Source organism: Acinetobacter sp. A22 (assembly GCF_030913345.1).
GTDB classification, from domain to species: domain Bacteria; phylum Pseudomonadota; class Gammaproteobacteria; order Pseudomonadales; family Moraxellaceae; genus Acinetobacter; species Acinetobacter junii.
The window spans coordinates 3,055,567-3,112,838 of the sequence record NZ_CP133162.1 but is presented as its reverse complement, the minus strand read 5'-3'; the positions used below and the strand labels follow the sequence as shown (position 1 = coordinate 3,112,838).

Genomic DNA, 57,272 nt, shown 5'->3' with positions numbered 1-57,272 from the left:
CTTCAAAACTCGTATCTGTTTTACAACTACGCATCGCTATACGTTTAAATTCTTTTAACTTACAGAAATAGTTTTCAATGAGATGACGCCATTTATACATAGTCGTATCAAATGCTCTCATTACTTTTCGATTAGATTTGGGTGGGATCACCACTTTCACTTTACGTTCATTGAGTTCTTGGATGAGCCAATCTGCATCAAATGCTTTATCAGCTAGTAATGCTTGAAAATCAACATCTTCAATTAAAGGTTTGGTTTCTACTAAATCGTGATATTGACCAGGCATTAATCGAAACTTAATGAGGTTGCCTAGACTATCCACTAAGGCAAGAATTTTACAGGTCATTCCACCTCGAGATTTACCTATAGACTGTTTGAAAGTCCCCCTTTTGCACCTTGCCCATGTCGATGAACTTTAACAATCGTTCCATCAATCATGGCGTATTCCAAATCAACATCTTCATTTACAGATGCAAAAATAGTTTCAAATACACCAGCTTTAACCCAGTCACGGTATCTTTTAAAGACGGTATTCCATTTACCAAAATGAGCAGGTAGATCACGCCATGGACTGCCTGTACGGGCAATCCATAGGACTGCTTCTAAAAATAATCGATTATCTTTTCCACTACGACCTCGATCGGTCACTTTACCTAGGCAAAAAGGTTCCATTTTTGCCCATTGGGCATCAGTAAGTATGTATCTATCCATAGTACTATTATAAATTAATCAGTAGTCTTTGTTAATTCTCAACAAGCCCTAGTTAAAACAGCTCAACTGCAATTTGAAGTCAAAGATGTTCAAAAAACGACGGCTATACTTGAACAGCAACTCCTCAAACAAAATGGCTATATCGAAGAAAAACAAGTGAATTATCAGGTTAGTGATAGTTCGCAGCGCGAACGTCTCGATGGTCATATAGATGTTTATGAAAAAATTATCCCTACAGTACAACTTACGATTCGTGTTCCAAATGAACAAGTTACTGCCTTTTTGAATAGTCTATTGCCTTTGATGCTCAACTTTAATAATCAAAGCTATGAAGCTAAGCGATATGAACTGAAACTGTTAGAAGAAAAACTTAATACTGCAAATCAAAGCCCTAGCACATCGAATACCGTCAATAATCAACTTCAACAATTGACTCAACTTGAGGTCGAAGATCGTTTGACTTACAGCACAATACGCATCGAATATTTTCAACAAGCACAAGTTCGCAAAACTCAAGATTTAAACATTCATCGTATTGCACATCTCGATAGCGAACCTTTAATGACTCGGATAGCCGATGCATTCAAAATTGGGCTTTCTTGTTTTAAAGAAACTATTTTGTGGTTAATCCAATTCTGGGCATTTTTCCTTGTAATTGTTGCAGTTTGGTTTATTCGTAAAGCCTATAAATCTAGAAAACAAAACAGCTAATTATTGATTTTTGATCAATAGTATTTTGCTTATTTACGCATTTTTACTCATGAATAGATTCTCTAAAATGCACTCAAGTTTTAGAAATCTATTTTTGAGTTTAATTCTATGAGCAATATTTTAATTATTAATGGCGCGAAACAATTCGCTCACTCAAATGGTGAATTGAATGACACCCTGACTGACTTTTCAGAATCATATTTAAAAGCTTTAGGTCATACACTACAAGTGACTCGTACCGACAGTGACTATGACATCCAAGCAGAAATTGAAAAATATTTATGGGCAGATGTGGTGATCTATCAAATGCCAGGTTGGTGGATGGGTGCGCCATGGACAATGAAAAAATATATTGATGATGTTTTTACGATTGGTCATGGTTCACTCTATGCAAGCGATGGACGTAGCCGTTCTGATACTTCTAAAAAGTATGGTTCAGGTGGCTTGATTCAAGGTAAAAAATACATGTTGTCGTTGACATGGAACGCACCAATGGAAGCGTTCACTGATCCTGACCAATTCTTTCACGGCGTGGGTGTAGATGGCGTGTATTTACCTTTCCATAAAGCCAATCAATTCTTGGGTATGCAATCATTACCTACATTTATCGTGAATGATGTAATCAAAATGCCTGATGTCCCAAGCTACATCGAAGCTTATAAAGCACATTTAGATCAGCTTTTTGCGACTGCCCATTAAGAGAGAAATGCTATGTTGACAATTATTGCCGAAATTCAGACACATGCAGGTGTAGAACACCGCCAAGCAGTGTTAGATGCTTTCCAAAAAATCATTCCAACTGTATTGGCAGAAGAAGGTTGTCACGGTTATGCCCCATTGATTGATCATCTACCAGCGATTGCGATGCAGACGCAAGATGAAAATAGCATTGTGATGTTAGAACAATGGGAAAGTACCGCTCACCTTGAAGCACATATGCAAACGGCACATATGCTGAAGCATTTTGAAGCGACCAAAGCGCATGTGTCTGATGTGAAAGTGCGTATTTTGGAAAATGGGATTTAGAACAAAGATTGGTTATTTATCAAATCCTCATAAAATATATGATACTCGGTAATGTCATCTGCAACCTGCGTGATTTCAAGAAGATACTGTTTCTGCGATAAATTTTAATTAATACAAGAAGTGAACAGGTTTTGCAGATGACAATGCCTTTGGTTACTTTGGGCAAAACCAAAGTAACTCCAGCCGAAGGCTAATCTTGAATATGAATGAGAACACAATACGACTCCGTCAAGACAAAGAAAAATATAAGCAAATGATTTTACTGATAATAATACTGCTTCAAATGTCGGCTATATTCTGTTAAATAACATTCTAAGCCCTCTCGACGATCAGCTTTTTGCATCTCTTTAGCAGCCAACTGCTCAATCTTAGTTTCAAGTAAATTCAGAATAGCGGCTTGTTCCGCTTCAGGAAGTTGGGCTTTTTCTTTCTTCTGTTTTTTAATTTCCAAATAATCTTCTGCCCAATGACGTAATGGATCGTGCTCAGAGACTTGTGCAAATAAATCGGTAATCAATAATTCTGGCATGACTTCTTGAGTGGCTAACTCTGCCGACATCAAACCACGAATCGAATAAAATGCTTTCTTATAAGTAAAATTATCCGCAGTTTGCATCACTTTCATACCGCCTTTCGCCAGCGATAAGTAGTGGTGATACAACGCGCTATAATCGATTCGCTTAAGCAATCCATCTCGAAAGCTTTGCCATTCTGGAAAAGCATTAAAATAAACAATATGTGCTCTCACCCACTCCAAAACGGTAGGATTACTTTTTGCCAAAAGTCCAAACATTTTATCGAGATCATATGAAACGAAGTCAAAATCCCCATCCATGATTTCGATTAGATCACGGTACTTTTTATAATCAAAATATTGCTTTTTACTCGGCAAATGAAAACCGCGCACATCATAGTCACTGTCAGGGCTTGCCATACCCCATAAACGGCTACCACTTTCGATATAAAATAATGGAATGTCTTGGTGATGTTGAAACAGTTTTTCGATTTCGTGATGGATGTTCATTATGAAGCCTACTTTTCTATTATATTAATAATCCCTACTTGGGGTAAAAAAATATCCTTTGGAAAATTGGGGAAAAACTCTTCAAAATCCTTTTCTGATATGTTTTCATCATAAGGAAAAATAAACCACTGATCGTGACCTACATATCTTATAAAAAAATCAGCGCCTAAAATTGAGGTAATTTCTGTAAAACTTTCAAGTTCAATTTCATTTTTTACAATACAAATTTCTTTATTGTCTAGCACAAAATTAGCGAATGGTTTTGAAATCTTATAAGTGATTTGAGTTTGGTCATCAAATAGAACAGATAATTTATTTAGATATTCCTGTTCAGGTAACCAATGATCAATAAAAAAAACAGACTTAGGGTGAAGATGCTTAAATTGTTGAGAGTAATAATATGTTTCTATATGGGTCAATAAATCATTCACCGTCCTATTCTTAAAAATATCATGTTCTTTCTGATAAAAAATATGTTGGATATGATCAAAATCCTTTTCACAACGCAACTCATTTGCTGCATGCGCAATCTGTAATGAGAATAAAAAAACAAGAGCAAAAATAACTTTCATAAATATCATAATAAGAAATAATTAAGCCCATAAAAGTGTACTTTTATGGGCTAGAGTAGAAAAACTACTTTTAAAGATCAAATAATTTTCCTGGATTCATAATCCCATTCGGGTCAAATGCCAATTTTAATGCTTTCATATATTCAATTTCTTCAGGCGAACGAGAATATTCTAAATATGGTTTCTTGGTCATTCCCACACCATGTTCGGCAGAGATCGAACCATCATATTTTTTCACAGTCTCAAACACATATTTATTCACCACCTGACACTTCGCAAAGAATTCGTCTTTAGTTAAGTTTTCAGGTTTTAAAATATTTAAGTGCAAGTTACCGTCACCAATATGACCGAACCAGCAGATTTCAAAGTCTGGATAGTTTTGTGAAACGATCGCATCAATTTCTGAGATAAACGCAGGGACATGCGAAATTAACACTGAAATATCATTCTTATAAGGAATATACGGTGCAATCGATTCCGAAATATCTTCACGTAAACGCCATAAACTCTGTGCTTGTTCTAAGCTTTGGCTCATTACGCCATCAATCACCCAACCCTGTTCCATACAATGCTCAAAAATCTGCATTGCTTTGTCCATAATCGGCTCATACGGCGCTTCAAATTCAAGTAATACATAGAATGGGCAAGTTGTTTCAAATGGACGCTGTACATGACCACGATCCAACACTTTTTGCATCGCCACTTCACCAAAGAATTCGAATGCGGTTAAGTCGATTTCTTTTTGGAAAGCATGTAATACAGGCATCACCGCTTCAAAGTCAGGCGTACCCAATACCATCACTTGTAAGTTTTGTGGTTGACGTTCAAGCTTAATTTCAGCTTCTGTCACTAAACCTAATGTACCTTCACCACCGATGAACAAATGCTGCAAGGCATAACCTGTCGCATTTTTAATCATGCCTTTGTTTAAACGTAAAATGTCACCTTTACCCGTAACAACCGTTAAACCAAGCACCCAGTTACGTGTCATGCCGTATTTGATAACTTTAATACCGCCTGCATTGGTTCCGATATTTCCACCAATTTGACTAGAACCTGTCGATGCAAAATCAACTGGGTAATACATGCCTTGTTGTTCGGCATAATTTTGCAATTGCTCAGTAACCACGCCTGCTTGGACACGAACCATACGATCCGCAGGCAAGAATTCCAAGATTTGATTCATCTTGTCAAAGCTAATCACGATCTCGCCATTGTTCGCTACCGCACCAGCAGATAAACCTGTACGACCACCTGATGGCGTGATTGCCACTTTAAAACGGTTCGCCAGTTTTACAATCTCTTGAACTTGTTCAGTGCTTGATGGAAAAACGATGACTGATGGGTTCGGATCAAAGTGTTTAGTATGATCTCGTCCCCAATTTTCCAAGCTATCGGCATCAGTTTTAATACGGTTTTCACCCACAATTGCCGTTAAGAGGGTCAATAACTCGGGTGTTAAAGCGACTGGAGCATTCATCGTTTTCAGGCCTAGTAAGAAAGAGATATAGGACTTCTGGATGATCCTGAGTGTATTTCAAGGGCTTGAAAACAAAGGATTCAAAACATCCAAAATATAGAAACGCTAGCGAACTATCAAACTGTCTACACAACGAGTTCGAGCTTCGTATTCCTTTATTTTACATGTAAGCAAGCGAGGGATAAAGCACAGGATAAACATCTCGTCATAACAAAATGTGTATATGAACTAAAATTCATTCGAAACTGAAAAAATCTCAACAATTATGCTGAGCTAATTTTAAACGAAATATCTATAACACAAAGCTCTATGCTATGATACCGCAACTAAATTTTGGCCTTTGTAGCGGAGCCGTAATGAGCCAACATCTATCACTACCTAAAGACAAAATCCGTTTCCTTTTGCTTGAAGGTGTGCATCAAAATGCCATCGATACATTAAACGCTGCGGGTTATACCAACATCGATTACCACAAAACTGCGCTTGAAGGCGAAGCTTTGAAAGAAGCGATCAAAGATGCGCACTTTATTGGTATTCGTTCGCGTACTCAATTGACTGAAGAAATCTTTGAAGCAGCGAATAAATTGATTGCGGTAGGTTGTTTCTGTATTGGTACTAACCAAGTTGATTTAAAAGCAGCAATGTCTCGTGGTATTCCTGTTTTCAACGCACCGTATTCGAATACGCGTTCTGTAGCAGAATTGGTTCTTGCTGAAGCAATTTTATTACTTCGTCGTGTACCTGAAAAATCAAAAGATACGCATGCAGGTGGTTGGAACAAATCGGCTGTTGGTTCATACGAAACTCGTGGTAAAACATTAGGTATCGTAGGTTACGGTTCTATCGGCTCTCAACTTTCAGTTTTAGCTGAAAGCTTAGGTATGAAAGTTTGCTATTATGATGCGGTAACTAAATTACCGTTAGGTAATGCACGCCAAGTCGGTTCTTTGGATGAGCTTTTAGAAACTGCTGATGTGGTTTCTTTGCACGTTCCTGATGTTCCTTCTACGCGTAACTTCTTCAAGAAAGAACAGTTTGCGAAAATGAAGCCTGGTTCAATCTTCATCAATGCTGCACGTGGTACATGTGTAATTATCGAAGATTTAGCTGATGCGATTAAATCTGGTCACATCGCTGGTGCTGCAGTAGACGTATTCCCGAAAGAGCCAAAAGCAAATGGTGAAGAATTCCAATCTCCACTTCGCGGCTTAGACAACGTGATTTTAACACCGCACGTGGGTGGTTCTACGATGGAAGCGCAAGCAAACATCGGTTTAGAAGTTGCTGAAAAATTCGTTGCGTATTCAGATAAAGGTATGACACTTTCTGCGGTGAACTTCCCAGAAATCGCATTACCACTTTCTGATGGTCAACATCGTTTACTTCACATCCACAAAAACGTTCCTGGTGTATTGTCTAAGATCAATACATTGTTCGCTGAACAAGGAATCAATATCTCTGGTCAATCTTTAATGACTAAAGGTGATATCGGTTACTTGGTAATGGATGTTGATGCTTCTGCATCTCAAGAAGCTTTGGATACTCTACATAATGTAGAAGGTACAATCCGAGTACGTGTATTGTTCTAATTTAGACAATTCACTCAAAAGCCACGGCACTTGCTGTGGCTTTTTTATTGGTGATTGAATTATTATGTGAATATTAAACCAATTGTTCTAATAATAAGTGTCCCAATGCTAAAAACACCTGTGCACGCACTCCTCCTCTTAATGATCGCCATGTTATGTGTACAAGGTAGCGGTTCTTTAGCCAAAATTTTATTTCAAAGTTTTCCTGTATTGACTGTATCCGCAATGCGCCTATGTTTTGGTGCGATTATTTTGGCGGTTATTTTTAAAATTTGGACCATCAACTTTACAGTTGTTCGTTGGAAAGCCATTCTCAGCTACGGCATGGCACTAGCAGGAATGAATGCCCTCTTTTATTTATCACTGGAGCGCTTACCTCTAGGCTTGGCTGTTGCTTTTGAATTTATTGGACCTTTGAGCGTAGCACTTTATCATGCTCGCCAAAAATACGATTTCATTTGGGTGGGATGTGCCATTTTAGGCTTGATTCTACTTTTTCCGCTACAACAAGCCCAGCAAGGAATAGATCTAGTCGGTGTCTTTTTTGCTGTCAGTGCGGGTGCCTGTTGGGCACTTTATATTATTGCAGGGCAGAAGCCTTCTGGCATTTCAGGCAATCATACTGTCTGTTTGGGAATGAGCATCGGCATGCTGTGTTTATTACCTTTTGCCATCTTTTCAGGGGCACTTGACCGTGTCGTTGAATTGCCAAATATCTACTATTTTATTGGACTGGCAATCTTAGCAAGTGCATTGCCCTTTACTTTAGAAATGATCGCATTAAGAAGCCTAACTCCTTTAAGTTTTGGAACACTCATGAGTCTTGAACCTGCCGTAGCTGCATTATCAGGATTTATTTTTCTGGGTGAGACTTTATTGTGGAATCAATGGCTTGCGCTTGGCACGATTATCATCGCATCGATCGGTTGTACATTTACCACTCAACATGCTCGACAGCAAAAAGTGAATAAATAAAATGAAAGCGTTCCACCACGATGTACCGTCTTCAACTTATAATCAAACCACCTATCTTGTAGGTATTTTTTACTTTGCTTTTGTAGATCTTCCATGAAAAATATCCAGTTGGTCGCGGTGCTGTACATGGTTCTTTCCATGGTGTCTTATCAAATCAGCGCTTCGTTCGCCAAACAACTTATTGCAACACTTGATCCACTGACCGTCACGATTCTACGACTCTGTTTTGCAACGATTTTGGTTGCGATCATGTTCCGCTCATGGAAAGTATTATCTAAGCTAAAGTATTTAAAATGGCGTGATTTATTACTTTATAGTGCATCCTTAGGTTGTATGAATATTTTGTTCTATACATCTTTAGGCAAACTGCCTCAAGGGATTGCTGTAGGCCTAGAATTCATCGGTCCTTTAGGATTAGCATTACTATCAATCAAACAGCGCAGTGATTATATTTGGGTGGTTTTTGCTATCTTAGGAATCGCATTAATGGTTCCTTGGCACGATGCGAACTTGGAAAATTTCTCCTATTTTGGAGCTGCTTGCGCTTTAAGTGCTGGACTCTTTTGGGCCTTGTATATTTATTTTGGGCATCGCGTGGTACAACAAAATATTGGGATGCATGCGCTTACTATTGCGATTGGTTTGTCTGCACTGACCTTATTACCCTTCGGACTTTGGAACAACACGCCTGCCTTAATCGATACGCAATATTGGGGCAAAGCCCTAGTGATTGCAGTATTAGCCACCGCCATTCCCTATGCGCTTGATTTGATGGCATTGAAACGCTTAAGCAAACTCAGTTATGGAACACTGACGAGTCTTGCACCTGCTTTAGCAGCATTAGCAGGACTCTTCATACTGCATGAGCAAATTAGTTTGATTCAATGGATCGCTCTTCTTTGTATCATGATCGCATCAATTGGAGTGACCTTACGTGGTGAAAAATCACAACCACAGTAAGATCACTTCTTATACTTTAAATAGAGAAAAATTAGGCATCTGAACGTTTATATTTTTTATATTCAGCTAGATATTTCTTACCTAATTTTTCCTTCTCACTATCTGCCAAAATTTTTCCTGCTTGTTGGAAAAACTTATGTTCCTCTTCTTTTAAATGATGATGCACCTTTTCACTTAATTGTTTTGCCGTCGCTAACCAACTTGGATTGCTCATGTCGGTTTCTTCTAATTTTTCTACCAATTCATCCATTTCATGATGTTCAGCCAATGCATGCCGAGTAATATCTAAACCCACATCATCAAACATCAATGGAATATACAAATAACGATCTTCAGCAACTGAGTGGGCATATAATTCATTTTTGAGCAAATCAAAAAGTTCTTTACGCTCATCACTCGATCCACTGGTGGTAATTAATTGATTCGCTAAACTACGTTGTTGTTCATGGCTTTCTCGAAGTGCTTCAAATATATTCATTTTTACCTCTAAGATTGGCGAACAACCACAGTACGAGATAGTAATTATCTTGTTACTGCGGTTTTTGGCTAAACATCCATCTTAGAAAGTGTTGATTTTTTAGACAGCATTATTTAGGTATGTTTTTGTTGTGAAACTTTATCTTTTGGTTCAAACAGTAACTATCATTTGATAACCCAATCGACAAATCAAAATACTCACCAAAATTAAAAACAATACTCGAATAAATCCACTTCCATATTTTAGAGCAAGGCGTACACCCAACAATGAACCAGCAATATTTGCTAGTGCCATCATTAAACCCAATGCAAATAACACATGACCTGTTGGAATAAAGAAGCTTAATGCCGCCAGATTCGTCATGAAATTGCCAATTTTGGATAGTGCAGAAGCATGCAAGAAATCAACTTGCAAAAATCGAATGAAAAAGAAAATAAAGAAGCTGCCTGTTCCTGGTCCAAAGATTCCATCATAAAAACCAATTGCTAAACTACCGACAGCAGCAAAGATCAGCAGTTTAGGAGTAATGCGTTGATCCACATGAACTTGTCCAAACTGCTTTTTAATAAAAGTATAAATCGCAATCACGACCAGCATGACCAATACAAAAGGTCTTAGAATATGAGTGGGGATCATGGAGACACAAGCAGCTCCAGCGAAAGAACTTATGAATGCAAAGATGGCAATCACAAGTAAAAGTTTCCAGTTTAATTTGACCCGCCTAGCAAAAGAAAATGCCGCCGATGCTGTACCACAAATTGAAGCAAGCTTATTGGTACCAAATATCGTTGCAGGTGAGGTATTTGGTAGTGCCCCCATTAGGGCAGGGATTTGTATGAGTCCACCGCCACCTACTGCTGCATCAATTGTTCCAGCACAAAAAGCAAAAAAGATTAAACTCAGAATGAGTTCCCACTCCATGAGTTATATCCTTATAAATTCAATAAACGTTTTGGCACTAATCGTTTTTTATCTGTAATTTCAGCTAAGCCCAAACAACGATCACCATTAAACACTAATACTTCCGCTGCCGCTTCGTGATCAATATTACTTTCTTGCCCATTACCAAAATATTTTTCGCGTCCCTCAGGGAGCTGTACACGAGGGAAATGCTCAACGGGTGCATAGACTGGTAGCAATAAAGCATCTCGTTGTTCAAGTGACAAACTTTCCAAATATTCAATGGTATAGTTTGGATCAATCTCAAAATGCCCCGTTTGAATACGGTGTAATTTTGTCAAATGTCCGCCACAGCCCAAAGCCTCACCAATATCCTCCCCCAACACACGGATATAAGTTCCTTTTGAACAAGTCACATCCAGAGTTAAGCTATCTTCGGTGAAACTCACTAATCGTAGCTCATAAATCGTAACGGGACGTGCTTCTCGCTCAATCTCAATTCCTTTACGCGCAAGTTCATACAAAGGGCGACCTTCTCGCTTTAGCGCTGAATACATGGGTGGAACTTGCTGAATATCCCCACGGAATTTTGTTAATATCTGCTCAATACTTTCTTCAGTCAGTTGCGGCACTGCTCGTTGCTGTAAAACTTCACCTTCAACATCCCCTGTCGCAGTCGTTTCACCCAACTTTACCGTAGTCTGATAACGCTTTGTAGAATCAAGCAAGTAATGTGAAAATTTGGTCGCTTCCCCCAAACAAATTGGAAGCAAACCTGTCGCCAATGGGTCTAAAGCACCTGTGTGTCCCGCCTTTTGTGCATTAAACAGACGGCGAACTTTCTGAAGTGCTGAGTTTGAACTCAAACCAAGTGGTTTATTCAATAAAAAAACACCACTTAAATGGCGATAAGAACTTTTTTTCATATACGAAAAATCAAAATCTTAAAAAATCATTTTATCAAAACTATTCATCGGATTTTCAAAAATTAGTCGCTGAAAAAAACAACAAATATGATAGATTTATTTTCGTTTTCGAACCAATAAGCAAATGGATGATGCTTAAATGAATAAAACCAAAACAAATATACTAAAAATTTGTACTATTTTGATCATTTCATTAGTTTTCATGATCATCCTTTATTGGCTATATTCTAAAAGCCAACTCACCTACAGCAAACCAATTGATCAATCTGTCAGCAGCACTTCTAACTCAAGAAATCAGTCCACTGTCTTAAATCAGAATGATGAAATTTCAAAGCTTAAAAGCTTAAGTCAAAATGATACTGAGATTAATTGTGAGCTACTATTCGATGCCTCCCAACAATTAATCATTAATGAAAAAACTCGTAATTGCTTTGAATATTTCATTTCTCAGTATGGTGAAAATGAGATCACGACAATTCAAGGACGCTTCCAGTTGTTTGTTACGCAGCATTTTCAAATCGAGCAACAACAACAAATCTTAGAATTATGGTCACGCTATTTAAATTATCGTGAAGCGCTGAGTCAACTTCAGCTTCATACAGCTCCACAAGACAACTATCAATATTTCCAAGCTGTTTTTAACTCTATGCAGGATCTAAAGCAAAAGATCTTTTCAAAAAGAGAAATCGCGGGGTTATTTGGCGCAGAGGATGTTTACCAACAATATACTTTAGATCGTATGCAGATTTTAGAAAACGATACTCTCGATTCGATAGCTAAGGCTCAACGCTTACAACAACGCTTTGAACAACTCCCCTTAGAATGGCAGGACAATCTAAAGAGCTTAACGCAACTCGAAAATCTTGCTGCTCTCACTCAACAAATTAAAGATAGAAATGGCTCTGCTCAAGAGCTACGTGAAATGCGTCAAAACCTAGTAGGCACTGCGGCGACTGAACGTTTAGAAGGTCTTGATCAACAAAGGTCAGCGTGGAAACAACGTGTGCTGTCCTATCTGAACGCTCGAAAAATAATTGTGGATAGTAATCTCAGCACTGTTGCTAAGGATCAAGCAATTCAAAAACTTAAACAACAGAATTTTCAATCATCTCAAGAACAACAACGCTTACATACGTTTGAAACAATCTATGACCAAGGAGGAGTATTACCATTTAGCCAATAAAAACTAGACATTGAAAATGCTATTCCGCACGGATGCAATGTCTTGTTCATTAAGAACTTTAGACCCTAATCAAAATAAAAATTGAGAGAAATACTATGCCAAATGTTTTTCGTTGTATTGTCACAGCTTTGTTGGCAATCAGCGCAACTACGAGTTATGCATCAAATGCAACTCAAGTTCAACCAAGTTATGTCATATCCAATTATGCAAAGACAAAATATCCCGTGGTTTTTGTGCATGGTGTGGCTGGATTTTCACGCGTAGGAACTGATCCTTTGGGTGTTGATTATTGGCATCAAATCCTGCCTGATTTAGCACGAAATGGAGCGAACGTATGGACAACTCGACTGTCACCATTCAATTCTAATGAAATTCGAGGAGAGCAACTCATACAACAAGTTGAAGATATCCTCGCGATTACAGGACAATCGAAAGTCAATTTAATTGGACATAGCCAAGGTGGACCAACGATCCGATATGTTGCTGGAATTATGCCCAATCAAGTTGCTTCACTGACCAGTGTCAGTGGCACACATAAGGGCTCTCCAGTTGCTAGCTTGATCATGAACGTCAATGGAACAGTACTCGGAGATATTGGTTCTGCAATCGTGAACTTTTTCTCAGGTGCTATTACTTGGTCGCAAGGACTTGATCCAAAAAGTTATCCTCATGATGCAATGGCAGCAGGACAAAGTATTTCAGTTGAGGGTTCTACGGCGTTTAATACTCGTTTTCCAATGGGTGTGCCCACAAGCTCTTGTGGTGAAGGAAGTTATCAAGATAAAGGAATTTATATGTATTCTTTTTCAGGTACACAGGCATTGACTAATCTCCTCGACCCTCTTGATCCTTTATTCATTAGTACCAATCCAATTGTAAATCTTATGGGCGACAACGATGGCATGGTTAGTCGATGTAGTGCAAAATTCGGTCGCACTATCCGTGACAATTTACCTTGGAATCATGCAGATGAGGTAAATCAGGTTTTAGGTTTGAAATCACTGTTTGCACCTGATCCAATTGATATTTATCGTCAACATGCCAATCGACTAAAATTACAAGGACTATAGAGCAGACATAAAAAAATGCGCCAAAGGCGCATTTTTTTGCTTTACAACAAAGTTAAAATTAACCTTGTTTACGAGCTGGTAACTTTTCACGAATACGTGCAGCTTTACCAGACAACTCGCGTAGGTAGTAAAGTTTAGCACGACGAACGTCACCACGACGTTTCACTTCGATTTTAGCAACGATTGGAGAGTGAGTTTGGAAAACACGCTCAACACCAACACCGCTAGAAATTTTACGAACTGTGAAAGCAGAGTTCAAACCACGATTTTTCTTCGCGATTACAACACCTTCAAATGCTTGAAGACGCTCACGGTCACCCTCTTTTACTTTTACTTGAACGATAACAGTGTCACCAGGAGCAAAAGCAGGGATATCAGTTTTTAACTGTGCATTTTCAACAGCTTGAACTAAAGGATGTTTACCACTCATTGTGGAATCTCCAATATGTGCGGGAGAGAAGAGGTCTCTTACACCGCTGAGGATAGAGGCTAAAGCGCATATCTCTCGTTTAACTTTCCCTTTAAAGCAAAATTGCCCTAAAGAGCCTATTTTTCAACTTAAACTAAGTTTAAGTAGCAACTCGAAGCAATGCTTCTCGTCTGGAACAAAGATAAATCATACTTATGAGCCACATATCTAAAGCATATTTAGATTTGCATTTATCCTTGTGAATTTTTTAACCATTTTATTTGCTGCTTAGTCAATTCTACTTTTTCAACCAACTCTGGTCGTCGATCTAAAGTACGCTGATAACGCTGCAAAAAACGCCATTTTTCGATATTGGCATGATGTCCTGATTTAAGTACCTCAGGCACATCCAACCCTTCAAAATGGTCAGGTTTTGTATATTGCGGACAGTCTAATAAACCATCCACAAAAGAATCTTGGATCGCTGATTGCTCGTCAGACATGACATTCGGCAAACGGCGAATAATACTATCAAGCAACACCATCGCAGGTAGTTCACCACCAGATAATACGTAATCCCCAATTGACCACTCTTGATCAACATAATGCTGGATTAAACGTTCATCTACACCTTCATAACGACCACATAATACAATCAATCCATCATAATCAACGAATTGTTGCACTGCTTGTTCATTTAAGGTTTTGCCTTGCGGTGACATATACACCACTGGCGCTTGAACACAGCCTGCTTGTATTGCAAGTTGTTTAGCATGGGTAATTGCTTTTGCCAAAGGCTCAGCCATCATGACCATACCAGGACCACCACCGAAAGGACGCTCATCCACTCGTTTGTAGTTGCCCTCTGCAAAATCTCTTGGATTTATGCAAGTGACTTGCACAATATCTTTTTTTGTTGCTCTTCCGCTAATGCCATATGCCGTAATTGCTTCAAACATTTCAGGAAATAATGTGATGACTGCAAAAAACATCGCAGACTCCTCTATTCCTGCTGCGTTACAATCCATTGAGGATTAGTAATCTACGCCCCAATTAACGTAAATACGACCAGCTTCAAGATCAACACGTTGTACCACATCTTTATGCCAAGGAATCATTCGTTCTTCAGCATCAATACTGTCAGCAGTCGCTTTGACTACCATGACATCATTGGCACCTGTCTCAAATAATTCAAAGATTTGACCAAGATTTACTTCTTGCTCATCATCACCAAGACCTAATACTGTTAGACCTTTAAGATCTGACCAGTAATATTCATCTACATCAGCTTTAGGAAGCTGAGATTTGGCAATCCAGATATTTGCACCGACTAAGTTTTCTGCACCTGTGCGATCATTCACACCTTTTAATGCAACAACTAAGCCTTTGCCATGAGGTTTCCAACGTTTTACATCTATAGTTTGCCAACCTGCCTTAGTCTCGATGTACCAAGGAAGGTAGTCAAACATATTACTCATAGGTTCAGTATTTGAGTAAACCCAGAGCCACCCATTCAATCCATACGCTGAACGTAACTGTCCAATCTGAATTCGATCTTCGGGAACATTCTGTATTGATGTCATGGGTTATCTACTACCCTTAAGCAGTAGCTGCAGCTTTCTTAGCTTGAGCAGCTAAAGAAGCAACGCGTTCTGAAGGTTGAGCACCTTGAGCAACCCAATGAGCAAAACGGTCAGCGTCTAAACGAACTTTTTCAGCTTTACCTTGTGCAGTTGGGTTAAAGAAACCAATACGTTCGATAAAACGACCATCACGTGCATTACGGCTATCAGTAACGATGATTTGGTAGAAAGGACGTTTTTTTGCACCACCGCGCGCTAAACGAATTACAACCATGATATACAACCTTATAATTTTTACGGATTATCCCTGCGCCGACCATCGGCAACACTTCAAACCCCTTTAATAGAGGGCAATATTTTACGTTATATTTGCTATGAAAGAAAGATCAAAATTTATTTATCCACGATTTGAATTTAATTTTAGCGGCCGTCCCAGTTTGTCGTGACTGAAAGTACACAAGCTGTGCCGCTCTTAATATCCGTCCCTTTTGTCGAACAGCGCTCACCTTTGTAATTTAAAAGAATATGCCCATCACCTTGTTGAGATGTATTTGTAATAGGTACTGCAGTCAAAAAACCAAGTTTCAGAACTTAATGCAGCAGGTGTTCTTATTGAGCAAGTGACGGAATGGTAAAATAGAGCATTAGACAGTCTTTACCCTGTAGTCTATCTCGATTGTATTGTTATAAAAGTCCGTCAGCACTCCAATGTAATTAACAAGTCAGTATATCTTGCTTTAGGCATTAATATAGATGGGCAGAAAAAATTGCTGTGTATGTCGATTGCTCAGACAGAAGGCGTCAAATTCTGGCTGTCAGTCATGATAGAGCTTAAAAATCGAGGAGTGCAAGATATTCTTGTTGCCTGTGTAGATGGGCTTGCTTATTCAGCAAACCCACCACTCACTCATTTTATCGGGCTCTGCCCTCAAGCAAGTAAAATCTCACATATAACGTAAACCCGATAATGTCATGACTTTTTTACTTGGTGTTACGTTCCCACCACTGTTCCCGCTATTTAGTGTTACGCTAACAGAACCATTCAAATCAGTTAGACCTGCTCCTGTAAAGGTTAAATTACCTTTTACATGAACCTCCCCTGTACCAGTAAATTTACCAGAAGAATAACCCGTACCACCTGCACCACCAGAACCCATAACATTTCCATAAAGGTACATAGCTCTACCTTGTTTTACACTAAAATCTATGTTTCCATTGCTCAAGAATAAAATATTTGCGATTTTAGCTAATTCTGTATCTAGCGCTTTAAGTGTACCCGTATTGTTACAATATTGTGTCGGTATGCCAGTCGAGTTTGTGCCACATATTCTTGTAATATCAAAACCTGAATTACTACCCTCTTCCAAATAGTAATGATAAGGTGCATAAGCCTTATTAGAAGCCCCACCATTACTTGTATCGACATTAATTCCAGCCGTTGCAATGATCGTATTTATTAAATCACGAGTACTCTTAAGATTAATAGTAACCTGTCCTTCAAACCATAGTACACCCACCGGTAAGTTTGAATTATCTGCCTCAATGTTCCATGCTTTACTACTTCCACTACCACTGGCAGTAATACCAGGAATACTGTTACAAGCTACAGATGTTGATCCCATAGTAATAGTTGTTGCTGGTAATGTTTCCACTGTTATAGTTGTTGCATTACCTGAAATAACACTATACAGATTATTTTTAGCACAAGTTCCATCAGCCAAAAAAATATAATTAGCATAAGGACGTAGTTCTTCAGCACTTACAAAACTTGATTTAACATACTTCCCTACTGTGATGCCAGTTTGAAGTAAAAATTCCTCTGTTGTATATGATTTGCTACCCCCACTCGAAACAATACCCTCACCCTTCCCAGCATCGCCTACTTGTATCGTCTGGTTACCAGATAGAATGACCCTGTTATTCTTCTCAGCTACTTGTAATCCACCTGCAAATATTGAACCATTAAAACTTCCTCCTCCTGTTGTTATATCTGTATAAATTGCCCGAACTACGGAAGAAGCGCCGCCGCTTTTTGCGGTTATGTCATAACAAAAATAATTCTTACCGCCTGTACTAGCAGGGCAACCCTCTGTTGTAGTCACTACTTTATATGTTGCGATCGTCGCTGCTGGGGAGCCATTATCCTTGATCACGCCATTATTAATTTGAGCAATCTGTGTAGCGGACAACGGTTTTAACAAACCGGTTAAAGCTTGATAGCCAATCGCCGACTTAATCTGCGCCTGCGTTTGTGCATGAGTTGTCAATGAACTATCTTGTAAACTCCGTACAGACGTGACCATACCAATAACCAAAGTGGTTAAGGCAAGACCAATCAATAAAATAAGTAAAATAGAAGCGAATCCAGCCTGTTTATGCATTTGTCTACTACCCACAGGAAAACGCATAGTTGAATAAACTTGGTGATTACACATATTAAATGCTCCCTTAGGTAGTCACATTAAATAAACAGGTTGAATTGCTTAGAGCAGATAATGTAGAACTGGTACTGGTAGCATAAATATTGGCTTTTACTTCTACATAATACTTACCGCCAGTTGCCGTTGCCGTCGTGTTCGTCACACCAAAAGGCGTACAAATATGAGAACCTGTTAATTTAGTCACCTTCAGCGATATTTTTCCTACATCTGAATGCACAGTACTCGGCATGGTAGCCGCAGTGGAAATTAACGTCTGTGAAGGTGGAGGCGTGGTTGTTGAAGGAAGTGCTAACGTCGTACAGCTATATCCTGCACCACCTGTACCAAGATAATAAATTAAACTCTTACCTTCAGATTTTAATGCTTGGCAATTGCCACTTGATAATTTCCATACAAGTGCATCAGCTTCAGTAGTGTCAATATCAGAAACCGTTATTGCTGTAGCACCTGCGTAGGCTTGAATTAACTTATCATTGGTACTTCCGTAAGAATCTGTAGGTACAGTCATTTTATAACCCACTCCCTGCAAAATACGGTCAGCAACAATCAAGCCTTTCATAATATTGGCATCAATGCTGGCACCGCGTGTCGTTTCAGCAGAGACATACCCCAAAGAAACATAAGCTCTTAATATCGCTAAAATAATAACCAAAGAGATGGTCAGAGCAACCATAATCTCGATCAGTGACATGCCCTGCTGTTTTTTTAATGTACCGTTCATTTTAAGTACCTTCAGGGTGAAATAACCGATTTAACAGGGATAAATGTATTCGCACTGTCAACTTGTATAGAAGGAGACTGGACAGTTACACTTGCTGAATAGGCTGTGCCTGCGCCTGGGCTTGGTGGATTACTAGTAACAGATGCATTTACTGTATAGTTAGTTGAAGTCAAGGTACATGGTGTAGTAACACTTGTGCCATTAATTGTAATGCTACTTGTATTGCTACAAATTGTATCTGCTTTTACCGCCACTTGACGCATCTTGTTGATGGTTTGCAGCTGAATGTTACCATCTCTCTGTACCACAGCCGTACGTGCAGCAATGTAAGCACCACCTAAACCAATAATCGCCATTAATAGTAAAGAAATCAGCACTTCGATCAGTGTAATACCGGCCTGATGCTGATATTTAGAACTGTGCTGTAACTGTAACATTAGAAACTCCTGAGCGAGATATTATATAGCCACCAGTACAAGTTGTACCTATGCGTGCAGCATTGTTATTTAATTCAAGTGCCGCACAGGTAGAACCACTAGGTGCCTCTAACGCAATCGAGACAGTAGCAGGAAATTTTGCACTCCATAAAACAGTGCTGTCATCGGATGCTTTAACATTAATGACACCTTCTGCACCACTGCTACCATTCGTTACCGTAAGTTTTGCAACCATTGGGGGAGTATCGGTTTGTCGTATGCCATTAGGGTTTTTTATTGCTTCCGTAACAGCTTTGTTATAAGCCTCAACCAGCAATTTTTGGGTTTTCTCAACCTGGGTTTTAGCAACCCATGAGGCACCAAGCGGAATCAGCGCAACAGCTGAAATCCCAATAATGGCAATCACAATCATTAATTCAATGAGGGTTACCCCTTTAGAGCCCTTTACCATGATGTCAAACCACCACAGCCCGTCGTACTTGGCATACCTCTTGTATTGGTATTAGTAAGCGTTAAGGTACAGCCGTTACTCTGTGTACCACTTATACCCGTAGCAGTAAGTGTATAAGTAGTGGGTGTTATACTCATTGTATAATTAAAATTAGCAGCTTCTGCAGGTGTCCAGGTGATACCAGTCTGATTACTGATATAAGTTTTAGTATCAGCAGTCGTAGTCGTAGCGGTAGTCGTAGCTGTAACAGGATTCATTGGATACTTTAATGCTTTCTGATAAGCATTTTCCATCATCAGGCTTAATGTGACTAAATCAGACCCAGCATTATTAGCTCTTGCTTTTTGGACATATTTCCCATAAGCCGGCAAAGCAATTGCAGCTAAAATCGCCACAATTGCAACCACAACCATGAGCTCAATTAAGGTAAAACCTTGACTTCTTTCTATTTGCTGCATATTTCCCCCCAAACAAGTAATAAAACTTTACCCTATTAAAAATAATACCTAACTTAATTACAAACTATACACATAAAGGATAAAAGGCATAAAAAAACAGATAATTGTCAAAATACAATTATCTGTCAAATTAAGAATTTAAAGAGAATGTTACCTCTTTAACAGTTATGCCTGAATCACTTGTATCCGTAACTCTTTAGGTAGACTAAACGTAATATTTTCCTCTCGCCCTTGAAGCTCTTGTGGAGGGGTCGCACCCCAATCCTGTAACCGCTGAATGACCTGCTTGATGAGAATTTCAGGCGCGGATGCACCAGCCGTCACACCAATTTTACTGTCTGGCTTAAACCAATCTTTTTCTAGTTCTTCTGCATTATCAACCAAATAAGCTGATTTACCCATACGTTCAGCCAGTTCACGCAAACGGTTTGAATTGGATGAATTCGGAGAACCTACCACCAACACTACATCACATTGTTCCGCCAAATCACGCACCGCATCCTGACGATTCTGAGTTGCATAACAGATATCATCCTTACGCGGACCCATGATCATCGGATATTTTTTTCTTAGAGCATCAATAACTTTCGCTGTATCGTCGATTGAAAGCGTTGTTTGGGTTACAAATGCAACTTTTTCAGGATGTTTTACAAATAACGCTTCCACATCATCTTCATCTTCAACGAGATAAATCTCTCCACCTTTAGATTTATCATATTGCCCCATCGTGCCTTCTACTTCTGGGTGTCCTTCATGCCCTATTAAAATAGCTTCTGTGCCTTCACGAGCATATTTAGTGACTTCAATATGAACTTTGGTCACCAACGGGCAAGTAGCATCGAATACTTTTAAACCTCGACGTTCTGCTTCTTGTTGTACGGCTTTTGATACGCCATGAGCGCTAAAGATTACAATTGAATCATCAGGAACTTGATCCAGCTCATCAACAAACACTGCACCTCTTTGACGTAAATCATCGACTACAAATTTATTGTGAACGACCTCATGTCGAACATAAATCGGTGGATTAAAACATTCTAATGCACGATTGACGATCGCTATAGCACGGTCAACACCAGCACAAAAACCTCTTGGATTGGCCAACACGATTTCCATAACAACCTCTCTCATCATCTGAATATTTATGCCAAGCTATTTCGTTTAGCAGCACGCTACACTACAATAGCCAAGATATTTTATCATATCAGGAAAAATATCATGTCGGGTCTATTGTTTGTCGTTTCTGCGGCATCAGGAACAGGCAAAACATCTCTTGTAAAAGCCCTACTCGATCGAGTCAGCAATCTACACGTTTCTGTCTCACATACTACGCGTGGACAACGCCCTGGTGAACTTGATGGTGTTCACTATCATTTTACTGATACTGAAACATTTTTAGAGCAAGTAGAACAAGGTGGTTTTATTGAGTACGCTGAAGTATTTGGTAATTATTACGGCACATCTCAAGCAAAAGTAAAAGAACAATTACAACAAGGTCACGATGTTTTACTCGAAATTGACTGGCAAGGTGCTGAACAAGTTCGTCGCCTTTTCCCTGAATCAAAACAAATTTTTATTCTCCCTCCAACCCAGTATGACCTAAGACAACGTCTTTCAAACCGTGGTACGGATTCAGTCGATGTGATCGAACATCGCCTCAGTTGTGCAGTTGAAGATATGCGCCATTTCGCTAGTTTTGACTATGTCATTATCAATGATGATTTCAACAAAGCTGTGCATGATCTCGAAGCAATTATTACGGCAAATCGTTTAGTCACTCTGCAACAAAGCAGTCGCCATCAAAAGTTGATTGAAAACTTAATTACACTCAATCGCGAATAACTTGAGTCTTGAGCAAAAGCCTTTTATACTATTTAGTCTTTTCAAGTGTAATGTTCAAACGAGACAACTTATGGCACGTGTAACCGTTGAAGATTGTTTAGACCATGTAGATAACCGCTTCGAGTTGGTACTGGTAGCGAGTAAACGTGCACGTCAATTGGCACGTCAAGGCATGGAACCAACTGTTGAGTGGGATAATGACAAGCCAACAGTCGTTGCATTACGTGAAATTGCGATTGGTCATGTAACAAAAGACATCTTAAAACAACGCGAACAAGACTACCAAACATCAAATCTTGATATGGTATTGTCTACAAATTCTTTGAATTTAGAAGGATTTACATTTTAAGTAAATCTGCTCGCATAAAGAAGCCCAATGTGAAGACACTGGGCTTTTTTGTTTATTGAAAATTTGGATTCAAATTGATAAAAGCAATCGGTTTAATTGAAAAAAATTCATATTTTTTCCAATGAACAAATTGACAAGTTTATCAATATGCTTTTCATTAGAAGCTAAGCAATTCAATATCGAAATTTAAGCTATATAGGTGTTTTCTATGCCAGGCGAAGAGGTCAGCCAAGCCAAGCAACAACTTAAAGTTATCGTTGATGCCTATCTACAAGATAGCGACGTTCAACAAGTGCTTGCTGCCTGCGATTTCGCTGATTTAGCACATAGTGGTATCACTCGAAAAAGTGGGGAACCCTATGTATTACACCCTATTGCTGTCAGTTGTATATTAGCTCATATGCGTCTCGACGCCGATACGCTTATGGCAGCTTTATTACATGATGTGATCGAAGATACCGAATTTACCAAAGATGAAATCGGGCAAAAATTTGGAATTGTCGTCGCAGAATTAGTCGATGGTGTAACAAAATTAAGCCACTCCAGTGATAAAGAATATAACAAAGCCGCTTCTTTCCGAAAAATTCTGCAAGCAACCTTACAAGATCCTCGTGTCATTATTATTAAATTAGCCGATCGTTATCACAATATGACGACCTTGGATGCTTTACGCCCCGATAAAAGAGCACGTATTGCACAAGAAACTTTTGATATTTTCGTACCGATGGCACGTTTGGTTGGTATGAATGAGATGGCTGATAACTTGGAACATCTCTGTTATCAAAATCTTGATCTTGATATGTTTAACGACGTACAAGCAGCCCTACTTGCAACAAAACCAAAGCGCTGTGAATATCAAACAGTATGGGAACAAAAACTAACTGATTTATTAAAGACATACGACTTAAAAGGCCGTATTAAAAAGAAAAACAATAATATTGAATTGCTACGCCATTTTGTAAAAAATGAAATAGACTTAAATGAATTAAGCCACAGTCATGCCTTTGAAATTATTTTAAACAGCATTGCTGATTGTGATCGCTTCGTCGATGCACTCAAAGAGAACTTCCAAGTTTTACAATACAAAGATCACATCCGACGTCCACTTCCAGGTGGCAACCAATCGTTAATGATCAAATTAAAAGGTGAAAAAACTACACTTTCGCTCACCATACAAACCGAACTTATGCGTAAAGCCGCTCGCTTTGGTGTGGTTTTAGGTGAGAACGCGCCTCAAGCTTGTCGTTCAGCCATTCAAGCCTCTATGCAGAACTTGAACACCCTCATTGATGGAGAATGCGCAAAAACTACTTTTAGTGATTTGCTTGATTATTTACATCAAGAAAAAATTTGGGTATATACACCTCACGGGCAGTTACATGAACTACCACAGGGCGCAACTGTTGTAGATTTTGCCTATTCTGCCAGCTTATTTTTAGGTAATCATGCTGTTGGCGCAAAGGTTGATGGTGAAATTCGTCCTTTATCAACACCTTTACACAGTGGACAGGTTGTTGAAATCATTACTGATGTACTCGCCACCCCAAACCCAGATTGGCTGAGTTTCATTAATACGCAAAAAGCTCGACGTGCTCTCCAAAACATGCTCCGCGAGCAAGACATCGATGAACAACGTCTTGTTGGTCAACAAGCTCTTAATCGCGCACTAAAACTTTTCCACCGCTCAATAGATGATCTTTCTCAAACGGATTGGATTAATGTACTGGAGTGGCGTCATTTAAGTAGCAAAGATACCTTATTTGAGCAAATTGCAGTGGGCGACTTATTGCCTCAACTAGTTGCTAACCATTTGTTTGCACAAGATCATCATACACAGCACCAAGCAACATCAGACCGTTTGATCTCAGGCACAGAAGGTGTCGATGTCAAATATGCACACTGTTGTAATCCTGTTCTCGGTGATCCAATTCAAGGGCATTTATCTCGAAGAGGATTAATCGTCCATCGTTCACGCTGTCGTAATTTACTACATGAGCAGCATCTTCATCCTGAAAATATTATGCCCCTACATTGGCAAGCTGAAGAAGTGGATGATGTTCGTTTTAGTGCCTATCTATGCATTCATATGATGATGAATGATGAACAAATTTCTGATCTGATCTACCAGTGCCGAAAAGCTAAAACAGGCGTAGAAATGGTGGAATCACAAGATCATAAAACTTACGTCAATATAGTCGTCAGTAACCGTAATCAGATCGCGCAAATTATCCGTGATTTACGAATGCATTTTGGATTCCCACGAATAGAACGCCTCAATATGCCAATTGTGCAAACTGAAATTGCCAAAGTATAAAATCTAACGCTTATCCTCACTAGCAGATATAAATCATGACAATAATCGACTGCGACTCCGCAGTCGTAGGCAGTTTCGTGGGCGATCTTTTGTGTTAAAGTCACATTGTTTTATGATAAAAACGACATAGGAGAGCTTAATGTCACGTCAAGTAATTCATACTGAACATGCGCCAGCTGCGATCGGAACGTATTCTCAAGCAATTTTAGTCGGTAATACGCTTTACCTTTCAGGCCAAATTGGCTTAGACCCTTATAGTATGGAACTTGTGGATGGAATCGAAGCTCAAATTCGTAGAGTATTTGACAACCTAAAAGCTGTATGTACGGCAGCGGGCGGAAGCTTAGCAGATATCGCAAAACTCAATATTTTCCTTACAGATTTATCTCATTTCCAACTTGTGAATCAAATCATGGGCGAATACTTTGCACAACCTTACCCTGCTCGTGCAGCATTGGGGGTTGCTAGCCTCCCAAAAGGTGCATTGGTTGAAATGGATGGCATCGTTATTATTAACCAATAATCTATAAAAAAAATTAAATACTTAATTAATAAATTGCATTTTTAATTGGTCATCAATCTCGAGAGGAATTCCGTGTATAACTCGGATTTCCTCTCAAATGATCTTTTTTTATCCAAATTCCCAATAAGAATATATTCACTATTAGAATGAAATTCATTGACAAACGATAATAATTATCAATAATATCAATTATCGCATTAATATTTGTGGATCACTCCCATGTATGTTTGTTTATGCCGTGGAATCACAGACCAAGATATCAAAGACGCCGTTGCTAATGGTGCTGAAAGCTATCGTGAAATTCGTGATTTACTCGACTTAGGCACTTGTTGTGGTCGCTGTGTCCCTGAAGCTCGTTCAATTATCAATGAAGAACTTGCTGAAATTGCAGCACGTATTTCTGTCGCTGCATAACTCTCCTTACAAATATTTTAATAATTACCCTGCTTTAACCACCACTATTAAAATTAACTCTTTCTTTAACCTTCTCTATGCAAATGAGACTCACATCATCTGCTTTTGATTGTGATTTTCATTTGCCGTTCAATAAATTACTCGCGCCAAATCCATTTGTTGATTAATATAATCTAAATTGCCTTAGCGATTAGGGCATTACTAGATGTTTACGGAGTAAGTGCAATGAAAGGCAATCGTGAAGTCATTAATCAATTGAATCAGGTGCTTTATCACCATTTAACTGCGATCAACCAATATTTTTTACACTCTCGTATGTTCAATGATTGGGGAATTGAAAAATTAGGTTCAGCTGAATACAAAGAATCTATTCGCCAAATGAAACATGCTGATAAGATTATTGAACGCATCTTGTTTCTTGAAGGTTTACCAAATCTGCAACACTTAGGCAAACTTTACATCGGACAGCACACAGAAGAAGTCCTAAATTGCGACATTCGCAAAGTTAAAGAAAATATTGAAGCACTCAAGCAAGCTGTAGAGCTATCAGAAACGCAACAAGACTATGTAACACGTGATTTAGTTCAAGAAATTCTAGAGAAAGAAGAAGAATACTGGGATTGGTTAGATACTCAATTAGATCTTATTGAAAATGTTGGCATTGAAAACTATATTCAAAGCCAACTTTAAAACATATAAAAAAAGAGCGACTTAATGTCGCTCTTTTTTATCATTTAGACTATTGATTTAACTCAATAATGTCAGCCAAACTCACATCTTTTTTATACAAACGATTAAGTATGTAAAGGTATTTTTCAGCTTCCTTATTTTGCTGATTGTAGACCAATACTTGTGCAAATTTCTTCAAGTTATACGGTGTTGCCTTATTCTTCACCATCTCAGCAAATTCACTTAACTGCGCTTCAGAAAACCTTGTTTTAGGATCTAAGGCTATCCAATCTAAACGCTTCTGAAATTGTGTTAATAATAAAATTCTTGAGCTGCCCAATATTTCTTCGGTAGGTTGTTTACCTTTAAAGATAAGGCGACTGTTATCCTGAAACAGTTTGTAATCCCGCCAGATCAACAAAAGAACAATGACACTGATCAACCATACACAACGCACGACATTTTTTTGAATGGTAATACCTTTTAATTGCGGTGTTTGTGCTTGAATAAGCCCCAGCAAGAAACCCATTGGCAACAGAAAATACGCATAACGCTGCGGGAACTCCAACATAGCATGAATCAAAATCGCACAAACCATCATAATCGCGATAATTGAGGTACTATCTTTTGCCGTCTTGTTTAACCATAACAACCATAGAGATAAATATCCAACAATCAAAACACCGAGCGGAACACCATTCCAAATTAAAAGATCAAGGACAATGTTGTGGGCGCTATTAAACCAAACTTGAACAGTATTAAACTCAATACTCTCGACTACAGCGATACTTGTTTGATTCCAGCCATAACCAAACCATGGACGCTCTGCAATCGCATGCAGAATTTGCATCCACATGCCTAACCTTTCATGTCCTGAACCAGCTCTTTGAACAATAGAAGCTGTATGAGCCACTCCCGTATCTAAATGAGAGGTCATAAATTGTGTCAGATATGGCAGTAAATAGCCCGCAATCACAAAATACAATCCAGTCCATAGAAGCAATTTGGGGAAGTTGAATCGCGGATTATTTTTATGTTGTTTATAAATCCAATAAAAAAAGAAAAATATACAAACAATCCATGCTGTTCTTGATTGAGTCAATGTAATGGTAAATAGCAGGATTAGAGAAGAAGGAATAAGCAACCATGGGGATGCTTTGCTTTTCTCATATAGATAAAGCCCCCCCATCAATCCCATCACCAAGAATGTTGATAAATTATTAGGTTGTCCAAAATTAGCGTAAGGGCGGTTCCCTCTTAACCCCATGATTCCATAAATATAGGATTCAAGATTTAACCATTGGACTACCGCCATAAAGCTACTCAGCAATCCAGCAATTAAAACAACTAAGCTAAAGCCAATCATAAGCTTTTCACGATTTTCAGCCTGTAGTGATAAATTATATCCACATAACATTATCAGCCAAAAAGTAAAAAGATAGGCAAAACTTAGAAATGCAACACTAAAATCCAGTATTAATCCAAAACAAAACTGAAGTAGCGGCAATAAAACAATGATCAACATCAAGATCTGAGGACGTGGAATTTTGATCTCTTTTGTTAGAAACAAAGTCACTATAGCAAATGCTGCACCAAAACTTGCAAGTTCACTCGAAAAAGTTACCCAAGGATAGGTATGAAAGGGCGATAACCAAGCGAAGCTAAGTAAGAGGCTAGCAAGAATGAGACATAGAAATGGCATACTTTATACATAAGAAAAAAGCTTAGTGAATTATATCGCTAAGCCTTAACACACAGATTAAATATAAGATAAAAACTACAATTTACTTCCAAGGGCGAAGATCTACAATTTTAACGACTTCGCCTTTTTCTCTGTTTATGAGAACGGTCATGTCAACGGCATTGGCTTTTAAAGGGACAAAGGCAGTTGCTCGTGGATATTTAGATAACGTCTTTTCTACCAAAGCTTTATCGTTAAACTGGTTTAATACATTCAAATTTTGAGCATGTTGTTGAATCTGTTTTTGTACTTTATCAACCGGTACATAACGTTCTGGTTTTTGGGCAATCGAAATTCCTCCAAGAATTTCTGCAAACATTTCATCGCCACGAATATTTTTATCTTTGGCAAATTCAACACCAACAAATTGAGGTTTCAACCATGAAGGCTGTTGATATTGAGGACTTGCTTGAGCTATCTGTTCGGTAAGAATCTCGTTATTACGCACAAGCTCAAAGCGGTCCACATTATAAGCCAGCCATACTGGTCGCCCCTGAGCAATACTATAAACACCATAACCTAATGCAATAATCTGAATCAAGATAATGATACTAAGGTCCATTTTTAAAGACTTCTTTCCTTCTTTGTAAACCAGTAATCCTAGTAATGGTCCAATAATGACATCAATTGCGAGCATCATTAAAAAGATATGTGTCACTCCAACAGCTTTTGCTAATGGAGATGGATACCAGATAAAAAACACTACCCCAACCACAATTAAAGCAATAAAGAAAGAAATTGCTAAGTGACCTAGAAAAAATTTAAGGCGTTTTGACACTAAAATTACCTATCTATTCTCAAACATTAATATTTCTACCTACATTCTGCAGGTGCATATTTTGCAGGTAAAGTTCCCAAATCAGCAGCTAGGCCTTTTGCTGTAGCATTCGTAGCAGATGTAGTCGCACAGGCCCAATCTATTGTTCCATTTGATGTTGCTGTTAATTTAGTTCCACCGATATTTGGTGTTAATACAACCGTCTCTCCCAGTACATCATTTGGCAAACCAACTGCTGTATTACTCGTTAACGTCACAGTAATCACACCCTCATTATTAATTTTTATATCATCAACATAACGTGTCTTTTTTTCGCTGGCAGCCCTTGCACTATAATCTGTTGCAGTACTCGCCATTACAGCCGCCCCACCCACAAGAAAAGATTCACTGATCATCGTTTTTGCAGCACTTGCCATAACCAAAGCTTCACTGACTTTTGCACGCGCAGCATGGTATTGATATGCTGGAATTGCAATAGCAGCCAAAACCCCAATAATTGCCACAACAATCATCAGTTCAATAAGAGTAAAACCTTGTGACGATTTATGCATGACCCAACTTCCCAAATATAATTTACTTATCTAATTCAAGAAACATGCCACAAATATAAACGATATAATTCAATAGCTTAATTTAATACAAGTTTAATATCCATATACAATAAAGTCATAATATGACAACTTTTAAAACTATCATATATAAAAAAAGAGTGCCTCAGCACTCTTCTTTAGAATTTCTTAAATAGAAATTAACGGCATTCTGATGGAGCATATTTCGCTGGTAAGCCATTTGTTGCATCTGCAGCTAAAAGGCCAGCTAGACGAGTTTCAGCTTGTACATTTGTTGCAGTAGCACAGGCCCATTCAACAGAACCAGCAGCACCAGCAGCTAAAGCAGCATTTGCCCCAGCAGTATCTTTAGCATAAGGCGCTAATCTAATAGTTTTACTTTTTGCATCAGATGGCAAGCTTGCATCAGTAGAAGTAGTAAGTGTAATTACTCCTGCAGCTGTAGTAGCAATTGATTGTAAATATTTACTAACAGGTCCTGTATTAGCAACTGCTGCTGCAGCTGATTGCACACCAGGCATGCCATTAGTCTGAAAACCTTCTGAAATTGCAGATTTCGCAGCAGCACCGGCAGTAATTACTTCAGATACTTTTGCACGTACCGTATAATCTTGATAAGCAGGAATCGCTACAGCAGCCAAGATACCGATGATTGCTACAACGATCATTAATTATCTTCATTCCATAAGTCACTTTATATGGACATGCATCAAACCACTGAATTACCTTATTTTTCCTTACTATTCATTTTGTCCATATGGACATGCTTTTGAATGGACAAAATTTTAAGATTTGTCCATAGGACTTACGCATTGACGGATTCAAAAAAGTATTAAAATGCTTTATAAAGTATCTGTGATTAGACGAATTAAACATGTTTCTACAGCAACCTGTACTCTACCCATTTATATGGGTTTTCTCATGACAGAACCGAACTCTATTAGCTGCACACAACTTGCTGAGACTTATAACATCTCGCATGATAGTGTAAATCGCTTTCTAGAGCGGGAAGACTACACACCTCACGACCTATATCAAGAAGCAATTCAACATATTGATAATAATAAACTTATAGTCAGTATTGATGATACTGTTTTAGATAAGCCATATAGTCAACATATGGACTTGGTTAGCTATTTTTGGTCAGGCAAACACCACCGATCCGTCAAGGGTATTAATCTCATTACCTTGTATGCGACAGATCAAAATGGTCAAAATATTCCAATTAATTTTCGAATTTATGATAAGTCAGCAAGTAAAACCAAGAATGATTACTTTATGGAGATGTTAAGTGAAGTACTCGATTGGGGTGCAAAGATTCAATTTATTACAGGTGATAGTTGGTATTCATCGACTGCAAATCTAAAAACCATAAGAAAATATGGTATTCGATTTATGTTTGGTGTCGACAGTAACCGTAAGGTTTCCCCTGAAAAAGGACAATGGTTTCAACTGCGTTTATTGCCGAATTTTCATCAGGGTCAAGTAGTCTGGCTCAAAGATTTTGGCTTTGTACAATTATTTAAGACTCAGTTAAAAGAACAGCAGAGGTTTTATATTGTGCATCAAGATGAAGATGATTTATTGTCCTTTGAGGGTTTTCATGAATTACATTCAAGTCATTGGAAAATAGAACAATATCACCGAGTGATTAAACAGGTTTGTCATATTGAAAAGTTTCAAGTAAGACGATCTAAACTGATTTTGAATCATATTTTTGCAGCCTTGATGGCCTACGTCGAGATACAAAAGAACCAGTTTGAGCGGATCTTTGAAAATGTATATCGTTGGCAGAAGAAATTATTTAGACCAATCATCAAAGACTTCATTGATGACTTTATTCTCGATAAAAATCATCTGCTACCACAGAGAATCTATAAATGATAGTGCGTAAGTCCTAGTCCATATCAAAAAATAGCTTCTTTTAAATCCTTTAGGCTCGATTTTTTATACTGTCGCACTTGCTGCTTGAATCCGCCTAATTTATCGAAAAGCAAGGTAGCGGGTTACGACCTCTCTTCTAAAATAGCATTCACCCAATTCCAACAATTCGCATATTTTGCCTTCACAGCAGATAACTCCTGCTCGATACCACCTGAGTTCTTTTCTCCATAATCGTTGGTATTTGAACTTGCAAAAATCAATTTCATTTCTTTTTCCTGTAAATCACGACATAGAGATAAAAATACCTCATAGATTTCACAGTCTTTTGGTTCTGCTTTTCCTCGTTTTGCTGGTGCACGATATTTCTTAACTCGTTTCATTGCAGCTAAGCTATGTTCATTTTCTGGTGGAATCACAATACAAGTATCAAGCACTGACTTAGAGATTGCTTTTAATGTTTGCGCAAGATTGATTCTATTTACCGCCTGACCATGCAGATAATCAATTTCGGTTGCTGCTTTAGCTGCTGTCAGCATATGGCTTCTTTTTGACTCTAACTTTAAGATTTCTCTCTCTACTTCTTTCACGATTTCATCAGCATGTTCTTCCCACTCAAGTGCAACGGTTTCACTTATAACCAGCCATAAAGATTTAGGCTTGTGATTTGATCTTTCCAGTAGAAATTTTGCAAATTGAACAGATTCAGCAGCAATAGTATCTCTTATGGGAGAACGTATAATATCAAGTAGAATACAGGTATCTAAATAGAGGACTGTCGCAGGCTCTTGCTGAAATTTTAAAAGTGCATCATCATAACGATGGATCGGCATGACTACTGCTCCTGTACATACGACAGTAAGCTTTCAGCAAATTCAAATTGCAAACCCAACTCATACGCACGTTCTCCAGACCAACCCAGCTCTCTTAACGTATGAATGATTAAATTTACATCTAATTTAGCATGAGCATGATGTGCCATCGTTAAAAATTCAAACCAGCGTTTTTGATCTGATGGATGTGACGTGCCAGTAGATTTATTGGCTAACTTTGAGAACCGTTTAAGTGCATTCTCCACTTCAATACCTGCCACACTTGCCACCGTTATGACATCACTGGTGAGTTGTGCTGTAATCGGTGTGTCTATGATAGCAGGCTGAATTATCTGCTCATTAAAGCTAATTAAAGCGTCATTGTATTGATCATGCGTCAATTCGTTTTGTTCCGTTGGAACAATATTGGACACCCACCAAGTTTCAGCGTCACTATAAGGGAATAAAAACAAAGCTACAGGCATAATTGTGTCATTTTTAACAGCTTCAAAACACATAAAATGCTCTTCACCACTTGCAATCTCTTCTTTGTCTTTTCTTCTTACCCAAATTGAATTAGTTTGACTTTCCAGTTTTTGGGTAAAGGTCTCAGTATTTACGCCATTCAACTGAATATATAAATCACGAAAAGTTTTCATTTATAGCCCTAAATTGTGTTTTAAGGCACACTAACAATGACTCATGTTGATCGCAAGTGTAATTTTAATTATTATCACAAAGTGTGAAAAAACACGCTCTAATCATTACCCCTAAAAGAACCGTAATAAGCCCCCCAAAAAAACAGAGATAATTTTTCAAAAGCAAATACTCCATAGCAGAGCTAGGAATATTAGATCGTTATATTTAGGGTTTTTAGGACTCATTCCAATGAATGATAGACTCACTTCAAGCCAAACTCATCTAGGCTTGCAGGATCAAAATTTTCATTAAACATAAAGGCATCTCTTCGCTCTTTTTTTAATGTCGCCAGCGCATAAAAGAAGCATTTCTCATATAACTGCAACTCATATCTTTCTCCATCATGTGTAGAGCCATGACCCCAATGTGCCGATAAGGTTGCAAACTCTAATTTTGTTGATTGGTTACATACATCACATACCACATCTGTCATGACTTCGACTTGTTGCAGTTGTTTAATTTCCATAAGCTGTTCCTCATCTCAATCGAGTTAAATTCTTCTATATTCTTGGCAACCGCCACAACCATTCCCAATTAAACAAAAATAAGCGGGACGCTATTTTTATTTTTTAAAGCATGCTAGGCACTGCTCAGACCCTAACCACTTCAGCTCTGCACGACCATTTCTTTTAAGCGAACAAATTTTCAGTCCATCCTCACCCAAAACAATTGACCATATGCACTACCACAAAGCACGCAAAGCTGACAATTTATGTCACTTTTTTACATAAAATTACTACCTAATTTTTTCAGCTATGGTAATCCATTAAACAATGTATTGATTTCATAAGAAATAATTAGATAATATACATTGGCACGTTTAGTGCTATTATTAAAATAGCTTACAAAGCTTATAATTAAATTAACAACATTTGTGGAGAATGTTATGAATACAATGGAGAAGGGCTTCACGCTCATCGAACTTATGATTGTTGTCGCTATTATTGGTATTTTGGCTGCAGTAGCGATTCCTGCGTACCAAGATTATACAGTTCGCGCGAAAATTTCTGAAGTTATTACGGCAGGAGCTGCTGCTAAATCTGCAATTTCTGAAGGCTTTCAAACTAATGGGATGGTAGGAGTAGCCTCGGCTGCGACAGCGGTTTCAAAAGGTGCGGCTGCTACACCTGTAAGCAAATATTTAGAATCTATTGCTGCTAGTAATGCAGGTATCATTACACTTACAACGACAGCTGATGCTAGTTTGCCAACTGATGCTCAGCAAAAGACAGTACTTATGGTTCCTTATGTAAGTGTTGCTGGTACTGCGACTGCTTTAGCTGCTGGACAAGAAGGTTCAATTGAGTGGGCATGTGGTACAACAACTATTACACAAGCAACTGCTCGTGCAGGTGCTACTATTGGTGGTACTGCAACTGGTACATTACCTGCAAAATATGCACCTTCTGAATGCCGTTAATTTTTAGTTTTTGACTAGAGGTTAAATAAAAGACTGGTTCGCCAGTCTTTTTTATTTAATTATTTTAAAATAAATAGGAGAAAAATAATGAGAAAAGAATTATATCTATATCAGGGGCTAAATTTTGAGATTAAAACTATTTCTGAAGCCAATTCTGTTGAAGGTAGTGACTTAATTGTTGTTTTAAAACATAGTGAAAAACTATTAGAGTTTTATCATGCTCACTTTGAAGTTGTAGGAGATTTTAAAACCAAAATAAAGCTGATTTAGAAGATCTTTTGTATAACATTGCAAAATCTAAAATTAAATCAAGGTTTCTTGAAAAGGTAAGTACACAGTAGTAAGGTTGTAATTTGATCATGTCTAAACGCCTAAAATTTTTCCTCAGCCATTTATCACTCTCTTTCTTAATTGCTTTATTAGCGATTGGACTCGTCTTTTTTATTTGGTATCCATCTCCACTTGCCACAGCCGTTGGCGTAACGCATATCTTTTTAATGCTGTTGGTCATTGACGTAATTTTAGGACCGCTTTTAGGTTTATTGGTCTATAAAGAAGGCAAAAAAACACTAAAATTTGACCTAAGTGTCATTATTCTCATTCAAATTGTGGCTTTATATTATGGGGTATTTAGTATCGAACAAGGTCGCCCTGCATGGTTGGTTTATAATGTAGATCGTTTTGAATTGGTTAGAAAAAATGAATTAGTTGATACGAATATTCAGCATGCACAACCTCAATTCCAACAACCTTCATGGTTTAAACCACAATACGTCGCCACTGAATTTGCCAAAGATACACAACAACGCAATGATGAAATGTTTGCAGAAGTATTTAGCGGTATTTCAATTGCACAGCGTCCAGAACGCTATGTAGAACTGACTCAAGCTAAAACCTCTATCAAACAACGGGCACAGCCTTTAGTCCTCCTAAATGACTTTAATGATCCGAAAGTAGTAAAAATGATGCTCACTCAATACCCACAAGCAACGGCTTTTTTGCCGCTAAAAGCCAATGCTGTTGATATGACAGTATTAGTGAATAAAGAAAATGGAACCGTAGTAAAAATTGTGGATTTAAGGCCATGGAAGTAATCAGACGATTCCATTAAGCACAATTTTATAAATGAAACGATTTAATAATACACTTGGAGAAATTAGACAATGAATTCCAGCAATAATATCGGAATAGCAGAAGCTGAATTAGATCAGCCGATTTATCGTATATTTTCATTAGAGCGTTTTTTTCAAGTTTTACACAAAAAACAATTAACTCTTGTTAAACCACATCTTTGGGATGACCCCTTTGAAAATGTACTCTTAAAAAGTGAATTTAAAACAGCATCTAACGAAACAGCAGTCTTTGAGGCACATGATTCTGTTTATGGTCAATGCTGGACTCGACATGCTGAATCAGATGCCATGTGGCGCATTTACTCACCGCATAAAAGTGGCGTACGATTACAAACCACACCTAGAAAACTATTAGCTACATTACAAACTAACATACATGAACATCCTGAACTTTATGGTTTTATTGGAAAAGTTATCTATGCTATCAACGAAAATCATCTGAAAGAATTACTACAAAAAATTAACTTAACCGCTACAGATGGTTCTGGTATAGCTCAATCTTTATTATACAAGCGCAAAGAATTTGAGCATGAGCAAGAAATCCGCTTAATTTATTCAGGTCCTGATGGAAAATGTCCAAACAATATATTTAATTGCTCAATTGAACCTAATGCACTTTTTGACAGTATTATGTTTGATCCAAGAATAGACGAAAGCTTACAAAAAGCCTGTACTGCAGCAATACAAAATTTAGATTGCAATGTAAAAGTAGAAATATCCAATTTGTATAATTTACCAAATGGTTTTAGCTTTCACTTGCACTAATTTCACCCCCAAAATCATCTAAACACAATTGATTGGCACATCTACCATGATAGATTTACCAATCAATGATTACTCATATATAGCCAATACATGTCATCTTATATTTACTGTAGGAAACCAAATCCTGTTGTTGATCATAATTTATATGAGTTGATCAGCAACCCAACCACCTTTGGCTATAACACCCCTGTCGGTGGTCAATTGGCTGTGACCAATTTTTTTGAAGTTTTAAATGCAGATGAAGACATTATTGGTTTTCTATGGTTTGATTTCTACTCTGATGAAAATATGATTGAAATCAATCTAGCAAAATCGCTTCATGCAGCGAAATTTCAAGGGTTTAGTTCAAATGTGCTATCGGATCTCGATAGGCTTAAATCTGAACTTCCACAAGAATGGATCACCCCACAAACGCAATGGTTAGGTATTGTCAAACCCGCAAATAAAAATTACCAAAAAATCACCTCCTTTATTATGCAACATGGATTCCAAAACGATGGTGAAGGTGGTTTTGTTAAGTCTTGCTAATTTAAAAGAGTCCTACCTTCCACTGGGTTGGACTCTTTCTTCAATACCAGACATACAAAAATTTAACAGCCCACTTTCTGCCTCAACTCAAAATTTTCCAGCAACAGCGAATTACACTTTTCCAGCAGTTTTTCATAATCTTCTTTCAACTGCTCATAATCACTTTTCACCGCTTTGGTCTTAGTTTTCGCTTGCTCAATTTGCTGGGCAGGCGAAAGAAGATTTTGCCCTGCTGCCTGTGCAGCTTGCTCAATTGCCTCAATTAATGCAGCATGACGGCTCTTTTTAATCGAGCCTCGTTTACGTCCAGCCTCCATTGCAACCGTATCGTTATTAATGGCAGAACCTTTGGGCAGAATTGTTGGCTTATTGGCCTTTAATCGTTCTAAAGCAGCATCATATTCATTGTGTGCACTCATATTTTAAGCCTCAATATTCAAAATTTGAATTTTTTGGATCATTTTATGCAGCGCCATAATATCACTGTCCATTTGCCCGTATAACAAACTGCCCTGTGCTTGTGTGTCACGCACTCGTTGTATCCGTTGCACTGCCTTTTGCATCTTTTCAGCACTGCCAGCATCAAAAACTGCATGTGCACAACTCAAACAGCTCGTAATAGCCGTAAAAGAAATTTTTTCGCAAGAATCAGGGTTGGTACATGCGCCAAACAAGCTAGGCTTATAGGCAATTTCACCCTTTTTCATACGCTTAATGGTTTCATCACGGTTTGGAAATACTGTGAGTAATTGCTCGCGGTCTTTTTGTAGCTGCAAATAGGTTCCTGCACCGCAAAAGAGCTTACTAGAAGTACTGATTACGCCTTCCTCAAACTGGGTGTAGGAATGCACCAACCTCTGATATTCTAGCTCTTGGATTAACTCTTTCTGACTATCACTGGCTAAAATATTCGGGGCAAATACTGAGTTTTCTCGATAATATAGCGTCATCGCTTCGGTTAAATGCTTATATTGAACCGACAGAGCACCTAACCCAACAATGCCAGAACGGGCACTATACACAGCCATTGAGCGTCTAAATTGATGGGTACAGATATTCCAATATTGACCAACTTGGCAGTCTTTTTCTTCTCGCCAATTGCGAAAACCATCAAAAGCTTCAAGCTCGGCGATATCACTTTCTGTGATTTTCAACCCATCTCCAAGCAAGACAGAAATACGGCTTAAATACTGATTAAAATTAGACTGTGTTCGAGTCGGAGCACCCTCAAAATTAGAGATAAAATCCGTTTCATGCTCAATATTGCGGTTATTTTTATTTCGATGCTTTTGCGAGTATAGCGTTGGAAATAATGGGTATTCAGCAGGATTAGACATATCATAATGTGAGTTGAGCAGAGCGTAGATTTCACCAACACTTTGTGCTGCATGAACGCCTATTTTAATGTCTTCAAACGTGATCCAATACGTCGATTTATTTCCACCACCATGCAACTTAGAGGTATAACCCATAATGACATGCACAAGATGCTCATTACTTTGAATAGTTTGATAGCAATCAGAAGACAGCTGATTCACTTCATTGTCCCGCATCCCTGTAAACAGATGAATCCACAACTTGGCCATACCTTGAATCAGCGTCATATAACGGGTGAGGTTGGCATGTTTTTGAATCTGATTATTTTCAAACAGTGCCGTTAAACCGAGCAAATCTCGAGCATCAGCAAAACTTACCGCATTTTTTTCACGCTTAAATTCTGTCGGCATCAAAGCAAAATTTGCAGCCTGCTGCTTGCGCTGAAACCATCTCAGAAGTGCTGATGCATTTTGATTAAACTCGTTTAATTTATCTGCTAAAGCATTAATTAAGGCAATATAAAGCCGTGAAGGAACAACTTTGGTTTGTGGGCCTACTTTGCTTGACTGCAACCTAAGTTGAGCCGCCAACTTTGCTAAATGCTCTATTGGCTTATATGTACTAAATGCAGGAATGAGCAATGGGTATTGCTGTTGTAAGGCAAAACAATCCGTTAAAAATGCTTTAATGTGAATGGCTTTTTGATAACTCACACCAACATAAGCATCATTTACTTTTGACATATAAGCAACATCGCTAAATAACTGCTGCAATGTACAGCCATTCTTATATGCAATTGCTGCAAACTGGCGTAAAACCGTATACCGCTGTTCAATACTTTTAATAATCGACTTACCAGATTTTATATAAAGCAAAGCAAAACTGATTTTTTTCATTTCTGCCCGAATTTGACAGTAAAGAAAGTCATTTTCTCGGGCATTTTCAAGCCAACTATCAAAATTCAGGCGACAATCACACTTCGGTAAATATGGAGAAAGATCCCACACATTGTCTGAATAAACAGATAGTGTTTCACCGTTTTTTGTTCGTGATAATACAAAAGCATTTGGAACAGTCAGCTGATTATTCTGTAGATTGTACTCATCAGGTAAGAACTGCTCAGCAATACCCAATGAATATAGATATGAATTAAATGAACTCATGATATCCACCCCAAATCAATTAGTAATTCAAAATGATTCAGCCAATAGGCATCTAAATCACCGCTTTCTACTTCTTCTTGAATTGAAAAAATACGATTACGTAAATTTTCATAAGTATCTGATAACTCGTTGAGTACTTCGTCAATTCGATGTAGCACAACCCCAAACTGCTGTTCCCACTTGATTAAGTCCGTGGCTTTTTGCTTAACGTAGCCGAGTAGGCTTTTCAGTGATAAAAGCTTACGCACATCTTCGTCATCAGCATGAACTGCATAATGCTGGCAAAATAAACAATGCTCAAATTGCTGACAGTTTGGAGTTGGAGCTTGCGCGGTAAAACCTGTTGCTTTTTCAGGTTGTAGACTGATAGTCGTACAAGCCCCGACAGGTAAGGTTTGAACATCAGCAGTCTCATCTAACGTTTGTACAGGAATACGCTCAACGGTTCGAGTTTGTGAAACTGCAACTTCTCGCAGTTCATAAAAGAATTGTGAAATCTGTTGGCTTGCATCTTTAAATGAAGTTCGACTGTAGTTTTTCTTCGCAGTATCGAGTGAGTGTCCCATTTTTTCGACTTCAAGCAATAAATCGCCATCGCTCAATTCAACATATTGACTGCTAACATGCTTGCGCCACTCTTGTGGGGTGATCCAAGCCATTTTCGGGAAAATACGCTGCAAAAATCTTTTAAGTAATTGAAGTTTATTATTTCCAATTGCGCTTAATTTTCTCACTTCATTACGTAGCGGAAATACAAAATCACATGACTCATCTTGAATATACCAAGCGCGAAGTTCTAAAATTTTTCTAAAAATCGGCTCAAATTTAACTCCAAACTCTGGCCGTACTGTCTTGCCTCTTGCACGGCTTTTCGTTCCTGAAAAGCGTCGGCCTTGTGTACTCGGTAGGATTTCCATCGTATCAAGGTGTAACTGTTGAGCAGTGTCTAGATTTGCTCCAGTTTGTGCAATAAATAACAGCATGCCGATGGTCAGGCCGTAGGATGCAAGTCTTTCACGCTCTAAATGCCGCTTATTTTTGTTGCGTTCTTCAAGTTTACGAATCGCTTGATTGCGGTTTTCACGTACACGCTTTCGATGCTCACTATCTTCTTCTAACTCAAAATCAGCTAGCATTTTTGACAAAGATGGAATAGCCGTATATTTAGCTAGATACCTCTGCATATCGAACTGAATATACTGTTTTTCAATTTGATGATGAAAGCCCGAGTAAAAATAAAAATCTTCTTCATCTACAGATTGAAAATGCGCAGGAAAGTCATTTTCTTGTACAACAATACGATGAATTTCAAGAAAGACATTCAACAAAGTTGCATAAGTTTTTTCATGATCTTCTTTAGCGATTGGCAAAATAGGCACATCATAACGCTGAGACTGTACTTGCATCGCTTGACTAGAAATATCAATTTCATGACAATCAAATACATATGCTATCAGTTTTGCAACATAACGCTGATACTGCTTTGCGGTATGCGCAGCCAAGTTATCTTCATCAGTGTCTGCAAGCAAAGTCCGATCAACCAGAGATTTACTATAGCGACGATAGGCATCGATAATGCTGTCCTTATCGGATAAATCAAAAATTTTCTTTTGTTGATCAATCCAATCCAAAAACATCTTGATGATGCAATAGAACAACCCTTTTGATAGGTCCGATCCATCCATTTGCAGTAGATAATCTGTAAAACATTTTAAAAAATAGCGTCTTTTTTCATCAAAAGAAGCGACAAGCTCATTGTCTGATACATCGAAAGAACATGCTCTTTTAGCAAAAAAGAATGTACCAATATCTAAAGTTCTAAAAGAAAATGAGGCCGTTTTATCTTTGAGCACGAGTATTAAACGCTCATGCTCAGTAATCTGTTTATGAATATCAGTGATATGTACAAACAACGGGGTACGAATAAAATTCATGACAAATCTCCTGCTAAATCCACAGAGGACTTGACGTATTTCATCAAGCTAGACTCATACTCATGCTGAATTTTACTGCGCCATTGCAACCGTGATTGATAGTTCAAATACTGTAAAGTCGTGCTGATGTTGCGATGTCCCATCCGAGCTTGCACATACTCAACAGCGGTCATAGCAGAATGCCCTGCAGGTAGATGCTGTAACTGACTTTCCAGCAGATTCATCCCAAAACTGGCACGTAAGTCATGGAATTTGAAACTTTTAAATTGTGGATCAATTAGACGAATTTCAGGCAATAACACCATTTTTAAATAACTACGTACTGCTTCACCTTCATAGATTTTCAGTCGAGTCTCAAAGGAGTCAGATGCTTTGATCTTTTCAGTTAACTTCTGCTGTTCAGCTTTGCTGGTGTAGAAAGGTGTACCAAGCTTGGTGAGAAACACATAGTTTTCATCCGAGTCGCCATAATTTGATTTCTGTCTACGCAGACGCGCTTTCTCACTATTGATATAGATTTTAAGATCTTGTACTAACCAATTTGGAATCAAAAGTGTCATCGGCTTTTGAAATTTAGTGTCCACACCTGTACCCGCTCCAACGGGCAGACGAATAAAGCCATGACTATCAAGCTCACAACCAATTAAGTTTTTAATTCGCAAAGTACAAATCGTTTGTAAACGAGCACCTGTAAACAATGCAAGATAAAACATCAATTGATATTCACGTGATGATTTTTGCAATGCTTTTAATATGACAGTTTGCGATTCAACGCTGAGAGGGCTTAATTCACCACCATCCACAATCGCTTCAGAATTTGGCGCTTTGGCTGGAACATGAATCGCAAGATCATGCGACTTAATTGCCATTTTTCGACGTGCGCCAAACTCATTATCCACGGCAATATATTTGTAGACATCTTTAAACGGTATGCCATAGTGCTGATGATCAACTAAGTCTTCTGTAATAAGAAATCGATAAAAATTCACTACCGCATTAATTCGATTACTTGCAGAGCGAGCTGAAATTAGGCCTGCATTCGCTTGCTCAATAAGACGAGTGCGGTATTTAAAAATCGCATTTGACTGTTTTAGTTTGTGGAACTTCAAACAGTCCAGTTGCTCATCTTCTAAAAAACGCTGAAAATCAACAAGCTGATGAGCAATAGATGCAAATGTTTTAAAATCATACTGTATTGTTTGCTCAAGTTTTTTCAGCAAATACAGATTAAAAACATCAGAAGATCTACCATCTCCCTGAACAATTACAGGGAATTCAAGGTAAGCATCACCATGTTCTTCAAACGCTGCATCATTTAAACGATCAGTTGCCTGTCTCAACGTCAATAACTGAAATTTTTTAATGGTCACAACTTTGGCTTTTGATTGGTAGCGTGACTTACCATTTTTAAGTTTAGTGCTCATTTTGAGCCTCCTGTTTATTAAAAAACAGGCAAAAAGTGACCTTAAGATAGGATTGACAAAAATGCCCCTATCGATCAAAATCGAAGTGTCTGGACGCCAATCAAGACATTCATAAGAGCTCATGTTCCCGCATGGGCTTTTATACTTTTTGCCGAATGAAAATAATTGCTCTACGGAATAAGTAGTGAAATTATTTGGTTAAGCATTTAGCTGCTGCTTGAAAAATTTCAGATAGAAGCTCTTTCTTAGGTCCAGATGGATCACAAATGATTCCTGCAATATTTTCGCTATCCAGTATCCAAGAATTTTTTGAAATAAATGATACTTGTGGTTTTCCAAGACGGCTATTAAATGTAAATGACATATTGTAGGTATGGTGATTTCCACGATACCTTGTGCAAAACACTGTTTTAGTTTGACGAATTGCCTTTTCCAATCCAAGCCCATACCTTCAACAATAGTTTGCATGAGGGTGTATGGTTGCCCTTTATGCTCAACAACATATGATTCAGCATTATGGAAAGGTACTTCGATTTGGGTTAGACTTCTCATGGTTTCGATTCCTTTGGTTAAGGTTGAATGTGGGCAGATTGGTTACTTTGGCGAGTGCAATCTGCTTTTTTGTTGTCTGGATTTTCTAAAAGACCTTCATGCTGAAGGATCAATTTTAAATAGTGGTTGAATTGACCTCGATATGTGCGGTTTTCGCGTTTTGCAGCAGCCTTGACAATATCTGCTAATTCGTCATCATAAGAACATGTGTACACGATAACTCCTTTCATAACTTCAAGATAGCAATTGATAATTTATGATAGGTTTTGATAGCTGTCAAGGATTTTTTATGGTTGCTGATTTCTCTGAGCGTTTAAGGTTTTTTCGATCACAGCGAGGGCTATCTCAACAAGATTTGGCTAATGCAGTTGGTATTTCAAGAAAACAAATTTCTGATTATGAAGTTGGTACCGCTAAACCACGTCAAGCTACATATATGAAAATCTTAAAAGCGCTTGATATAAGTGATCAGATTTTCAGTAAAAGTGATCTTTGTTCTCTTGATATAAATGATTTAGATGGCGATCAGGTTATATCTTTTAGCAATAATGATGGAGATAAAATTATGCTCTCTAAATCATTTTGCACTAAAAATCATTTAAATGAAGTAGATATACTAAGCGTTTTTAAGATTAAAGGGGATGCAATGCAGGAAACCCTTTTTAATGATGATTTAGTTTTAGTTGATACGTCAGATAAACACTTTATATCGGGATTAATTTATTTAATATATTTCTATGGTGAAAGAATGGTTGTTCGTTTACACCGTAGTGCTAATGGGTTGATTGAAATAACTAAAGACAATTCAGCTTATCCTGACAACACGGTGAACGAGTCAGAAATAATAGTTTTAGGTAAAGTAGTATATAGGCAAGGGTTGATCTAAATAATAGTTATCAAGTATGAGGGCGAGAGTATTGCCTAATACATTCAGACAGTTTGAAATGATCCTGAGTTGTATCTAAAACATCCTATTGAGCTTTAAAAAGAGATGACATTTTACTAGGTGTCATCCCTTTCTTCATCCCCATTAGTATATTCAAATAGATCTTGCATATTACAATTAAAATATTTACACAAAGTATCAGCAACCGAAAGTTCAATTCGTATTGCCCGGTCATAGTAAAGACTCGTTAGCGTATTGCGATTAATACTGGTCGCCTGAGCTACCTCACTTAGCTTTAAAATTTTTCGCTCACCCATCAAATTTGACAACCTACATCTAATCATAACAACCTTTAAATTAAAAAATTAACCTACAGGAGGTTAATTTAACTTGATGAATAACTTTTACCATGGTAATTTAACCTGCAGCAGGTTATATTGTTTTATTGAAAACCAAATTAGCCGTTCTAAATTTCATTATATAGTTTTTTAAGGAAGTTCAGCTATGAATAACTACTTTTCTCCAAAATTCTCTGTTTCAGAGGAAGTTCGTTCAACTGCTGTTGCACTCATTAAAGAGTTCAATATTGACCGTACATTTGATTTAGCCTTGTTTCTGAATGTTAACCCAAACTTAAATGACCAAGATGCGACTTTAGCCTGGGTGAATTATTTTGAAAAAAATCAACATGATCTCAGTGACTTCAATCATGTTAGACGCCACTTTATGAAAAATTTTCCTAAAATTATGTTTGCTAATTTCAGTGAATAAAATAATCAAAGGGAGATATCAAATATCTCCCTTAATTTTTTATAGCAATCCCTCTTATGGTAATCTCAACAAAAAGTAAAATTCAATTTAATAGGTTGTCAAAATATGGAATCATTTATAAAAGCAGGTCATATTGAGCCTTCGGTCATTGTTTTTGACGTATTTGGCACACTTGTGAAGATAGGGGAAAGACGTTCCCCATATAGAAAATTAATGAAATGGCTACAAGAAAATGGGCGACAACCAAAACCTGATGATGCCAAATTTATTATGTCCCACAATTTGAATTTAGCAGAGCTTGCAAAGCGATTAGCAGTAAATACTCCAGACCAATTTCTGCAAGAACTCGAGCATGATTTAGATGAAGAGTTACGCTCTATTCGACTGTATGAAGATACCTTATCAACTTTGGAAGAATTAAAAAAATTGGGATTCAGATTAGCATTATGCTCAAATTTAGCTATGCCATATGGAAAAGTTGTTCTTCATTTTTACCTTCTCTTGATGCTTATGCTTGGAGTTATGAGGTTGGAGCAATTAAACCAGAGTCACAAATTTATCAATATTTAATTGATAAATTACAATGTCATGCCAAAGACATTTTGTTTATTGGAGATACTCTTTTAGCTGATTACAGTGGTCCAACTGAATTTGGTATGTCAGCACGTTTAATTGATCGTAAGAGTGGGCAAAAGCTGGCAGATGTTTTAGCTGATATCATGATATTAAAATCTTAGATTAGCATTTAAGCTCAGCTATCTTTCTAATTTTTTAAAATAGGTTTCACATTTTGAAGCGGGGCTAAAATTATATTTTAAAGCGGTATTGGCTCTAGCTGTTGAATATTCAATACCTTGAATTTCACGCTGCTGAGCAAAAACTTGAATCGCAGGATGCAACTGTTCTGAGCAACTGGCATCGTTGCTAAAGTATTTTAAAGTCTTGGTATTGGAAAAATATATTGCAGCAAACAATCGCCCATCTTTAAACACAATCGCGGATGAAGCATCTAAACTGCTTCCAGACCGACCTTCATAATACAGCGCCTCATCTGTTTTCAGTAAATATGGCGCTAAATAATTGTCAAAATTGGATTGAAATTTTAGATAATCATGCTTTAACAATGTTTGAAGTCCTGTTTGGATTTTTGGATTCAAAACAATTTGAGGAATTGATGAAATTTCTGAATATTGAATGAAGTCTAGTTCTTGAGCATGAGTAAAAATGGAGATTGAAAAAAGTAGAAAAAGATAATATTGATTCTTCATATCAAATTTATTATTTTTATGTCCATATTGACTTACTTATGGATTGTTCATTTTATATGGACACTTATGGAGTATCAATAAGAGTAAAACCCTTTTGCATTGATTTCATAACATTTCTCCAATGTATAAATTTTTATAAGCTTTTATTAGCTACTTGTATTCAGCATGTTCTATGCCAGTCCTTAGCTTATCGAATTTTAACTTAAAAAAACAGAGACTTAAAACATTATTCAGCATGAACAAAAGCACCTCTTTTCTGACAAAAAGAAATAATAATTGACAAAATATGTCACCATTTTGCAAACCTGAGACCCTACCTAAGGAATTTTTACTGTTTTTTTAGTGATTTTCGCAATTAAAAGAGAATTTAATCACAGAGTTTCACTTATCTTTTTTTCTAAAAAATGATGAATAAATAGACCATTTATCGGAAGATAAACGGTCTAATCGAAATAGGTTAAATTGATTTTTGATAAAATAGCTTAATAAAGGCTCAATTTAAAATATAAGGTTCATTTGGAAGCTCATTGTTCACTTCATTTTTATTGTTTTTACCGTAAAAGTCATCAAGCACCGTACCAATCCGCTCCACTCCATGTTTAACAGCAGCTTGATATTGTTTCGCAGTCAAAAGGCTGATCATTTCCTGACAGATTTGAGTCCAAATATGTGTTTGTGTTGCATTCTTCAAACCACGATCAATCAAAATCTCAACTTTACGCTCACACAAATTTAAATAAAGCAGCACACCACTATTCAACTCGGTATCCCACACACCTAATTCTGCAAAGAGTTGCTGCGCACGTAAACGTGTATTTTGATAGTAAGCTTGTGAACAAGGTATATGGCCTTCAATTACTACCTGAATTTCTCCTACATGACCTTTTTCTGCTTGCTGTACTGCTCTGGCGATCTCTTGTCGATCTTGTTTATTAAAATACCGATGTGCCGATGAAACATAAAAAAAATGCTTTAACCAGCGTTTTGCACTAGGTTGTACAGATTCATCTAGCTTTGGTTGCGTAATAATTTCTGTTGTATCTGTTTTAGTTACCATGATCCTGAGGCACCTCCCCCTCCAAAGCTACCGCCACCACCGCTATAGCCACCACCACTACCGCCAAATCCTCCACCTCCGCCTCCGCGTCCTCCACCAGACAAGAAAGCTTGAAAAATCAGTTGAGCAAGTGATGTGATTAATAAAAAGAAAATACCTATGCCAAGCAGCAAACTCATAAAAATACCAGCACCATTTACTAAACCTGCAACTGTTGCAGCAACAGCAGCAGTAGATGCACTTAATCGTTTACCGACAATGAACGATCCTATGACACCCGCAATTAAAATAAATAGCGCCATCGTAAACGTATTATCTTTCGCTTGTTGTGCTTGGATTGCCTGCTCATGTCGTTCTTTGAGCTCTTGAGCAGATTGTTGAGCGATCTCAGGATCAAGATTAACAATACGGGTAAGCTCATCCAAACCTGACGAAATCCCTTGTGCATATTGACCTTGTTTAAAATAAGGCGTGATCTGATTTCGAATTATTCGGCTCAATACTACATCGGGTAATACACCCTCCAAGCCATAACCTGTCAATATTTGAATTTTACGATCATTAATCGCAATCGCCATTAACAAACCATTATCACGCTTGGCTGAACCTAATTGCCATTTTTCGCCTGTACGCAAAGCAAAATCAAAAATGGCTTCTTGTCCTGTCGTTGGTACAATAATTACACCGATTTGAGCTTTGCCTTGTTGATATAAACTCAGAATTTTTTGATTAAGTTGCTGTATTTCAGCCTCACTCAATACCTTAGCTTGATCAATAACAGGCTGATTTAAAGTTGGTAAACCTCGAATTGATTCAACATCCCCCATATCATTGGCAACTTTTGGCAATACGGGTGCTTGTGTTGACTGCGATGATGTAGAGCTATTTTTCTGCTGATCTTGAATGATTTTTCCAGCAACAATCACATCACTGTGATCTGTTACGGTTGCAACCTCCGCCCAAACGGTATGCTGACAACAAAGCAGCGCAAAAAGAATAATAAGAATATATTTAATTTTTTGCGTTGGTTTTATCAACATACCTAACTCCTTATCGATCTAACCAGTTTCAGATCTTAATTAAATGAAACTGTCGGAGCTTGCTGTGCGGATTGTTCTGCTTTGAAGTTCTCTTTGGTTTTCATTCCAATGACTTTTGCAGTCATCACCTGTGGGAACTGACGTAGATAAGCATTGTAATCTTGAACGGTCGTGATATAGCGATTGCGAGCCACGGCTATACGATTTTCAGTACCTTCCAATTGGGCTTGTAAATCACGAAATTGTTCGTTGGCTTTTAGGTCGGGATAATTTTCAGAAACAGCGATTAGACGAGACAATGCACCCGTTAATTGACTTTGTGCTTGCTGGTATTTCTCAAACAAAGCTGGGTCTTCTAACACTTCTTTATCAACTTTTAAACCTGCAACATTCGAGCGTGCTTGAGTCACTTCTGTGAGCACTTGCTCCTCATGTTTGGCATAACCTTTCACGACATTAACAAGATTTGGAACTAAATCAGCACGACGTTGATATTGGTTTTGTACTTCTGACCATGATGCATTGACTGCTTCATCTTTCACTTGCAAAGTATTATAGCCACACCCTGTAAATAAGAGTGTACTCGCCAAAACTGTAGCAATTGCGGTTTGTTTAATTACTTTCATCAAAATTTATCCTCAGGTTTTTCTTTATATTTTTGCGATAATTCATTGTAATGTGATTTTTTGCTTGCTGTGTAACATTTATTAAAGTTGATTTATTTTTAGATTAAATAAAAAAGCATTACTCAATTCGCTTGAAGTAATGCTCTGCAATACGAGGAGAATTATGTTGTCAGCCTAATTAACTGTAAATTTTAGATGCAGTTTCTTCTTGAAAGCTGATCATTCCATATTCGTCAGCCATACGTGCTTTCCAGTAGTTTACCAATTTCGTATAGTCATGCTTTGCAGGATGGAAATCCGCTTGATAATACGATAAGTATTCAGGAATAAGTTGAATTAACATTTTTACGAGTAAATAGATTCCAAATAGATTGCCACCAACTTTTGGTAAGCTTTTCCATTTATCTTGCCAAACTAAACGTGAGGTCGCATAGAACGTCAGACTTGCAAAACCAGTGGTTACACTACGCATTAATAAACGGCGAATACGATCATCGCCATAGACCTCTTGATAGACATCAAAGGCAACAGAGCGATGTTCAATTTCTTCAATTGCATGCCACACCCATAATTTCATTGCATCATCATCTAAGGTACTTAATATTTCTGGATGTTTGAGAATGTAACCGCCTAACATCGCAGTAAAATGTTCAAATGCACAAGTTAAAGCGAGCTGTAATTTTGGATGAATGTTTCGTAGTGCATCATCACGCTTTGCCAACCACGCTTGAAAACGATCAAGGTTATAATCCTCTTTACGCCATGCATCATTGAACTCAGTATGGGCTTTAGAATGCATTGCTTCTTGTCCAATAAATGCAGCAATTTGTGCTTGTAACTGAGGATCTTTAACTTTATCTCGTACGTTCCACACACTGTTCACAAAATATTGTTCACCAATTGGAAAAGTGGATGATAACGCAGTTAAAAGATGCGACATTAACGGAGAGTTAGCAAAATAGTGTCGTTGAATTTTTTTAGGATTAAATTGCAAACGACGCACAGTGATCCCCAAAGCTATGGGACGATTTAAATAGCCTTTCTCTGAATTTGCATTTGCAAGTGCCATCTTGAGTTCCTGCACATTTTATATACTGACTTTGAGTATTGCGCTGCAGGATAGTCAAGCATAGGGCAAAATAGCTTATACGATTTGCCAAAACTACCAAAAAGATAAGGTGAAAATAATAAAGCCTGCATAATGCAGGCTCTACTTCGACGTCTTTTACAATATTTTCTGGATTAAACACCAAGGTAATCTAAAATACCCTCGGCAGCTTGACGACCTTCCCAGATAGCAGTTACGACAAGATCAGAACCACGCACCATGTCTCCACCTGCGAAAATTTTTGGATTAGAGGTCTGGAACTTGAACTCTTGCTGTTCAGCTGCTACTACACGACCAGAACCATCTAAGCTCACATTCGCAGAACCAAACCAATCCGCAGGGCTTGGACGGAAACCAAAAGCAAGCAATACTGCATCAGCTGGTAAAACTTCTTCAGAACCAGGAATTGGCTCAGGGCTACGACGACCACGGCTATCAGGCTCACCCATCTGTGTAGTCACCACTTTAACACCAGTCACTTTGCCATTTTCGCCGACAATTTCAATTGGTTGACGATTGAATAGGAATTTTACACCCTCTTCATAGGCATTTTTCACTTCGCGCGCAGAACCCGGCATGTTGCTTTCGTCACGACGGTAAGCACATGTCACATCATGTGCACCTTGGCGTAATGAAGTACGGTTACAGTCCATCGCAGTATCACCACCACCCAGAACAATCACCTTTTTGCCATCTACACTGATGTATTCACTTGGATCTTTTTCCCAGCCTTGGCAACGATTTACATTCGCAATTAAGAAATCTAATGCATCGTAAACACCATCAAGATCTTCACCAGGGAAACCACCTTTCATGTAAGTGTAAGTTCCCATACCCATGAATACTGCATCGTATTCAGCAAGCAACTGTTCGATCGTTACATCGACACCAATTTCAGTATTCAAACGGAACTCAATGCCCATCCCCGTGAAGATTTCACGACGACGTTTCATCACATCTTTTTCCATTTTAAATTCTGGAATACCGAATGTTAGTAGACCACCAATTTCAGGACGTTTATCGAATACAACTGGTTTTACACCACCGCGCGCAAGAATGTCTGCACAGCCTAAGCCTGCTGGACCTGCACCAATAATTGCAACTTTTTTATTCGTCCATTTAACGCCAGACATATCTGGGCGCCAGCCTAAAGCAAAGGCAGTATCGTTGATATATTTTTCAGCATTACCAATCGTTACTGCACCAAAGCCGTCATTTAGAGTACAAGCACCTTCGCATAAACGGTCTTGTGGACATACACGACCACAAACTTCTGGCAATGTATTGGTCTGGTGGCAAAGTTCAGCTGCTTGGAAAATTTGACCTTCAGCAATCAGTTTTAACCAGTTTGGAATATAGTTATGTACAGGACATTTCCATTCACAATATGGGTTACCACACCCTAAACAACGATGAGTCTGGTTTGCAGCCACTTCCGCTGTAAAAGGTTTATAAATTTCCACAAACTCTGCTTTGCGGACAGTAATATCTTTTTTCTCTGGATCTTGACGTGGTACATCCAGAAATTGAAAGTCATTATTGAGGCGTTCTGCCATGTCTCTCTCCGTGGGTAGGCGCAGCGATGTCTCTCATCTCTGCACCTGCCTATGTCTTTGCAGTCGTGGAATTATTGTGGATCAGCTTGGGTTGTTTTCAAAAGCGTTTGCAAATTAGCAGCTTTTGGTTTTACAAGCCAGAACTTACGACTATAGAAGTCGAACTCATTACGGATTTTATATGCCCAAGCACTACCTGTTTCTTTGATATGTTCATCAAGGATACGTAGTAGATTTTCTTTGTGATCTTCCATCGACTCGGTAGAGATACGATTTAGGTCAATCAGCTCATGGTTGTAGTAGTCAACAAAGTCATTATCAAGGTCAAGTACATAAGCGAAACCGCCTGTCATACCCGCACCAAAGTTATGACCCACTTTACCTAAGACAGTTACCACACCACCTGTCATATATTCACAGCAGTGGTCGCCAGCACCTTCAATTACCGCAAAAGCACCCGAGTTACGAACAGCGAAACGCTCACCCGCAGTACCCGCAGCAAATAACTTACCGCCAGTCGCACCATATAAACAAGTGTTACCGATGATTGCAGTATTTTGTGTTTGGAACGGTGAACCTTTTGGTGGGAAAATCGAAACGCGACCACCCGCCATGCCTTTACCAACGTAATCGTTCGCATCACCTTCAAGTTTGATATGCAGACCACCTGCGTTCCAAACACCAAGTGACTGACCAGCTGTACCAACAAGATTCATCACAACTGGGTTGTTTTCCATCCCTAAGTTGCCGTAGCGACGTGCGATCTCACCTGAAATACGTGCGCCAATTGAACGATCACAGTTACCAACAGTGAAATTAAATGAACCGCCTGTACCTGCTTCAATCGCTGGTAGCATTTCAGCAAGCATTTTCTCAGCCAATACACCTTTATCAAATGGCGCATTACCTTGAACTTGGCAATACTGAGCTTTACCTTCAGCAGATGGATGTGAAGTCAATAAAGCGCTGAGATCAAGATGAGCATGCTTTTCAGTTTCACCTGGTAAAACTTCAAGCAAATCAACGCGACCAATCAAATCTTTAAGTGATGCAACACCTAGAGCAGCTAACCATTCACGTGTTTCTTCTGCAATAAACTTGAAGAAGTTAATCAACATTTCTGGTTCGCCAATATAGTGTTCTTGACGTAAATGATCTTGCTGAGTTGCAACACCAGTTGCACAGTTATTCAAGTGGCAAATACGAAGATATTTACAACCTAATGCGATCATTGGTGTAGAACCGAAACCAAAGCTTTCAGCACCTAAAATTGCTGCTTTGATTACATCCAGACCTGTTTTTAAACCACCATCAGTTTGAACACGTACCTTACCACGCAAATCATTTACACGAAGTGCTTGATGCGCTTCACTTAAACCCAATTCCCAAGGCGAACCTGCATGGTGAATTGATGAAAGTGGAGATGCCGCTGTACCACCGTCATAACCAGAAATGGTAATGAAGTCAGCATAAGCTTTTGCAACACCTGCTGCAATCGTTCCAACACCTGGCTCAGATACCAGTTTTACCGATACCATTGCTTGAGGGTTTACTTGCTTCAAGTCAAAGATCAACTGAGACAAATCTTCAATTGAGTAAATATCGTGGTGTGGCGGTGGTGAAATCAAAGTCACACCTGGCACCGAGTAACGTAAACGTGCAATTAAGCCATTCACTTTACCACCTGGTAACTGACCACCCTCACCTGGTTTTGCGCCTTGTGCCACTTTAATCTGCAAAACTTCAGCAGAAGTTAAGTACGCTGGTGTTACACCAAAACGACCTGATGCAATCTGTTTGATTTTCGAGTTACGAATCGTGCCGTAACGCGCTGGGTCTTCACCGCCCTCACCTGAGTTCGAACGACCACCAATTGTATTCATTGCAATTGCAATTGCTTCGTGTGCTTCTGGAGATAATGCACCCAAAGACATACCAGCAGAGTCGAAACGTGGAAGGATATCTTCAATGCTTTCAACTTGATCAAGCGCAATTGAATTTGTCGTTTTTAATTTGAATAAGTCACGAATCGTAGCTACAGGACGGTTATTCACCAACTCTGCATATTCTTTAAAGTCTTGGTATTGACCTGAGCGAACAGCCTTGTGAAGTGAGTTAATCACGTCAGGGTTGAAAGCATGGTACTCTTTACCAAATACAAATTTAAGTAAACCACCTTGATCAATCGGCTTACGGTTCTGCCAAGCAGTTGTTGCCAATTTTTTCTGATCGTTTTCTAAATCTGCAAATGTTGCACCTTGAATACGGCTTGGTACACCAAGGAAACACTTATCAACAACTTCAGAAGATAAACCTACCGCTTCGAATAATTGACCACCGCGATAAGAAGCAACTGTCGAAATACCCATTTTAGAAAGAACTTTCAACAAGCCTTTCTCAATACCTTTACGGAAGTTTGCTTGTGCGTGGATTGGATCACCCAATAACTCGCCTTTAGCAACCAAGTCATTGATTACATCATAAGCCAAGTAAGGGTAAATCGCTGTAGCACCAAAGCCGAGCAATACTGCAAATTGGTGTGGATCACGCGCAAAACCTGTCTCAACTATAATGTTTGCATCTGTACGCAAACCAGTTTTAATTAAGTGATGATGTACGGCACCTGTTGCCAATGCTGAATTCGCAGGTAAGAAGCCTTCACGGAAGTTCTTATCTGTTAATACGATCAGTGTTTTCCCATCACGAACGGCTTGAGCAGCTTCTTCACAAATACGAGCAATTGCTGCTTGTAAGCCTTCTGCTTCAGCATAGTTCAAATCGATATCAACAACGCCATAACCTTCGCGCTCTTTTTCCACATCACGAAGCTGCTGCATTTTTGAGTTTGACAATACAGGGCTTGAAATAATGATGCGGTCAGCGTGCTCTGGACCTTGTTCAAATACGTTTTGCTCACGACCTAAGCAAGTTTCCAATGACATCACAATCGATTCACGCAAGGGATCAATTGGTGGATTAGTTACTTGAGCAAACTGTTGACGGAAATAATCAGATACATGACGTACCTGACGAGATAATACTGCCATTGGCGTATCATCGCCCATCGAACCAACCGCTTCTTGACCACTTTCTGCGATAGGACGTAACAACTGATCACGCTCTTCAAATGTTACCATAAACATTTTTTGAGCGGCTTTTAATGCATCGCCAGTTAAACCTTGATCAACTAATTTTTCTTCAAGTTGTGGGTTCGCTTGCAAACGGATTGCGTGATCACGCAACCATTCACGGTATGGACGCATGTTTTTAAGATGGTTACTAACATCTTTAGTATCAAGAACTTTACCTGTCAATGTATCTACAACAAGGATTTGACCAGGACCTACACGGCCTTTAGATACCACATCTTCTGGTTCATAACCCCATACACCGATCTCAGATGCAAGTGTGATGTAATCATTTTTAGTGATCACCCAACGTGCCGGACGCAAACCATTACGGTCAAGCATACAGATTGCATGGCGACCATCTTGAATAACCAAACCTGCTGGACCATCCCAAGCTTCCATATGCTTAGAGTTGAACTCATAAAAAGCACGTAAGTCAGCATCTAAGGTTTCAACGTTTTGCCAAGCTGGTGGAACTAACATACGTAGTGCACGGAATAAATCCATACCACCACCAACTAAGATTTCAAGCATATTATCTAAGCTAGAAGAATCCGAGCCAGTACGGTTAACAATTGGATTTAGTTCAGTTAAGCCTGGAAGTAATGGGTTTTCAAATTTTGGAGTACGCGCCAAAGCCCAGTTACGGTTTGCAGTAATAGTGTTAATTTCACCATTGTGTGCAAGATAACGGAAAGGCTGAGCCAAAGGCCAACGCGGTAATGTATTGGTTGAGAAGCGCTGATGGAATACAACGATATGTGATTTTAGACGCTCATCTGCTAAATCAGTGTAAAAGTCAGCAATAGCAGCAGGCATCATCAAGCCTTTATAGCTAATCACTGTTGTGGCTAAAGTAGTCACATAAAATAAAGGATCATTTTGTAATTGTTGTTCAGCACGACGACGCGCTAAGAAGAGTTTACGATTAAACTCAACCTCAGTGACACCCATAGGGCAATTCACTAGAATTTGTTCAAATGCAGGAAGTGATTGCAACGCAATTTCACCTAGAGCATCATTATTTGTCGGCACAACACGCCATGCTGCAACGGTAAGACCTTCAGCTGTAATTTCTTTGTTCAGAATATTTTTGGCATTTTGAGCTAAAGCAGGGTCAATATTTAAAAATACAGTACCCGCAGCAAAAATCTCAGTAAGATTAGTACCTAACTTCTGAGCTTCATCACGAAAGAACTGTTTCGGCATAGCCAATAGCAATCCGCACCCATCTCCCGTCTTACCATCTGCGGCAATACCACCACGGTGCGTCATGCAACTTAAACTGTGAATTGCGGTTTCCACAAGATGATGACTTGAATCACCCTTCATATGGGCAATCAAACCAAAACCACAGTTATCCTTAAACTCATCAGGTTGATATAAACCTTGAGCGGGAGCTACAGTATTAGGCGATGGCATGTGCATAGCGTACCCTTCTTTCAACATGGCTCTTTCGAGCAACAAACAATCAATTCATTTTCTGCGATATTGCCGATCAACTCATATAAAGTTCAATGCTTCGCGAAAACATTTTTTCTGGCGGATTTGCAATATACGCTGTTCTGCTAGGAGATTCAGCGCATTTCACCATACAAAGTGTTTTTAGTTATTACACCTTCACACTTCTTTGTAAAGCACAAAAACTTTACATTTCACCAAAATAATGAATCATTTAGCACTAAAAAAAGCAATGAGCAGATAAATTAGCACCACAACGATGCAAAAAATATGCCATAAAATTATAAATTTACTAAATCATTAAAAAAGTTAAAATAACTAAAAATTATAAAGATATGCGACGTTTCCTTTTAGAACAAAATTGCACCAAAAAAAAGCTTAATGCAACAATTTTGAACTATTTTGCACCATTTTAATGCAATATTAATTAAACGGATCCGTTACTTCTCTTCTGGAAGAATCTGAATTTTCTCTTATTTCTTCAGGAGTTGAGCTGTTATTTTGTTGATTAGACTGACTTTGTCTAACATTAACTACATTACCTTGTGCATCGCGCTGAGTCACAGTTGTAGTCACAGTTGTCGATGTATTTACACTCTGAGTTGTAGCTGTATTTGATGAACCCTTCACCTGCTGCCCACTCATCAACAAAGTTTCATCTATTTTAGGTAATGCTGCTGGCTTCAAACGCACTTCAAATAACTGATTCGAAGCTGACTTTAACTCATCTGAGCCTAAATCATTTACATAAGATGTATAAGTAGATAATTGCTGAATGGTCGGATGTATTGACTTTGGTAGAACTAAATTAAGTTGGGAAAATTGACGTTTAGCTTCTTCAGCGTTTGGGAAAAGACCATATGCCAATACATATTGTTCAACTTGTTGATCACCACTCAAACGAAAATAACTAAATTTATTCCGATCTGCACGACTCAACAAAAAGTTTTTAACAATTGCCTCATCCGAACTACGAAAAATTTCAACAACCCATTGACGTTGATTTTCACTAATAAATTTTGTTCCACGGAATTCAGGTGCATGTTCATTCGACACAACAACACGAGTAGTTAAATCTAGCGGTTTAACCTCATTCGTTAATGCACCTAAATTCGTAGTCGCTGTTACTTTTTCGGACTTAATTTCAACCTGTGCTTCATTTTTAGAAGGGTGATCCATCTCAACAAGTGCATCACGATCCGTTACAGCCCAAAATATCAGTGCAGCCACCAAACAAGCGATAGAGAAAAAAAGCCAGCTATACTGTTGAATATTTTGCCAAATTGATCGTGACACAGCCATATTACCCTAATTTTAATTACGCGCTTTGGTTTGCAAGAATCGCTTGTTTCATCAGCTCAACATCAAAATCCTTAGTGATCACTGCTTGTCCAAGTTGTTTCAACAAAACCAAACGCAATTGACCATTCAAAACTTTC

The 57,272-nt window shown here is 38.3% G+C and carries 60 protein-coding genes and 5 pseudogenes (2 of these 65 only partly in view); 24 read left to right on the top strand and 41 right to left on the bottom strand.

Annotated elements, in window-relative coordinates; all coding sequences use genetic code 11:
- Positions 1-672, bottom strand: a pseudogene (locus tag Q9Q86_RS15155) (IS5 family transposase) (it extends 41 nt beyond the left edge of the window).
- 84 nt (positions 673-756) lie between these two features.
- Here Q9Q86_RS15155 and Q9Q86_RS15150 point away from each other — a divergent pair.
- From Q9Q86_RS15150 to Q9Q86_RS15140, 3 genes and pseudogenes are all read left to right on the top strand, one after another.
- Positions 757-1,422 (top strand): annotated as a pseudogene (locus Q9Q86_RS15150) (DUF4349 domain-containing protein); the annotation flags it as partial.
- Between the two features lie 108 nt (positions 1,423-1,530).
- A complete protein-coding gene (locus Q9Q86_RS15145) occupies positions 1,531-2,121 on the top strand; it encodes an NAD(P)H-dependent oxidoreductase (RefSeq protein WP_112986476.1) in 591 nt (196 codons plus the stop codon).
- Between the two features lie 12 nt (positions 2,122-2,133).
- On the top strand, positions 2,134-2,448 hold the full coding sequence (locus tag Q9Q86_RS15140) for a putative quinol monooxygenase (RefSeq protein ID WP_112986475.1): 315 nt from the start codon (positions 2,134-2,136) through the stop codon (positions 2,446-2,448).
- A 259-nt stretch (positions 2,449-2,707) separates the two neighbouring features.
- Here the strand turns inward: Q9Q86_RS15140 and Q9Q86_RS15135 are convergent, their stop codons facing one another.
- From Q9Q86_RS15135 to Q9Q86_RS15125, 3 genes are all read right to left on the bottom strand, one after another.
- Complete coding sequence (locus tag Q9Q86_RS15135; protein ID WP_112986474.1) at positions 2,708-3,472, bottom strand: DNA polymerase beta superfamily protein; 765 nt, start codon at positions 3,470-3,472, stop codon at positions 2,708-2,710.
- Between the two features lie 8 nt (positions 3,473-3,480).
- Positions 3,481-4,044, bottom strand: a complete 564-nt coding sequence (locus tag Q9Q86_RS15130) for a hypothetical protein (RefSeq protein ID WP_112986473.1) — start codon at positions 4,042-4,044, stop codon at positions 3,481-3,483.
- 70 nt (positions 4,045-4,114) lie between these two features.
- Positions 4,115-5,524 (bottom strand): FAD-binding oxidoreductase, encoded by a 1,410-nt coding sequence (locus Q9Q86_RS15125; RefSeq protein ID WP_005403295.1) that lies wholly within the window; start codon positions 5,522-5,524, stop codon positions 4,115-4,117.
- 356 nt (positions 5,525-5,880) lie between these two features.
- Here Q9Q86_RS15125 and serA point away from each other — a divergent pair, with 356 nt between their 5' ends.
- The 3 genes from serA to Q9Q86_RS15110 all read left to right on the top strand — a co-directional run bounded on the left by serA (position 5,881) and on the right by Q9Q86_RS15110 (position 9,048).
- Positions 5,881-7,113 carry a phosphoglycerate dehydrogenase gene (serA, locus tag Q9Q86_RS15120; RefSeq protein WP_004909533.1) on the top strand — a complete coding sequence of 411 codons (1,233 nt, stop codon included), beginning with the start codon at positions 5,881-5,883 and terminating at the stop codon, positions 7,111-7,113.
- A gap of 105 nt (positions 7,114-7,218) precedes the next feature.
- Positions 7,219-8,088, top strand: coding sequence for a DMT family transporter (locus Q9Q86_RS15115; protein ID WP_171293851.1), 870 nt, complete (start codon positions 7,219-7,221; stop codon positions 8,086-8,088).
- A 93-nt stretch (positions 8,089-8,181) separates the two neighbouring features.
- Positions 8,182-9,048, top strand: a complete 867-nt coding sequence (locus Q9Q86_RS15110) for a DMT family transporter (RefSeq protein WP_004964529.1) — start codon at positions 8,182-8,184, stop codon at positions 9,046-9,048.
- Between the two features lie 31 nt (positions 9,049-9,079).
- Here the strand turns inward: Q9Q86_RS15110 and Q9Q86_RS15105 are convergent, their stop codons facing one another.
- The 3 genes from Q9Q86_RS15105 to truB form a co-directional block, all read right to left on the bottom strand.
- On the bottom strand, positions 9,080-9,526 hold the full coding sequence (locus Q9Q86_RS15105; protein WP_004909538.1) for a hemerythrin domain-containing protein: 447 nt from the start codon (positions 9,524-9,526) through the stop codon (positions 9,080-9,082).
- Positions 9,527-9,676: 150 nt separating this feature from the next.
- Positions 9,677-10,447: a TSUP family transporter gene (locus Q9Q86_RS15100; protein ID WP_112986472.1), complete on the bottom strand. Its 771-nt coding sequence runs from the start codon at positions 10,445-10,447 to the stop codon at positions 9,677-9,679.
- Positions 10,448-10,458: 11 nt separating this feature from the next.
- Positions 10,459-11,352 (bottom strand): tRNA pseudouridine(55) synthase TruB, encoded by an 894-nt coding sequence (truB, locus tag Q9Q86_RS15095; RefSeq protein ID WP_112986471.1) that lies wholly within the window; start codon positions 11,350-11,352, stop codon positions 10,459-10,461.
- A gap of 139 nt (positions 11,353-11,491) precedes the next feature.
- Between truB and Q9Q86_RS15090 the strand changes: the two genes are divergently transcribed.
- Positions 11,492-12,535, top strand: a complete 1,044-nt coding sequence (locus Q9Q86_RS15090; RefSeq protein WP_112986470.1) for a lipase secretion chaperone — start codon at positions 11,492-11,494, stop codon at positions 12,533-12,535.
- A 95-nt stretch (positions 12,536-12,630) separates the two neighbouring features.
- Entirely contained in the window at positions 12,631-13,605 is a 975-nt protein-coding gene (locus tag Q9Q86_RS15085; protein ID WP_112986469.1) for a triacylglycerol lipase, read from the top strand.
- A gap of 58 nt (positions 13,606-13,663) precedes the next feature.
- Here the strand turns inward: Q9Q86_RS15085 and rplS are convergent, their stop codons facing one another.
- From rplS to Q9Q86_RS15060, 5 genes and pseudogenes are all read right to left on the bottom strand, one after another.
- Positions 13,664-14,035, bottom strand: coding sequence for a 50S ribosomal protein L19 (gene rplS / locus Q9Q86_RS15080; RefSeq protein ID WP_004660214.1), 372 nt, complete (start codon positions 14,033-14,035; stop codon positions 13,664-13,666).
- Positions 14,036-14,265: 230 nt separating this feature from the next.
- Positions 14,266-15,006, bottom strand: a complete 741-nt coding sequence (trmD, locus tag Q9Q86_RS15075; RefSeq protein ID WP_112986468.1) for a tRNA (guanosine(37)-N1)-methyltransferase TrmD — start codon at positions 15,004-15,006, stop codon at positions 14,266-14,268.
- A 42-nt stretch (positions 15,007-15,048) separates the two neighbouring features.
- Positions 15,049-15,597 (bottom strand): ribosome maturation factor RimM, encoded by a 549-nt coding sequence (gene rimM / locus Q9Q86_RS15070; RefSeq protein ID WP_004951620.1) that lies wholly within the window; start codon positions 15,595-15,597, stop codon positions 15,049-15,051.
- A gap of 16 nt (positions 15,598-15,613) precedes the next feature.
- Positions 15,614-15,871: a 30S ribosomal protein S16 gene (gene rpsP, locus Q9Q86_RS15065; protein ID WP_004964546.1), complete on the bottom strand. Its 258-nt coding sequence runs from the start codon at positions 15,869-15,871 to the stop codon at positions 15,614-15,616.
- Positions 15,872-16,017: 146 nt separating this feature from the next.
- Positions 16,018-16,170, bottom strand: a pseudogene (locus Q9Q86_RS15060) (pilus assembly protein PilE); the annotation flags it as partial.
- Between the two features lie 35 nt (positions 16,171-16,205).
- On the opposite strand from Q9Q86_RS15060, the pseudogene Q9Q86_RS15055 reads away from it, so the two are divergent.
- A pseudogene (locus tag Q9Q86_RS15055) lies at positions 16,206-16,478 on the top strand (transposase); the annotation flags it as partial.
- 63 nt (positions 16,479-16,541) lie between these two features.
- On the opposite strand, the gene Q9Q86_RS15050 reads toward Q9Q86_RS15055, so the two are convergent.
- From Q9Q86_RS15050 to ispH, 6 genes are all read right to left on the bottom strand, one after another.
- Entirely contained in the window at positions 16,542-17,978 is a 1,437-nt protein-coding gene (locus Q9Q86_RS15050) for a FimB/Mfa2 family fimbrial subunit (protein ID WP_171293850.1), read from the bottom strand.
- Positions 17,979-18,045: 67 nt separating this feature from the next.
- Entirely contained in the window at positions 18,046-18,759 is a 714-nt protein-coding gene (locus tag Q9Q86_RS15045) for a PilW family protein (RefSeq protein ID WP_112986466.1), read from the bottom strand.
- Positions 18,760-18,770: 11 nt separating this feature from the next.
- The gene (locus Q9Q86_RS15040) at positions 18,771-19,196 is read right to left on the bottom strand and encodes a type II secretion system protein J (protein ID WP_112986465.1); all 426 of its coding nucleotides are present in this window, start codon (positions 19,194-19,196) and stop codon (positions 18,771-18,773) included.
- Positions 19,171-19,647 (bottom strand): Tfp pilus assembly protein FimT/FimU, encoded by a 477-nt coding sequence (locus Q9Q86_RS15035; protein WP_112986464.1) that lies wholly within the window; start codon positions 19,645-19,647, stop codon positions 19,171-19,173. The genes Q9Q86_RS15040 and Q9Q86_RS15035 overlap by 26 nt, the downstream gene beginning before the upstream one ends.
- Entirely contained in the window at positions 19,641-20,105 is a 465-nt protein-coding gene (locus Q9Q86_RS15030) for a prepilin-type N-terminal cleavage/methylation domain-containing protein (RefSeq protein WP_112986463.1), read from the bottom strand. Before Q9Q86_RS15030 ends, Q9Q86_RS15035 begins: the two co-directional genes overlap by 7 nt.
- A 165-nt stretch (positions 20,106-20,270) precedes the next feature.
- Positions 20,271-21,221, bottom strand: a complete 951-nt coding sequence (gene ispH, locus Q9Q86_RS15025) for a 4-hydroxy-3-methylbut-2-enyl diphosphate reductase (RefSeq protein WP_112986462.1) — start codon at positions 21,219-21,221, stop codon at positions 20,271-20,273.
- A gap of 102 nt (positions 21,222-21,323) precedes the next feature.
- Here ispH and gmk point away from each other — a divergent pair, with 102 nt between their 5' ends.
- From gmk to bfr, 6 genes are all read left to right on the top strand, one after another.
- A complete protein-coding gene (gene gmk / locus Q9Q86_RS15020) occupies positions 21,324-21,947 on the top strand; it encodes a guanylate kinase (protein ID WP_004909574.1) in 624 nt (207 codons plus the stop codon).
- Positions 21,948-22,017: 70 nt separating this feature from the next.
- Positions 22,018-22,296 carry a DNA-directed RNA polymerase subunit omega gene (gene rpoZ / locus Q9Q86_RS15015; protein ID WP_004909577.1) on the top strand — a complete coding sequence of 93 codons (279 nt, stop codon included), beginning with the start codon at positions 22,018-22,020 and terminating at the stop codon, positions 22,294-22,296.
- Between the two features lie 208 nt (positions 22,297-22,504).
- Positions 22,505-24,610 (top strand): bifunctional (p)ppGpp synthetase/guanosine-3',5'-bis(diphosphate) 3'-pyrophosphohydrolase, encoded by a 2,106-nt coding sequence (locus Q9Q86_RS15010; RefSeq protein WP_112986461.1) that lies wholly within the window; start codon positions 22,505-22,507, stop codon positions 24,608-24,610.
- 139 nt (positions 24,611-24,749) lie between these two features.
- Entirely contained in the window at positions 24,750-25,133 is a 384-nt protein-coding gene (locus Q9Q86_RS15005) for a RidA family protein (RefSeq protein ID WP_004964563.1), read from the top strand.
- Positions 25,134-25,352: 219 nt separating this feature from the next.
- A complete protein-coding gene (locus Q9Q86_RS15000; protein WP_004909583.1) occupies positions 25,353-25,547 on the top strand; it encodes a bacterioferritin-associated ferredoxin in 195 nt (64 codons plus the stop codon).
- A gap of 225 nt (positions 25,548-25,772) precedes the next feature.
- Positions 25,773-26,237 (top strand): bacterioferritin, encoded by a 465-nt coding sequence (gene bfr, locus Q9Q86_RS14995; protein WP_004909585.1) that lies wholly within the window; start codon positions 25,773-25,775, stop codon positions 26,235-26,237.
- A 49-nt stretch (positions 26,238-26,286) separates the two neighbouring features.
- On the opposite strand, the gene Q9Q86_RS14990 is transcribed toward bfr, so the two are convergent.
- The 4 genes from Q9Q86_RS14990 to Q9Q86_RS14975 form a co-directional block, all read right to left on the bottom strand.
- Complete coding sequence (locus Q9Q86_RS14990) at positions 26,287-27,918, bottom strand: PglL family O-oligosaccharyltransferase (RefSeq protein ID WP_112986460.1); 1,632 nt, start codon at positions 27,916-27,918, stop codon at positions 26,287-26,289.
- 82 nt (positions 27,919-28,000) lie between these two features.
- Positions 28,001-28,735, bottom strand: coding sequence for a TfpX/TfpZ family type IV pilin accessory protein (gene tfpZ / locus Q9Q86_RS14985; RefSeq protein WP_112986459.1), 735 nt, complete (start codon positions 28,733-28,735; stop codon positions 28,001-28,003).
- A 35-nt stretch (positions 28,736-28,770) separates the two neighbouring features.
- Positions 28,771-29,286, bottom strand: a complete 516-nt coding sequence (locus Q9Q86_RS14980) for a pilin (RefSeq protein WP_112986458.1) — start codon at positions 29,284-29,286, stop codon at positions 28,771-28,773.
- Positions 29,287-29,483: 197 nt separating this feature from the next.
- Positions 29,484-29,972: a pilin gene (locus tag Q9Q86_RS14975; protein WP_112986457.1), complete on the bottom strand. Its 489-nt coding sequence runs from the start codon at positions 29,970-29,972 to the stop codon at positions 29,484-29,486.
- 187 nt (positions 29,973-30,159) lie between these two features.
- On the opposite strand from Q9Q86_RS14975, the gene Q9Q86_RS14970 reads away from it, so the two are divergent.
- Positions 30,160-31,188, top strand: coding sequence for a transposase (locus tag Q9Q86_RS14970; RefSeq protein WP_305156084.1), 1,029 nt, complete (start codon positions 30,160-30,162; stop codon positions 31,186-31,188).
- A 122-nt stretch (positions 31,189-31,310) separates the two neighbouring features.
- Here Q9Q86_RS14970 and Q9Q86_RS14965 read toward each other — a convergent pair whose 3' ends face one another.
- From Q9Q86_RS14965 to Q9Q86_RS14955, 3 genes are all read right to left on the bottom strand, one after another.
- Positions 31,311-32,018 (bottom strand): PIN domain-containing protein, encoded by a 708-nt coding sequence (locus Q9Q86_RS14965; RefSeq protein WP_112986764.1) that lies wholly within the window; start codon positions 32,016-32,018, stop codon positions 31,311-31,313.
- Between the two features lie 2 nt (positions 32,019-32,020).
- Positions 32,021-32,656 (bottom strand): hypothetical protein, encoded by a 636-nt coding sequence (locus Q9Q86_RS14960; RefSeq protein ID WP_112986763.1) that lies wholly within the window; start codon positions 32,654-32,656, stop codon positions 32,021-32,023.
- Between the two features lie 242 nt (positions 32,657-32,898).
- Complete coding sequence (locus tag Q9Q86_RS14955; protein ID WP_112986762.1) at positions 32,899-33,162, bottom strand: hypothetical protein; 264 nt, start codon at positions 33,160-33,162, stop codon at positions 32,899-32,901.
- Positions 33,163-33,582: 420 nt separating this feature from the next.
- Here Q9Q86_RS14955 and Q9Q86_RS14950 point away from each other — a divergent pair, with 420 nt between their 5' ends.
- The 5 genes from Q9Q86_RS14950 to Q9Q86_RS14930 all read left to right on the top strand — a co-directional run bounded on the left by Q9Q86_RS14950 (position 33,583) and on the right by Q9Q86_RS14930 (position 36,542).
- Positions 33,583-34,116: a pilin gene (locus tag Q9Q86_RS14950; protein ID WP_112986761.1), complete on the top strand. Its 534-nt coding sequence runs from the start codon at positions 33,583-33,585 to the stop codon at positions 34,114-34,116.
- A gap of 87 nt (positions 34,117-34,203) precedes the next feature.
- Positions 34,204-34,386: a hypothetical protein gene (locus tag Q9Q86_RS14945; protein WP_227540279.1), complete on the top strand. Its 183-nt coding sequence runs from the start codon at positions 34,204-34,206 to the stop codon at positions 34,384-34,386.
- Positions 34,387-34,475: 89 nt separating this feature from the next.
- Entirely contained in the window at positions 34,476-35,210 is a 735-nt protein-coding gene (tfpZ, locus tag Q9Q86_RS14940; RefSeq protein ID WP_112986760.1) for a TfpX/TfpZ family type IV pilin accessory protein, read from the top strand.
- A 69-nt stretch (positions 35,211-35,279) separates the two neighbouring features.
- On the top strand, positions 35,280-36,014 hold the full coding sequence (locus tag Q9Q86_RS14935; protein ID WP_112986759.1) for a DUF2971 domain-containing protein: 735 nt from the start codon (positions 35,280-35,282) through the stop codon (positions 36,012-36,014).
- A gap of 90 nt (positions 36,015-36,104) precedes the next feature.
- Positions 36,105-36,542 carry a hypothetical protein gene (locus Q9Q86_RS14930; RefSeq protein WP_112986758.1) on the top strand — a complete coding sequence of 146 codons (438 nt, stop codon included), beginning with the start codon at positions 36,105-36,107 and terminating at the stop codon, positions 36,540-36,542.
- Positions 36,543-36,604: 62 nt separating this feature from the next.
- Here the strand turns inward: Q9Q86_RS14930 and Q9Q86_RS14925 are convergent, their stop codons facing one another.
- The 6 genes from Q9Q86_RS14925 to Q9Q86_RS14900 form a co-directional block, all read right to left on the bottom strand.
- Positions 36,605-36,961: a hypothetical protein gene (locus Q9Q86_RS14925; RefSeq protein WP_112986757.1), complete on the bottom strand. Its 357-nt coding sequence runs from the start codon at positions 36,959-36,961 to the stop codon at positions 36,605-36,607.
- 3 nt (positions 36,962-36,964) lie between these two features.
- Positions 36,965-39,022, bottom strand: coding sequence for a hypothetical protein (locus Q9Q86_RS14920; RefSeq protein WP_112986756.1), 2,058 nt, complete (start codon positions 39,020-39,022; stop codon positions 36,965-36,967).
- Positions 39,019-40,956, bottom strand: coding sequence for a hypothetical protein (locus tag Q9Q86_RS14915; protein WP_112986755.1), 1,938 nt, complete (start codon positions 40,954-40,956; stop codon positions 39,019-39,021). Before Q9Q86_RS14915 ends, Q9Q86_RS14920 begins: the two co-directional genes overlap by 4 nt.
- A complete protein-coding gene (locus tag Q9Q86_RS14910) occupies positions 40,953-42,380 on the bottom strand; it encodes a site-specific integrase (protein WP_112986754.1) in 1,428 nt (475 codons plus the stop codon). The genes Q9Q86_RS14915 and Q9Q86_RS14910 overlap by 4 nt, the downstream gene beginning before the upstream one ends.
- Before the next feature lie 198 nt (positions 42,381-42,578).
- Positions 42,579-42,932, bottom strand: a complete 354-nt coding sequence (locus Q9Q86_RS17505) for a phage antirepressor N-terminal domain-containing protein (protein WP_112986753.1) — start codon at positions 42,930-42,932, stop codon at positions 42,579-42,581.
- A gap of 17 nt (positions 42,933-42,949) precedes the next feature.
- The gene (locus Q9Q86_RS14900; RefSeq protein ID WP_112986752.1) at positions 42,950-43,147 is read right to left on the bottom strand and encodes a hypothetical protein; all 198 of its coding nucleotides are present in this window, start codon (positions 43,145-43,147) and stop codon (positions 42,950-42,952) included.
- A 41-nt stretch (positions 43,148-43,188) separates the two neighbouring features.
- Here Q9Q86_RS14900 and Q9Q86_RS14895 point away from each other — a divergent pair, with 41 nt between their 5' ends.
- Positions 43,189-43,818, top strand: a complete 630-nt coding sequence (locus tag Q9Q86_RS14895) for a LexA family transcriptional regulator (protein ID WP_112986751.1) — start codon at positions 43,189-43,191, stop codon at positions 43,816-43,818.
- A gap of 116 nt (positions 43,819-43,934) precedes the next feature.
- Here Q9Q86_RS14895 and Q9Q86_RS14890 read toward each other — a convergent pair whose 3' ends face one another.
- On the bottom strand, positions 43,935-44,162 hold the full coding sequence (locus Q9Q86_RS14890; RefSeq protein ID WP_112986750.1) for a helix-turn-helix transcriptional regulator: 228 nt from the start codon (positions 44,160-44,162) through the stop codon (positions 43,935-43,937).
- A gap of 160 nt (positions 44,163-44,322) precedes the next feature.
- Here Q9Q86_RS14890 and Q9Q86_RS14885 point away from each other — a divergent pair, with 160 nt between their 5' ends.
- Entirely contained in the window at positions 44,323-44,589 is a 267-nt protein-coding gene (locus Q9Q86_RS14885) for a hypothetical protein (RefSeq protein ID WP_004281168.1), read from the top strand.
- Positions 44,590-44,694: 105 nt separating this feature from the next.
- Positions 44,695-45,326 (top strand): annotated as a pseudogene (locus Q9Q86_RS14880) (HAD family hydrolase).
- A gap of 18 nt (positions 45,327-45,344) precedes the next feature.
- Here the strand turns inward: Q9Q86_RS14880 and Q9Q86_RS14875 are convergent.
- From Q9Q86_RS14875 to aroB, 9 genes are all read right to left on the bottom strand, one after another.
- Positions 45,345-45,857 (bottom strand): hypothetical protein, encoded by a 513-nt coding sequence (locus Q9Q86_RS14875; protein WP_112986749.1) that lies wholly within the window; start codon positions 45,855-45,857, stop codon positions 45,345-45,347.
- 493 nt (positions 45,858-46,350) lie between these two features.
- Positions 46,351-46,914: a TPM domain-containing protein gene (locus Q9Q86_RS14870; protein WP_112986748.1), complete on the bottom strand. Its 564-nt coding sequence runs from the start codon at positions 46,912-46,914 to the stop codon at positions 46,351-46,353.
- Positions 46,908-47,954 carry a YgcG family protein gene (locus Q9Q86_RS14865; protein WP_112986747.1) on the bottom strand — a complete coding sequence of 349 codons (1,047 nt, stop codon included), beginning with the start codon at positions 47,952-47,954 and terminating at the stop codon, positions 46,908-46,910. The genes Q9Q86_RS14870 and Q9Q86_RS14865 overlap by 7 nt, the downstream gene beginning before the upstream one ends.
- A gap of 35 nt (positions 47,955-47,989) precedes the next feature.
- Positions 47,990-48,580, bottom strand: a complete 591-nt coding sequence (locus Q9Q86_RS14860) for a LemA family protein (RefSeq protein ID WP_112986746.1) — start codon at positions 48,578-48,580, stop codon at positions 47,990-47,992.
- A gap of 178 nt (positions 48,581-48,758) precedes the next feature.
- A complete protein-coding gene (locus Q9Q86_RS14855; RefSeq protein ID WP_112986745.1) occupies positions 48,759-49,649 on the bottom strand; it encodes a metal-dependent hydrolase in 891 nt (296 codons plus the stop codon).
- 173 nt (positions 49,650-49,822) lie between these two features.
- A complete protein-coding gene (locus Q9Q86_RS14850; protein WP_004909607.1) occupies positions 49,823-51,244 on the bottom strand; it encodes an FAD-dependent oxidoreductase in 1,422 nt (473 codons plus the stop codon).
- A gap of 71 nt (positions 51,245-51,315) precedes the next feature.
- On the bottom strand, positions 51,316-55,794 hold the full coding sequence (gene gltB, locus Q9Q86_RS14845; RefSeq protein WP_171293824.1) for a glutamate synthase large subunit: 4,479 nt from the start codon (positions 55,792-55,794) through the stop codon (positions 51,316-51,318).
- Positions 55,795-56,256: 462 nt separating this feature from the next.
- A complete protein-coding gene (locus Q9Q86_RS14840; protein WP_112986743.1) occupies positions 56,257-57,135 on the bottom strand; it encodes a hypothetical protein in 879 nt (292 codons plus the stop codon).
- A gap of 16 nt (positions 57,136-57,151) precedes the next feature.
- A protein-coding gene (gene aroB, locus Q9Q86_RS14835) for a 3-dehydroquinate synthase (protein ID WP_112986742.1) crosses the window boundary here: on the bottom strand, positions 57,152-57,272 show its final stretch. It continues 962 nt past the right edge of the window; only the last 121 of its 1,083 coding nucleotides appear in the window; the start codon falls outside the window, past its right edge; the stop codon is at positions 57,152-57,154.

Bases quoted from the DNA above. Each gene is read 5' to 3' on its own strand.
- Q9Q86_RS15035 (WP_112986464.1), bottom strand. From the start codon at position 19,647: ATGGTAAAGGGCTCTAAAGGGGTAACCCTCATTGAATTAATGATTGTG.
- Q9Q86_RS14875 (WP_112986749.1), bottom strand. From the start codon at position 45,857: ATGAAGAATCAATATTATCTTTTTCTACTTTTTTCAATCTCCATTTTT.
- Q9Q86_RS14885 (WP_004281168.1), top strand. From the start codon at position 44,323: ATGAATAACTACTTTTCTCCAAAATTCTCTGTTTCAGAGGAAGTTCGT.
- Q9Q86_RS15105 (WP_004909538.1), bottom strand. From the start codon at position 9,526: ATGAATATATTTGAAGCACTTCGAGAAAGCCATGAACAACAACGTAGT.
- Q9Q86_RS15010 (WP_112986461.1), top strand. From the start codon at position 22,505: ATGCCAGGCGAAGAGGTCAGCCAAGCCAAGCAACAACTTAAAGTTATC.
- Q9Q86_RS14960 (WP_112986763.1), bottom strand. From the start codon at position 32,656: ATGAAAACTTTTCGTGATTTATATATTCAGTTGAATGGCGTAAATACT.
- Q9Q86_RS14860 (WP_112986746.1), bottom strand. From the start codon at position 48,580: ATGAAAGTAATTAAACAAACCGCAATTGCTACAGTTTTGGCGAGTACA.
- Q9Q86_RS15110 (WP_004964529.1), top strand. From the start codon at position 8,182: ATGAAAAATATCCAGTTGGTCGCGGTGCTGTACATGGTTCTTTCCATG.
- Q9Q86_RS14865 (WP_112986747.1), bottom strand. From the start codon at position 47,954: ATGTTGATAAAACCAACGCAAAAAATTAAATATATTCTTATTATTCTT.
- Q9Q86_RS15100 (WP_112986472.1), bottom strand. From the start codon at position 10,447: ATGGAGTGGGAACTCATTCTGAGTTTAATCTTTTTTGCTTTTTGTGCT.
- Q9Q86_RS14955 (WP_112986762.1), bottom strand. From the start codon at position 33,162: ATGGAAATTAAACAACTGCAACAAGTCGAAGTCATGACAGATGTGGTA.
- gltB (WP_171293824.1), bottom strand. From the start codon at position 55,794: ATGCCATCGCCTAATACTGTAGCTCCCGCTCAAGGTTTATATCAACCT.
- Q9Q86_RS14840 (WP_112986743.1), bottom strand. From the start codon at position 57,135: ATGGCTGTGTCACGATCAATTTGGCAAAATATTCAACAGTATAGCTGG.
- rimM (WP_004951620.1), bottom strand. From the start codon at position 15,597: ATGACATCAATACAGAATGTTCCCGAAGATCGAATTCAGATTGGACAG.
- Q9Q86_RS14910 (WP_112986754.1), bottom strand. From the start codon at position 42,380: ATGAGCACTAAACTTAAAAATGGTAAGTCACGCTACCAATCAAAAGCC.
- Q9Q86_RS15005 (WP_004964563.1), top strand. From the start codon at position 24,750: ATGTCACGTCAAGTAATTCATACTGAACATGCGCCAGCTGCGATCGGA.
- Q9Q86_RS14945 (WP_227540279.1), top strand. From the start codon at position 34,204: ATGAGAAAAGAATTATATCTATATCAGGGGCTAAATTTTGAGATTAAA.
- Q9Q86_RS15135 (WP_112986474.1), bottom strand. From the start codon at position 3,472: ATGAACATCCATCACGAAATCGAAAAACTGTTTCAACATCACCAAGAC.
- Q9Q86_RS14935 (WP_112986759.1), top strand. From the start codon at position 35,280: ATGAATTCCAGCAATAATATCGGAATAGCAGAAGCTGAATTAGATCAG.
- rplS (WP_004660214.1), bottom strand. From the start codon at position 14,035: ATGAGTGGTAAACATCCTTTAGTTCAAGCTGTTGAAAATGCACAGTTA.
- bfr (WP_004909585.1), top strand. From the start codon at position 25,773: ATGAAAGGCAATCGTGAAGTCATTAATCAATTGAATCAGGTGCTTTAT.
- gmk (WP_004909574.1), top strand. From the start codon at position 21,324: ATGTCGGGTCTATTGTTTGTCGTTTCTGCGGCATCAGGAACAGGCAAA.
- Q9Q86_RS15085 (WP_112986469.1), top strand. From the start codon at position 12,631: ATGCCAAATGTTTTTCGTTGTATTGTCACAGCTTTGTTGGCAATCAGC.
- Q9Q86_RS14855 (WP_112986745.1), bottom strand. From the start codon at position 49,649: ATGGCACTTGCAAATGCAAATTCAGAGAAAGGCTATTTAAATCGTCCC.
- Q9Q86_RS15145 (WP_112986476.1), top strand. From the start codon at position 1,531: ATGAGCAATATTTTAATTATTAATGGCGCGAAACAATTCGCTCACTCA.
- Q9Q86_RS14980 (WP_112986458.1), bottom strand. From the start codon at position 29,286: ATGCATAAATCGTCACAAGGTTTTACTCTTATTGAACTGATGATTGTT.
- Q9Q86_RS15050 (WP_171293850.1), bottom strand. From the start codon at position 17,978: ATGCATAAACAGGCTGGATTCGCTTCTATTTTACTTATTTTATTGATT.
- Q9Q86_RS14930 (WP_112986758.1), top strand. From the start codon at position 36,105: ATGTCATCTTATATTTACTGTAGGAAACCAAATCCTGTTGTTGATCAT.
- Q9Q86_RS14990 (WP_112986460.1), bottom strand. From the start codon at position 27,918: ATGCCATTTCTATGTCTCATTCTTGCTAGCCTCTTACTTAGCTTCGCT.
- Q9Q86_RS15115 (WP_171293851.1), top strand. From the start codon at position 7,219: ATGCTAAAAACACCTGTGCACGCACTCCTCCTCTTAATGATCGCCATG.
- Q9Q86_RS14850 (WP_004909607.1), bottom strand. From the start codon at position 51,244: ATGGCAGAACGCCTCAATAATGACTTTCAATTTCTGGATGTACCACGT.
- serA (WP_004909533.1), top strand. From the start codon at position 5,881: ATGAGCCAACATCTATCACTACCTAAAGACAAAATCCGTTTCCTTTTG.
- truB (WP_112986471.1), bottom strand. From the start codon at position 11,352: ATGAAAAAAAGTTCTTATCGCCATTTAAGTGGTGTTTTTTTATTGAAT.
- ispH (WP_112986462.1), bottom strand. From the start codon at position 21,221: ATGGAAATCGTGTTGGCCAATCCAAGAGGTTTTTGTGCTGGTGTTGAC.
- Q9Q86_RS15125 (WP_005403295.1), bottom strand. From the start codon at position 5,524: ATGAATGCTCCAGTCGCTTTAACACCCGAGTTATTGACCCTCTTAACG.
- Q9Q86_RS14965 (WP_112986764.1), bottom strand. From the start codon at position 32,018: ATGCCGATCCATCGTTATGATGATGCACTTTTAAAATTTCAGCAAGAG.
- Q9Q86_RS14915 (WP_112986755.1), bottom strand. From the start codon at position 40,956: ATGAATTTTATTCGTACCCCGTTGTTTGTACATATCACTGATATTCAT.
- trmD (WP_112986468.1), bottom strand. From the start codon at position 15,006: ATGTTTTTTGCAGTCATCACATTATTTCCTGAAATGTTTGAAGCAATT.
- rpsP (WP_004964546.1), bottom strand. From the start codon at position 15,871: ATGGTTGTAATTCGTTTAGCGCGCGGTGGTGCAAAAAAACGTCCTTTC.
- tfpZ (WP_112986760.1), top strand. From the start codon at position 34,476: ATGTCTAAACGCCTAAAATTTTTCCTCAGCCATTTATCACTCTCTTTC.
- Q9Q86_RS17505 (WP_112986753.1), bottom strand. From the start codon at position 42,932: ATGAGAAGTCTAACCCAAATCGAAGTACCTTTCCATAATGCTGAATCA.
- Q9Q86_RS14925 (WP_112986757.1), bottom strand. From the start codon at position 36,961: ATGAGTGCACACAATGAATATGATGCTGCTTTAGAACGATTAAAGGCC.
- Q9Q86_RS14920 (WP_112986756.1), bottom strand. From the start codon at position 39,022: ATGAGTTCATTTAATTCATATCTATATTCATTGGGTATTGCTGAGCAG.
- Q9Q86_RS14950 (WP_112986761.1), top strand. From the start codon at position 33,583: ATGAATACAATGGAGAAGGGCTTCACGCTCATCGAACTTATGATTGTT.
- Q9Q86_RS14895 (WP_112986751.1), top strand. From the start codon at position 43,189: ATGATAGGTTTTGATAGCTGTCAAGGATTTTTTATGGTTGCTGATTTC.
- Q9Q86_RS14890 (WP_112986750.1), bottom strand. From the start codon at position 44,162: ATGATTAGATGTAGGTTGTCAAATTTGATGGGTGAGCGAAAAATTTTA.
- Q9Q86_RS15045 (WP_112986466.1), bottom strand. From the start codon at position 18,759: ATGAACGGTACATTAAAAAAACAGCAGGGCATGTCACTGATCGAGATT.
- Q9Q86_RS15000 (WP_004909583.1), top strand. From the start codon at position 25,353: ATGTATGTTTGTTTATGCCGTGGAATCACAGACCAAGATATCAAAGAC.
- Q9Q86_RS14975 (WP_112986457.1), bottom strand. From the start codon at position 29,972: ATGATCGTTGTAGCAATCATCGGTATCTTGGCTGCTGTAGCGATTCCT.
- Q9Q86_RS15040 (WP_112986465.1), bottom strand. From the start codon at position 19,196: ATGTTACAGTTACAGCACAGTTCTAAATATCAGCATCAGGCCGGTATT.
- Q9Q86_RS14870 (WP_112986748.1), bottom strand. From the start codon at position 46,914: ATGGTAACTAAAACAGATACAACAGAAATTATTACGCAACCAAAGCTA.
- Q9Q86_RS15140 (WP_112986475.1), top strand. From the start codon at position 2,134: ATGTTGACAATTATTGCCGAAATTCAGACACATGCAGGTGTAGAACAC.
- Q9Q86_RS15130 (WP_112986473.1), bottom strand. From the start codon at position 4,044: ATGAAAGTTATTTTTGCTCTTGTTTTTTTATTCTCATTACAGATTGCG.
- rpoZ (WP_004909577.1), top strand. From the start codon at position 22,018: ATGGCACGTGTAACCGTTGAAGATTGTTTAGACCATGTAGATAACCGC.
- Q9Q86_RS15090 (WP_112986470.1), top strand. From the start codon at position 11,492: ATGAATAAAACCAAAACAAATATACTAAAAATTTGTACTATTTTGATC.
- Q9Q86_RS15030 (WP_112986463.1), bottom strand. From the start codon at position 20,105: ATGCAGCAAATAGAAAGAAGTCAAGGTTTTACCTTAATTGAGCTCATG.